Origin of the sequence: Streptomyces sp. NBC_00386, assembly GCF_036063235.1 — a bacterium.
Lineage (GTDB): Bacteria > Actinomycetota > Actinomycetes > Streptomycetales > Streptomycetaceae > Streptomyces.
The window spans coordinates 572394-628165 of sequence record NZ_CP107950.1 but is presented as its reverse complement, the minus strand read 5'-3'; the positions used below and the strand labels follow the sequence as shown (position 1 = coordinate 628165).

Genomic DNA, 55772 nt, shown 5'->3' with positions numbered 1-55772 from the left:
AGTTCGTTCCGGCTGTCGCGTTCCGCCAGCCTGGGCACCCAGTCGGGGGCGCCGCTGATCCGGGCCAGCAGGTCCATCTCGTGGGTGACGCGGGCGGGAGGGGTGTCGAGGATCGCGGTGAGCCCCCGTTCCAGTCCGTCTGCGGACTCGGGCGGGGTGAGGAAGTCGGGCAGGTAGGCGGCCCTGGGCAGCACCGGGGTGAGCAGCCGGCGCACGGCGGCGCCGAGCCGGGTCCCGGCGAGTGTGGCGCGGGTGCTCCGGTGCCAGTCGGCGTAGGCCCAGCGGCCCTGCGAGGTCTGGAGCCTCTGGAGGCTGAAGGTGATCTCCCACAGGGGGTCGGGTGTGCTCGCCACCTGGATGCGGGTCAGGTCTTCGGGCGTGAAGTGGATACGCAGCAAGAACGGTCTCCCCGATTCGGTAGTCGTCCTGCTCGAGCTGCCGGTCGGTCCTGTGGCTCCGCGTCCCAGGGCAGCAGGCGCAGGAGCAGCCCGGAGCCGCGCCGTCACGGGGGCTGCGCGGGTACCGGCTGCCTCTTCCCTCTGTCACTGCGGACACGTCACTGTCGCCCAGGCGGAGGCAGGAAGCCGGGGTCAAGGGCTGAGCGCGGCCCGCGCAGGGGGCATGAACTTCGAGGAACCGACCTGTCCTACCCGGCTCCTCGGCTTGCCCCTCCGTATCAGAACCCCACGGGCCTGGATCCCTTCCGAGAGCCCCCGGATCCCGCCGAGAAGTTCTGACGCCAAGTAGGACCCGCTGGGCTGGAGAACGGTTGCGCGACAGCCCGAGATCCTTTCGCGATGTCGACGTGCCCGGTGACTCCATTCGGCCACGCGGTTCGGCACCACCTTCGACCGTCCCATCGGGCGTGGACGTTCTCGGGGCCGAGGGAAGCAGAGGGTCCATCGCTGCGACATCGGCGAGCGGCAGGGGTTGCGTCCAGGGAAGTGGTGTACGGGTTCGACCTGATCCGGGGGTTTGCTCCGGCATCGGGATGGTGCCCGCATAGATGAACGGTCACCGGCTGATCTTCGAGATGTCGAGTCACGAAGGACACGCACCACAACAACCGACCTGACCAGGCACTACTAGGAGGCTCGCCGGGAACCCCGGCACGAGGGGCCACTTCCGGCGTGGCAGAGTGTGCGTGTGCCCACCACTGATTCCGCCCGTGCCAGCGACGCCGCCGATGTCTCCCGCGCCGTGAACGCGGCCGATGCCGCCCTCGGCGAGTCCGGCCGGCTCATCGATCTGCGCAGCGACACCGTCACCCGGCCCGGCGAGGCGATGCGCCGGGCGATGGCCGAGGCCGAGGTCGGTGACGACGTTTTCGGTGACGATCCCACCGTCAACGCGCTCCAGGAGCGGATCGCCGGGCTGCTCGGATTCGAGTCCGCGCTGTTCGTCTCCTCGGGGACACAGAGCAACCTGTGCGCTCTGCTGACCCACTGTGGGCGCGGGGACGAGTACATCGCCGGGCAGATGGCCCACATGTACCGGTGGGAGGGCGGCGGCGCCGCCGTGCTCGGAGGCATTCAGCCCCAGCCGCTGCCGCATCGGGCGGACGGGACGCTGGACCCGCTGGACATCGCGGCGGCCGTGAAACCGGACGACTCGCACTTCGCGCGCACGCGGCTGCTCTGCCTGGAGAACACCATCGGTGGCCGAGCCGTGTCGATGGACTACCTGAAGACCGCCACGCACGTGGCCCGCGACCACGGACTCGCCACGCACCTGGACGGGGCACGGCTGTTCAACGCGGCGGTGGCCGGCGGGGGCGATCCGTACGAGCGGGCACGGCTGATCGCCGGCCACTTCGACAGCGTGTCGGTCTGCTTCAGCAAGGGCCTGGGCGCGCCGGTCGGCTCGGCGCTCGTGGGATCGCGGGAGTTCGTGGCCGAGGCACGGCGCTGGCGCAAGGTCCTGGGCGGCGGGATGCGACAGGCCGGCGTGCTGGCGGCCGCGGCACTTCACGCGCTCGACCACCACGTGACGCGGCTCGCCGACGACCATGCGCACGCCGCGCTGTTCGCGGAGAGCCTGAAGGACGTGCCGGGCCTGACCATGGAACCCAGCGGGACCAACATGGTCTTCGCGAGTTCCGCCCCCGGCCTGGAGACCGACGAGGTGCGCGACCGGCTGGCGCGTCGTGGGCTGCTGTGCGCGGGATACCCGGGCCAGTTGCGCTTCGTGTTCCACCTGGACGTGACGCGCGCCGACACGGAACGCGCTGTGCGGATCGTGCGCGAGACCTTGGCCGAGACGGCAACAGGCTGATCCCACAGGGCCGTCGGGCCGGGCGTTCGGGGACGGGGGAGGTCCGATGCCGGTCCTCGGAACACGCGCGCCCGGCGGGCGTCAGTCCACCGGCCAGGTGTGGACCGGTGCGTTGAGGTGCATGTAGTCGATGTACTGCCGGGTCATGCGTCGCAGGGCCTCGTGACGGCCGCAGTGGTCCGACGATTCGAAGCGGTGCAGCATCTCCTTCTGCCAGACCGCCCCGTTGCGCGCGGTGACGCACCGCTGCTCGATGATGCCGAGCAGCGGCTCCCGCCAGGCCTCGTCCATGCCCGAGCGCTCCAGGCCCCGGTGCGCCAGCGGCAGCAGCCGCCGCAGGACGAGTTCGGGCACCGGCACCTCACCCGTTCCCGGCCAGTAGAGCCGGGCGTCGATGCCGTTCCGGGCCGCGGCGTGCAGGTTGTCCTCGGCGGCCGAGAAGGACATCCGCGACCACACCGGCCGGTCCTCCTCCACCAGGGCGCGGGTGAGACCGTAGTAGAAGGCACCGTTGGCGAGGGTGTCGGCGACCGTCGGGCCCGCGGGCAGCACGCGGTTCTCCACTCTCAGGTGCGGTCTGCCCTCGGCGACGGCGTAGACCGGACGGTTCCACCGGTAGATCGTCCCGTTGTGCAGGGTGAGTTCGGACAGCTCCGGTGTGTCCCCGCGGTCCAGCGTCTGCGTGGGGTCCTGGTCCTCGCACAGGGGCAGCAGCGCGGGAAAGTAACGCAGGTTCTCCTCGAAGAGATCGAAGACGCTGGTGATCCACCGCTCCCCGAACCAGACCCGGGGCCGTACGCCTTGCGCCTTGATCTCCTGCGGACGGGTGTCCGTCGCCTGCTCGAACAGCGGGATACGGGTCTCGTGCGCCAGTTCCTTGCCGAACAGGAAGGGCGAGTTGGCCGCCAGCGCGACCTGGACTCCGGCGATCGCCTGCGCCGCGTTCCAGTAGTCGGCGAACTCCTCCGGTGACACCTGGAGATGGAACTGCGTGCTCGTGCACGCGGCCTCCGGTGTGATGGTGTCCGCGTAGGTCCGCAGCCGGTCGACGCCGTCCACCTCGATGAGCAGATCCTCGCCGCGCGCCGCGAAGACCTGCTCGTTGATCAGCTGATAGCGGGCGTTCTCCGACAGCGCGTCCGGTCCGACGTCCGTCTCCCGCAGGGTGGGCAGGATGCCGATCATGATCAGATGGACGCCGATCGTCCTGGCACGCTCGTCCGCGTGGTTCAGGGCGGCGCGGATCTCTTCCTCCCAGGCGTCGGGGCCGCCCGCGATCAGCCGCCGGGGCGGAACGTTGATCTCCAGGTTGAACCGGCCCAGCTCGGTGTCCCAGGCGGGGTCCGCGATGGCCGCCAGCACGTCGGCGTTCCGCATCGTCGGCTCGCCCTCGGTGTCGGTCAGGTTCAGCTCGATCTCCAGGCCCACCCGAGGGCGCTCCACGTCGAACCGTGACTCCCGCAGCATCTGCGAGAAGGCGTCGAGACATTCCTGCATCTTGATCCGGTACCGGCGACGGTCCTCGCGGGTGAAGACCAGCGCCGGAACGTCGCGTCCCATCGGTCCTCCCGGTGGCCCCACGGATACCTCTCCCCTCCAGCGTCGCACCATGGCGCGGGTCTGACCATGCGGGACGCCCCTGCACGCCGGGCCGGAGCCGGGGAAGGCGGTCACATGCGGTGTCCGATTCGCTTCGGAGGGTGACTTGGGCTGCGGTGGTCCGGCCTGCTCCGGCGGCGGATCCCGTGTGGGCGGTGGGGCCCGTCCGGCGATGGATCCCGTGTGGTGGTCCGGCCCCTTTCCAAGGGGAGATCCCCCTCGGGATGGCCTCGCCGTCACCCGGGCTTCCGTCACCTGCCGTCGCCTTCGGCAGGCGGTCGCATGAGGTCGAGGTCGTCGCCCCAGGCGTCCAGCACGTCGCCGTGTCCGGCCGCTCTGGCCGCCTTCTCGACAAGGGTGAACAGGTGCCGTTGCAGGGCTGTGTCACCCGTGGCCGAGACGCGGTCCACGGCACGCAGCAGCCTGTCGGTGTCCCAGCCCGGCAGCGGGTACCGGGCGAGCTCCCACTCCAGGTACTTGTTGTACGGGCGGGGGCGGCGGTCCAGAGCGAAGAGCAGTTCGAGCAGGAGCCGCATGCTGTCGGCGGCGTCGAGGCGAGCGGCGAGAGCCAGGCCGTCGCGGTGGTTCTTGACGGAGCGGTAGAGGGAGTTGGCGTAGGCGTCGAGCCATTCGCCGGAGCTCCGGAACGCCTCGTCGGGGTCCAGTCGTGCCCAGCGGTCGAGGACACGGGCGATGCCTCCGTCGAGCCGGTCGAGCACGATCCGGGCACGGGCGAGGGCGTAGCGTTCCCACCCCGGAATTCCGGCTCCACAAAACTCGGTGAGCGTGACGACGACGAGGTCGATTCCGGTGCCGCGACGGCTCGCGAACCGGGTCGGACCGGTGCTGGTGCCGTCGGCGACGACGACGTAGAGATCGTGGTCGGAGTACGGGGTGATCATGCCGTCATGGGCTCGGGACCCTTTGAGGACGAGGCCGACGACGGCTGGGTCGGCGGTGGCGAGTTCGATGAACGCGTCGTAGCCGAGGGGCTGTCGAGCACGCATAGTGCGGATCTCCGGTGAGGTGACGACGGGTATGCCTGCCGGGGCGACCGCGTTACGAGGCGCCCCGTACCGTCCGCGGCCGCACGGGGCGGCCACCTGGAAGATCAACGCACGGACGGACTCTACCGCCCGGCCGGTCGCGAGGCAGCACGATTGCCGCGGTGCACCCGGTGGCCGCGCTCCTGGTGCGGGACGGCGCCTTGGACGTGGACCTGGACCGGACGGACAGAGCTCTCCGTCAGACGGTGATGACGACCTTCGAGCGCGCGTGCTCCCCTTCGAGGTACCGGATGGCCTCGGGAGCTTCGCTCAAGGGGTAGGTGCGGTCGATGACAGGGGTGAGTTTCCCGGAGTCGGCGAGTTCCCGCAGGGTCGCCAGGTTCTCCTTGCTCGGTGTCGCCGTGAGGACGAGCAGCCGGTGGCGGGCGAAGCGTGACATCACCTGCCCCCTGATGAGGAGCCCCATCGGCCCGATGACACTCCCGCCTTCGAAGACGCCCCCACCGGAGAGAACGATCGTCCCCGTGGGTTTCAGGGCGCGGCGGAACCCGGCCAGCGAGTGGTTCCCCACCAGGTCGAGGACGACGTCGTACCGCTGTCCGTTCCGGGTGAAGTCCTCCTGGGCGTAGTCGATGACGTGATCCGCGCCCAGTGACCGAACCAGTTCGCCGTTTCTCGCACTGCACACGCCCGTCACTTCCGCGCCGAACGCCCTGGCGATCTGCACCGCGAAGGTGCCCACACCGCCTGACGCACCATTGATCAGTACCTCCTGCCCCGGCTGCACCTGTGCCAGGTCCCGCAGGCCCATCAGCGCGGTGTTCCCCGCCAGCGGCAACGCGGCCGCCTGCTCGAACGACAGCGCGGCCGGCTTCGGCTCCACCACGTCGTCCGAGGCACACACGAACTCGGCGAACGCGCCCTCGGTCTCGCCGAACACCTCGTCGCCGGGACGGAACCGCTTCACGGCTCTGCCCACCGCCTCCACCCGGCCCGCGAAGTCCGTGCCCCTGATCTTCGTCTTCGGACCGCTCACCCCGAGCGCCAGGCGCGCCAGGTACGGGTCGCCCCGCATGAGGTGCCAGTCGCGGGCGTTGACCGAGGCCGCGTGGACGCGGACCAGTACCTCTTCGTCGGCGACAGCCGGCGTGTCGACATCTCTGAGCTCCAAGACGTCGGGTGAGCCGTACCGGTCCTGGGCGATCGCCTTCATCGGGCCTCCGTGACGCACGAGTTCGGTGCGGAATGGAACGGCTGACCGGATGTTCAGCACCACTCACGATGGTAGGCAAGCGACGGCGGCGTGGGTATCGGGGCGAATCCCTAGGTGACGCGCGGAGGCGGTTCCCGGGCGTACGGGTCAGCCGCCCTGGCCGGCGCTTCCGATCGGGCCGACCTTCACCGGGGTGCCGGCGCCGTCCGTGACGGGCAGCGTGGGGCCGCCCGGCCAGGCGAGGGTGACCGTCTTCGTCTCGTTCGGCGGGGTCACCAGCAGGCCGGTGATGCGGACGCCGGAGCCGCCCGACTCGTTGAGCGGGTAGGTGATGCCGAAGGCTGTCGACTGCCCGCTCTTGAGGACGGTCTTGTCGGCCGGCGCCCCGGTGCGCTTCGCGGAGACCGATCCCGAACCGGTCTTCAGGTCGACGCCCGCGTACCCCGAGATCGTGCAGTCCCGGCCGCCGCCGTTCTTCAGCTGCACCACGACGGTGCCGTCGGGGTCGCCGTCGATGGTGTCGTCCTTCGCGGTGATCTCCAGCTCGTCGGTGTGACACCGGTCGACCTTGCCGCTCGCGTCGGAGCCGGTCCCGGCACTCGAGCCCTTCCCGGCCGACCCCTTCCCGGTTCCCGCCCCGCCGCTCTGATCCGAACCGCCCGAGCTCGAACCGCCGCTCTGATCCGCACCGTTCGAGCTCGCACCGCCACCCGGGGCGGACTCGTGGGACGTGGCGGACGGTGCGCTCTGTCCCGTACCGTCGTCCCCGTTCTGGCAGGCCGTGAGCGAGAGACCTGCGGCGACAGCCAGGGCGGCGAAGGTGAGCCTGTGAACGCGCATCGTTTCATCCTCGGTATCGGTCGGTGGTGCCGGCCGCTCGGTGCGAGCGAGCGTTTCCGAACCCCAAGACCGGCCCGGCCCGGCACGCGTTCCGCCCGGCCACCGGGTAATACACGCCTGTTACACGCGAGGCACCGAACACCGTCGATTACTCCGGCTCCGACACGACCGGGGGCAGCGGTTCCCGGGCCGTGTGCCAGGCCGCGGGAAGAGCGGCGACTCCCGTGCGAGCGGCGATGACCCCGCCCGCGATGGCGCAGGTGGTGTCGATGTCACCGCGCCCGGCGACCGTGAACCACAGGCCCTCGTGCAGGTCGTCGAGGTGCCCCGCCGCGCACCACAGCGCGAAGGGCACGGTGTCGGGCCCGGACATCCTGTAGCCGGAGCCCAGGACCTCCGCGGCGTGCCGCACCGAGGTGCGCTCCGGCATCCGGGCCGCGATCCGCACCCCCGACCGGACGTCGCTGTCGGGGAGTCGTTCGGCGACGGCCTGGAGGAAGTCCGGCCGTGCCGGAGCGCTTACGCCCCGGCTGCGCGTTGCCAGCGCCGTGGCGAGGGCGACCGCCACCGCCCCGGTCACCGCCTCCGGGTGGTGGTGCGAGACCGCGCCCTGGCGGGCGGCCTCCTCGGCGACCGCGTCGAGGTCGGCGGCGTGCCAGGCGCCGAGCGGGGCGGCACGCATGGCCGCGCCGTTGCCCCAGGAACCCAGGCCGCCGAACTGTCCGGCGACCACCTCCCGCCAGGGTTCGCCCGCGCCGATCCGACGGAGCACGTCATGCATCGAGGCTCCGTAACCGCGGTGCGTGTCCTCGGTGTAGGCGGCCGCGAAGCGCAGAGCGAGGCGGTCCTGGTCGATGGTGCCGCCGCCCTCGGCGAGTTCGCGGACGAGGACGAGGGCCTGGGCCGTGTCGTCGCTCCACTGCCACAGCGGCTCCGGGGGCAGCGTCCGCGCCTCGAGGACCGCGGGACCGTTCCGGCGCAGGATGCCGAACCAACGGTCACCAAAGGCGTCACCGAAGGCAAGCCCGTTCAGCGAGTCCAGAGCGGCGGCAGGCACGTTGATCATCGGAGCAGTATCACAGCGCGACGGCACTCCGGCACTCCGTTATCGGCGCGGGCGTGCTTCTGCGCTCACCGAACCCAACGATTACCGCGGCGCAGTGCCGCCTTCTCGACGGGAGTCCGTCGTGGCGGAACGCGCTGTCGCCGTGACCTGCCGAGACCGCCCCGCCCCCGCGGCTCCCAACAGCAGATCGTCTTCCGCCCGTTGCAGTGAGGGGAACGTCCCTGGGGCCGGAGAGTCCCCGCACGCAGCCGATCCGCCCACGAGGGCATCCCGTCAGTGGTGACCGGTGTCGATGACGCAGAAGCGGTTGCCGTCGGGATCGGCGAGCACGACGAAGTCGGCGTCGTCCGGATAGAGATCCCAGTCGACGCGCCGCGCGCCCAGAGACACCAGGCGCTCGACCTCCGCAGCCTGGTCGGCAGTGTCCCCGGCGTACAGATCCAGGTGGATCCGCGGATGCTCCTGCACCGGCGTCTCGCTGAGGCCGAGTGACAGCCGCACTCCGGTTCCGTCCGCCGGCACCAGCACCACCCAGTCGTCCTCCAACTCGTCGCGGGGGACGTAGCCCAGAGCCTCCGTCCAGAACGCGGCGGCGCGCGGCACATCCGAGACACCAAGGACAACGGAACCGACTTTCAGCATGCGCTGATTCTGGCGGACAGACCGAGTGAACAAGCCCGAGCGGACAAGCCCGAGCGGACGGTGCTTTCGGGCGTTCCTACGGGTGCGTGGACGGTTGTGTGTACGGGGGTGTCGGGGCGTCGGTGTGTCGGGCGGTGGTGTACCCAGGTTCCCGCCCCGGCGGCCGCGGAGAACCGCTCTCGACGAGCAGCGGCGGATCGAGGCACGGCCGAGGAACCGGCGAGGCATCGCCGCGAGGACCTGTGTCACCGTGCGTCACGCAGGTGCAGAAGGTACGCCGCGGTCAGGGCGACGGCACGGTCCGAGTCGTTCGACAGCTCCACGAGGGCGTCGTACGTCCTCGTCCCCGGGATGCCCGCCAGTGCCTGGGTCAGCCGTCCACGCGCGGGCGCTTCCGTGGTGGGGCGGGCGAGACGGTCGAGGAGCCTGTTCGTGAGCCCGTCCGCCGTCGCGGTGTCGCTCGCCAGCACGCTCAGCGCGTCCGCCGCGTCGGTGTCGTTGCGTCCCTCCACGATCATGTCGACGAGTGTCGGGACCGCATCGGTCACGCCCCGTGCCCCGAGCGCCAGAGCCGCATGCCCGCGGACCACGGCGTCGGGGTGTGCGAGGGCGGTCCGCAGACGCGCGGTGGCCTCGTCGCCGGGCATCTCGGCGAGTGACCGGACGGCACGTTCCCGTACCGCGGCCGACGGCGAGGTCAGGCCCTCCGCGAGCAGCGCCGGTCCGCGGTCGCCGGAGCGCGCCAGTGCCCATCGAAGGGCCCCGGCGACGTTCGGCTCCGTCTCGCTCAGCACTGCCTCGACCAAGGCCTCCACAGGCACCGGAACCTCGCCGGCCGAGGACAGGGCGGCGCGCTGCCGTGCGTCGGCGCTCTTCGAGGCCAACGCCTGGAGGAGCGCGACAACTTGGAGGACGTCTTCCCAGTCGGCGGGTTCCGCGGCGTGGATCCTGCGCAGTCGCGTGAGCAACTCGGTCTCGGCCGTGATGCGTTCGCGCGTCTGGCGGACAAGGCCCTCGACGAGCGACGAGGGTGTGAAGCCGGGATCGTCGAGAGCGCGCCCGATCTCACGCAGCGACAGACCCAGTGACCGCAGGCTCTCGATATGGAAGATCCGCCTGATGTCGTCCCCGGAGTACTCCCGGTAGCCGGAGCCGGTACGCCCCGAGGGACGCACCAGGTCGAGCGACTCGTAATGCCGCAGCATGCGGGCACTGACACCGGACCGCCGCGCCACCTCACCGATCAACACGCCCTATCGTCCCTCCTGACCAGGCCCGTCGAGAACCGCGACGCGCTTCGCCTCCTCGATCGCCCCCTCGAATCCGGCGTCGGGATCGCGCAGCAGTCGCTGGGTGGCGAGCGCGTGCGTACGTACGCGCGGGGCGGGCGCCGTCGTCGCGGCGAGCAGGACCGGCACGATCACGTCTCCCAGCGCGGTCAGCGCCTGGCTGAGACTGAGTTGCGTCTCCCGCTCGCCGCGCCCGAGCTGAGTCGCCAACTCCGCGGCCAGGGACGCCTCCTCGCCCGCGGGCACGAGCACGACCGCGGCGCGCCAGGCGCTCCGCGCGACCTCGTCGTCGGCGTCGGACAGCAGGCTCGGCGTGATCGCCGGCCACGCCCGTCGGTCCCCGATCTTGGACAGCGTGTGCAGCGCCTGGCTCCGTGCCTGCGCGTGGTCCGAGCGGACTTCGCGGAGCAGCGCGGGCAGTGTCATGGACACCGGGTGGCGGGTGAGCGCCCAGGTCAGCATGTCGCGGACGAAGAACTCCGGCTCGACCGCGGATCGCCGGACGAGGTCGGCGACGAAGCGTGGGTCGGGCGTCGTGCCGGCTGCCAGAGCGGCCCGCAGCCGCACGGATGAGCTGTCGTCCTCCAGCCCCCGGAGCTCGCGTACCGCATCCGCATCCGCGTCCCGTTTCGTGATCGTCATCGAGATCACCTCCTTGGCACGCAGTGAAAGCCTTGCCACCGTGTCAAGGTCAACCGGGACCGGCGCGCGGGGGCCGCGCACCGCCTGCATGAGCGGACCGGTCCGGACCGCGCGGTCTCCGGCTCGTGTCCCGGCCGTACCGAGAGCGAAGGACCCCTCGGGGTTCACGACCCGGACGGGCACCTCGGTCGGCGGCGGCGACGCCGGGGCGGGTGAGACCCGTGGGGTCAGGCGGCTGCGGGCCACCGGTGCGGCTCCCGGCCCAACAGGCGCAGCGTCTCGTCGAGGGGTCCCGACCCGCCGGGCAGGTCCAGTGCCGGGGCGAAGGCGTTTCCGGGGCCGCGGAGGGCCGGATCGGCCGGTACCCGTCGGGCTGTGGCGAGTGCCGCGCCGAGGACGTCGTCGGAGAGTTCCAGTCCCACTCCCAGGGCTGCGGCGACGTCCCAGGCGTGAACCACGTAGTCGATGAAGTGGAAGCGGACGGCCTGCCGTCCGGGAAAGCTCCCGCCCAGCTCCGGGAGTGCGAACTCCCTTTCTGTCGCGCCGGGTTCGGCGAAGGCCGCGAGTACGGCCGTCGCGGCCACCCGGTGGACGAGGGCCGGATCGTCCATGCCCGGCGGCTCCTGCCAATGGACCGCATCCAGGCCCGCGCCGCGTGCCGCCGCCGCGAATCCGAGGTGCTGCGCGGTCATGTGCGCCACGAGCCGTCGAAGGTTCCAGCCCGCGCAGGGAGTGTCCCGGTCCCAGTCCGCGTTCTCCGCCAGTTCCACCACCCGCAGGGCCTCGTCCACGGCGATCCGGTCGAGCTCCACGATGTCCGCTCCGGTGACAGTCATGAACCGACCGTAAAACTGTGCGACCGATCGTTCAATTTGTTTTCCGGTCAAAGGAGTTCCCCGGGCGCAGAGGGACGACCCGTGGGATCAGCTCCCTCAGGGCGCGGGCGTCCCTTCCACCGAGGCGTTCCGCAACCGGTTCGCGATGCCCAACCGGGCACGCCGATAGGCGGTTTCCTCGGCGTGCAGTACGGAGACGGCGTTGGCGGCTTCCATCAATGCGACGATTTCGAAGGCGAGTTGAGGAACGTCGGTGTCCGATCGCAGTTCGCCGCCCGTACGGGCCTCATCGATCGTGCGCTCCATCAGCGCCGTCCAGGCCCGGTGCGCCGACACCACCGCGTCATGGACCGGCCCCGACCGGGCGTCGAACTCGGCGATGACCCCGTAGAAGAAGCAGCCGCCCGGGAAGACTCGCCCGCGCGAGTACTCGAGCCACAACTCGCACAGCCGCCCCACCCGTCCGACGCCCGCGGGGACCTGTTCCGAGGGCCGGACCACCCGCTCGCCGAAGATCCGCCCGGCTTCGCGCACGGTCGCGAGCTGAAGCTCCTGCTTGGACCCGAAGAGTGCGAACACCCCGCTCTTGCTGAGGCCCAGCTCGGTCGCGAGCCGTCCCGCGGACAGTGCCTCAAGCCCCTCGACCGAGGCGATGTCGACCGTTCGGTGAAGCACCAACTGCCGTGTGCGGTTGCCCCGTTCGAGCCGTCCGTCGAGCCGGGTCATCCACGCCCTCCCTGTCCTGGCGCCGAGTGCCCGGCGACCACGGTGCAGGCGCCCGGCATGATCCGTGCGGGCGCCGCGCCTGCGAAGGGTTCCCCCGCCACACCTGTGTGATCATGCCCGTATGACAGCCGGTCGCATCATCTTCCTCAACGGTACGTCCAGTTCAGGAAAGTCGAGTGTCGCCCGCGAGCTGCTCGACGTTCTCGACGACGGTGTCTTCTTCCACTTGGCGGTGGACGGCTTCAACGCGATGCGCACCAAACGAGCACTCGGAGCGGAGGAACTCGAAAGCGCCCTGCGGCGGACCAGGATGGGCTTCCACCGCTCGATCGCGGCGATGGCCGAGGTCGGCAACGACATCGTCGTGGACCATGTGCTCAGCGAGCCGTGGCGGTTGCTCGACTGCCTGTCGGTTCTTCGCGCCGAGGACGTGCTGTTCGTAGGCGTCCACTGCCCTTTGGAGGAACTCCTGCGCCGGGAACAGGCGCGCGGAGACCGCCCGTCGGGCCTGGCCGCGCACCAGTACGACCTCGTCCACCGTCACGGCGACTACGACCTGGAGTGCGACACCAGCACGTCGAGCCCGCGCGAATGCGCTGAAAGGATCAAGGAGTTCCTTCCGCTTCGTCCCAGCCCCACTGCCTTCGCCCGACTGCGTGATCGCTACTTGTCGTCGAGCGATGAACCGGACACGACCGCCGGCCAGGTGTGACCGCTTCCGAGGCGGCCAGGACACCCCGTGACCGGAGCGAGGCGTGAACGTGATCTGGACTCGGCAGTGTGGTGATCATGCAGACGTTACGGCGGGACGGTCGCGCACGCGGAGAGTCGAGCCGGGAAGTCAGCCACCTCATCCGTGGGCGCAGGGCCGCTGTCGTCCTCCTGCTCATGCTGGCTGCCATGACCGCTTGCCTCTCAGGGTGTTCCTCAGGCGGGGGAGCCGACGTGACACTCGTGGCTCCCCCGGTCTTCTACGTCTCACGGGATCATCAGCGCGGCGCATCCGACCTGCAGGTCCAGGAAAGAACCGGCGGAGCGACGGTCGGACTGAGGATCACCTTCGACGCCGGAGATCTGAAGGACGTCGTCACCGTCAAACGGGCGCTGGACGTATGCGTCGTCCACCTGCCCGTCTTCCACTGCGACACCCAGGTGGGTCCGACAGGCGGAGTAGGCATCCAGGCCTTCCACCTGAGCCCCGCGAAAGGCGCGAAAGCCGGCGACTCCGGGGTGCTGCGCTACCGCGTGACCGCGCCCGGCCTGACTCCCGTCACCGGTCACTCCCTCATCGTGGTCGGCAGACCGGAGCTCCGGGTCGCGCTGCACCCCGATCCGGGCCCCGTGGAACCCGGCGAGAGCCTCGCGGTCCGTCTGACCGTACGCAATGCCGGTGATGTGCCCGCCCGCGGAGTGGCGCTGCGCATGGAAGGGCAGGACGGCATCACGCTCGGCGACCGGCACCGCAACTGCCGCTATCGAGACGACACTTCGGCGTGGTGTCGGCTCCTCGCCGACGACGTGACCATCGCGCCCGGCCGGTCGTACAGCCTGGACGCCCCCGAACACCTGCGAACCGCGCGGGACGCCACCTATCCGACCGTCAATTTCACTGCTGATGCCGTCGGTACCGACTACGTGCCCCCGGCCGAGGTCGCGTCGGGGTACCGGCCGGGCAGCGGGCCTCCACTGCGTTTCGCCCCCGCATCCGGGACCGACCCCGTTGCGACAGGCACAGCCGACGACGGCCGCGAGGCGCTTCACGTGAGCGTGCGCAACCGGAGCGGGCTCGCAGCGATCGGCGACACGGCCCGCGGCCCCGTCGGCAGCCTCGCCACGGTGCGGATCGGCGTGCGGAACAACGGCCCCGGTGCGCTGCCGGCCACGGCGAAAGTCGTCTTCACGGTGCCGGAGGGCACCACCGTCATGGCGTCGCCGTACAGCTTCGAGAGCGACGAGGAGGTGAAGGACCAGGACTGCCGGGCCGTCGCCGCCGATGACGCACCACTGGCCGAAGCATTCGTGAGGCAGCCGAGTGCCCGACGGTACGTGTGCACGGCTCGCGTCGGGTCGGTGGGGGACACGACGACCTTCCCCTTCACCCTCCGCATCGACAAGGACGGTGCCGACCGCGACGGCTACGTCACGGTCTCGGACGGCGATCCGGGCCGTCCCAGCCGCGACACCGAGCCGGCTGACGACACGGCGGACGTCGCCGTGTCGGTATGGCCGGGCCCGGCCTGGGCCACCCCCGGCTTCTACCTCGGCACCGCTGCCGTCGTCCCGCCGCTCGGCCTCGCCGTGGCCCTGTACCTGCGGCGCCGAAAGTCCTCCAGGAAGCCGATCACGCAGTGATCATTTGGGGACAGGCGGCTTCCCGTCCCCGCATAGAGTTCGGACATGCCCGTTTCGCTGCACCTGCAAGAGATCACCCCTGACAACCTCGAGACCGCCATCGGCCTGAAGGTCCGCCCCGACCAGGAACACGCGGTGGCACCCGTGGTGAAGTCGCTCGCCGAGGCGTACGTCCACCCCGGCATCGCCTGGCCCCGGCTCATCTGCGACGGCGACGAGGTCGTCGGGTTCCTCATGGCCTTCTTCGACATCGACTGGACCGGCGACGGTACCGACCTCCGCTCCGGACTCTGGCGCCTCAACATCGCGGCCGGAAGGCAGGGCAGGGGCTACGGACGCTTCGCCGTGCAGTCCGTGGCCGCCGAGATCCGGCGCCGGGGAGGCACTCACCTGACCACCACCTGGCACCCCGGCGAGGACGGCCCCGGACAGTTCTATCTGACGCTCGGATTCCGGCCCACGGGGGAGACCAGCGGCGACCAGACGGTGGGAGCCCTGGAACTGGACGCGGAATAGCCGGCGGGTGTCCCGCGTTCCGACGATCATGACGACGAATGGGCCGCGGCCCGAGGTAGTGCGATACACCGCCTTTTCCGACACCCCGGACGGCGGGAATCCCGCCGGTGTCGTTCTGGACGCCACCGCCCTCGACGACAGCGACATGCTGGCCGTCGCCGCCGAACTCGGATACTCGGAGTCCGCGTTCCTGACCCCGCCTCCGGAGGGACTCGAAGGCCAGGAGGGACGCACCTACAGCGTCCGCTACTTCAGCCCGAAGGCGGAGGTACCGTTCTGCGGGCATGCCACCGTCGCGGCGGCCGTGGCGCTGGCCGAGCGAATCGGGCCCGGGAAGCTGGTGTTCTCGACGCGCGCCGGCGTCGTGCCGGTTGAGGTGACCCAGGAGAGCGGGACGATCCGGGTCACGCTCACCAGCGTGGAGCCGCACATCGAGGAGATCGCCGACGCCGACCTCACGGAGGCGCTCGCCGCGCTGGACTGGCCGGCCGCCGACCTCGACCCGGCTTTCCCGCCCCGCATCGCGTTCGCCGGTGCCCGCCACCTCGTACTCGCGGCGGCGACGCGCGCTCGCCTCGCCGATCTCGCGTACGACTTCGCGCGCCTCGAAGCCCTCATGCACCGCCTGGACCTGACGACCGTCCAGCTGGTCTGGCGAGAGACGGCCACCGTCTTCCACGTCCGCGATCCCTTCCCCGTCGGCGGTGTCGTCGAGGACCCCGCGACCGGCGCCGCGGCCGCCGCGTTCGGTGCGTACGTCCGTGAGTTCGGCCTCGTCCCCGAGGACGCCGTGCTCACCCTGCACCAGGGCGAGGACCTGGGCCGCCCCGGCCGGCTCACCGTGACGCTGCGCGCGGGCGACCCCCGCGTCCGCGTCGGCGGCGCGGGAATGCGCATCCGCTAGGAGCCGGGACCCGTCCGATCACACAGCCACGCCCGTAGCCGCCCGTCAGCCGGACACGTCCCGGTCGGCGGGTGCGGGAACCCCGGTGTCAGTGCCCGCCGCTACCGTTCGGTCGTACGTGATCTTCAGGGAGGGTGGCTCGATGGGCGCCAGTGGGTGGGACTACGTCACCAGGTACGACGGGGACGTCGAGGCGGCTCTGGAGGCCTTGCGGGTCAGGGTGTTTCAGGAGGAGTACGGCGACGGATCGAGCTACCGAAGCATCGAGGACCTGTATGAGGACGAGGAGTTCATGGGGACGGAGGGCACCCACACGATCCTCGACATCGACAGGGTCGTCGCCACGGATGCCCCGCCGGTCCCGTCCCGTCCCTCTGACTACGGCACACTCCGCCCCCTGGCGGCGAGCCGGGTGGCTCACCACTTCGCTACCGACCGTCCCACGGTCGAGGAGTACGAGAGACTCGTCGCCGCTGCCGCCGAGACCACGAGCCACGAGGAGCATGCGCGGAGTCTGCTGGGCGAGCGTCGGATGAGGTGGACCGGCTATTACGTCGTCCTCTACTCCGATGAAAGGCCCACTCATCTGGGCATCTTCGGCTCCTCGGGTGACTAGGACCCACCGTGTCGGTCACCTGACGGCATCGTGTTCGGATCGTCGTGTGCTCCGTCACCATGGTTGTGCGGGGCGTGGAGGTGCGGCCGGGACGGACCCGGCTGCCTGAGGTGGCAGCCGGGTCCATGGCCGCGCGGGGCCGTGCCCGGACCGGGCGCAGCCGGTGACGCGGCCGTGCGTGACGCGGAGGCGGGGCGCCGGGGCCTCAGCGGGCGAGAGCGGCTTCGCTCGACGCCTGGGCGCGGGGGTCGGACGGCAGAGCGCGAAGGATCTCCTCGACGCTCTGCTTGGCATCACCGAAGAGCATGCCGCTGTTCTCGCGGAAGAACAGCGGGTTCTGCACGCCCGCGTAGCCGGACGCCATGGAGCGCTTGAAGACGACGACCTGCTCCGCCTCCCACACCCGCAGGACCGGCATGCCCGCGATCGGGCTGGTGGGGTCCTCCTCCGCGGCCGGGTTGACGGTGTCGTTGGCGCCGATGACCAGGACGACGGAAGTGTCGGCGAGGTCGTCGTTGATCTCGTCCATCTCCAGGACGATGTCGTACGGCACCTTGGCCTCGGCCAGCAGCACGTTCATGTGCCCGGGCAGACGGCCGGCCACGGGGTGGACGCCGAAGCGGACCTCCACGCCGCGCTCGCGCAGCTGACGCGTGAGCTCGGCGACCGGGTGCTGCGCCTGGGCCACGGCCATCCCGTAGCCGGGGGTGATGACGACGGACCGGGCCTGGGTCAGAAGCTCGGCCACCTCCCGGGCCTGGATCTCGCGGTGCTCGCCCTGCTCCTCGTCCCCACCGGTGGGAGCCTCGATGCCGAAGCCGCCCGCGATGACCGAGATGAAGGACCGGTTCATCGCCTTGCACATGATGTACGACAGGTAGGCGCCCGAGGATCCGACCAGCGCGCCCGTGACGATCAGCAGGTTGTTGTCGAGCAGGAATCCCGCCGCCGCGGCGGCCCAGCCGGAGTAGCTGTTGAGCATCGAGACGACGACGGGCATGTCGCCGCCGCCGATCGAGGCCACGAGATGCCAGCCGAGGACGAGCGCGAGCACGGTCACGGCGATCATCAGACCGAGGCTGGGGCTGATCGTGAACCAGACCGTCAGCGCCACGAACGCCACCAGCGCCGCGACGTTGAGCGCGTTCTTGCCCGGCAGGACCAGCGGACGGGACTTGGCGCGCCCCGACAGCTTGAGGAAGGCGACGATCGAGCCGGTGAAGGTGACCGCGCCGATGAAGATGCCGATGAACACCTCGGCGTGGTGGATCTCCAGCAGATCGGCCGTGACGTGCCTCTGCGCGGCGCCGTGCGCCTCGACCTCCAGGTAGCTGTTCCACCCGACCAGCACCGCGGCGAGGCCGACGAAGCTGTGCAGCACGGCGATGAGTTCGGGCATCTCGGTCATCTCGACCTGCCGCGCCCGCCAGACGCCGATCGCCGCGCCGAGCACCATCGCGACGACGATCAGCGTGACCGCGCCCGCGTTGATGCTCTGTGCCGCGAGCACGACGGTGGCGACCAGGGCGAGGGCCATGCCGGCGATGCCGTACACGACGCCGGCACGGGAGGTGCGGTGCTGGGACAGTCCCGCCAGGCTGAGGATGAACAGCAGGGCGGCGACCAGGTCCGCAGCGTGGGACGCTGTAGTGGTAGTCATGGCGGCTCAGCCCTTCGAGAACATGGACAGCATGCGGCGGGTGACGGCGAAGCCGCCGAAGATGTTGACGCTCGTCAGCAGGATCGCCACGAACGAGAGCGTCGTGACGACCGCGCTCTCGTGCCCGATCTGGAGCAGCGCTCCGATCACCACGATCCCGGAGATCGCGTTGGTGACGGACATCAGCGGTGTGTGCAACGCGTGGTGCACCTTGCCGATCACGTAGTAGCCGATCACCACCGCCAGCGTGAAGACCGTGAAGTTCGCGGCGAGTTGGGCGGGGGCGAAGGCGACGAGGGCGAACATCGCCAGCAGGCCGGCGCCGAACAGGGCGAACCGGGCCGCCGGGGTGAGTCGCGGTTCCTTCGGCTGTGCGGCAGCCGCCGCGGGGGCGGGCCGGGGGGCGGCGGGGGCCGAGACGGCCACGGGCGGCGGAGGCCAGGTGACCTCACCCTCGCGCACCACGGTCACCGCCCGCTGGACCACGTCGTCGAAGTCGATGACCAGCCGGCCGTCCTTGCCGGGCGTCAGCAGTTTGATCAGGTTCACCAGGTTGGTGCCGAACAACTGCGAGGCCTGGGTGGGCAGCCGGGACGCCAGATCGGTGTAGCCGATGATGGTCACGTCGTTGTCGGTGACCACGATGCGGCCGGCGACGGTTCCCGCCACGTTGCCGCCCTGGGAGGCGGCCATGTCGACGATGACGCTGCCGGGCTTCATCGCCGCCACGTCCTCCGCCGTGAGCAGGCGCGGGGCGGGGCGGCCCGGGATCAGCGCGGTCGTGATGACGATGTCCACGTCCTTCGCCTGCCCGTGGTACAGCTCGGCCGCGGCGCGGTCGTAGTCGGCGGAGGTAGCCTTGGCGTAGCCGTCGGTGCTCGCCTCCTGCGCGACGTTCACCGCGAGGTACTCGCCGCCCAACGACTTCACCTGGTCGGCCACTTCCGGCCGTGGATCGGTCGCCCGGACGATCGCGCCGAGACTGGAGGCGGCGCCGATGGCGGCCAGACCGGCCACACCGGCACCGGCCACCAGCACCTTCGCCGGCGGGACCTTGCCCGCGGCCGTCACCTGGCCGGTGAAGAAGCGCCCGAACACGTGCGCCGCCTCGATCACGGCCCGGTAGCCGGCGATGTTGGCCATGGAACTGAGTACGTCCATGGACTGCGCCCGCGAGATCCGCGGTACCGCGTCCAGGGCCAGCACGGTGATGGGACGGCTCGCGAGTTCCGCGAGCAGGTCCGCCCGCTGGGCCGGACTGATCAGGCCGATCAGGGTCGAGCCGTCGGGCACGCGCGCGATCTCGCCCGTCGAAGGGGAGTTGACCTTGAGCACGACGTCCGTCTGCCAGGCGTCGCCGATCCGTGCGCCCGCGTCACCGTAGGCGTCGTCCGTGAAGCCCGACGCCGTGCCGGCGTCCGACTCGACGACGACCTCGTAGCCCAGTCCCACCAACTGGCGCACTGTGGCGGGCGTCGCCGCGACACGGGTCTCCCCGGAAGTGGACTCGGCCACAACTCCGATGCGCTGGGGCGGGTGGTGGGCCGATTCTTCTGCGGGCATGGTGATGTCTCCCTCAGGGGGCGCAGATGTGCTGGCACGAATGTGTGATCAGGGGGAGTCCACGCCCCTTGGACGCAGGAACTTACATGGTGGAGCAGGCTGTTCGGCACAGCGCGCAGCCGTGACTTGTTTCACGCGAGGTCTGTTGCCGACAACACGCGGAGGGCGTCGTGGTACGGCGTTCCGGACATGTTCCCCACCGTTTCGACGGGTCAGGAGTGGGCATGGTCCCTCTCCTGATCCGCTCCGGCTGCCCCGGCGCCGACGGCGGAACTCCCGGCACGCGGGCCGGCCGCGGTCGGGCTCCACCGCACACGGTGTCGCTCAGGCGCCGGTCAGGTGCCGGTCAGGTGCCGGTCATGTCAGGACTCCTGAGCCCGCTCCGGCGTCGCGTGTGCGTGAGGGGCGAGGACGGGGGCCGCGGGCAGGCTCAGTTCGAACAGCGCGCCTCCGGACGGTGCCTCGCCCGCGGTGAGTGTGCCCCCGTGGCGGCGCGCCACGTCGCGGGCGATGGCCAGGCCCAGCCCGGCGCCGCCTTCGTCGCGGGCGCGCGCGTCGTCCAGCCGTACGAACCGCTCGAAGATCCGCTCACGTTCGGCGGCCGGCACACCGCTGCCGTCGTCCGCGACGGTGAGTACGATCCGGTCGCCCCGTCTCTCCACCCGCACGACGACCCCGTCCTGCGCGTGCCGCTGGGCGTTGTCCAGGAGGTTGCCGATCACGCGGGCCAACTGACCACGCGAGCCCGTCACGTGGAGTTCCTCGCCGGTATGGAGGGACACCGGCGTGCGGTCGGACGGGCGGTGCCCCGCCTCCTCGCGGACCAGCTCACCGAGGTCGACCGGTGCCTGCCCCGGCCGCTCCCCGGCGTCGAGCCGGGCGAGCAGCAGCAGATCGGCCGCGAGGTGCTGCAACCGCTCGGTGTCCTTGACCGCGCCGGGCACGTCCAGCAACTGTGGGTAAGCGGAGCCGACTTCGAGCTGGGTGCGCAGAGAGGCGATGGGGCTGCGCAGTTCGTGGGAGGCGTCGGCGACGAAGCGGCGCTGCCGGTCGACGGCGGCCTCCAGCGCGGTGAGCGTCTCGTTGGTGGTGCGGGCCAGCCGGGCCACCTCGTCGTGCGAGGGGGGTTCCGGTACGCGTCGGGACAGGTCCTCGGAGGCGGTGATCGCCGCCATCTCCCGCCGGATGCCCTCCACGGGCGCAAGGGCACGCCGTGTCACCAGCCAGGTCACGCCGCCGATGACGAGCAGGATCAGCGGCAGTCCCGCCAGCATCGCCACCGCGGCGCTGCGGACGGCGCTCTCGCGGGCCGACAGCGAGGCGCCCGCGTGGACCAGCACCGTGCGGCCGCCGAGATCCGTGGCCTTGATGGTGGCGAACCGGTACGGGGCACGGCGCCCGTCGACCACCGCGTGCCCGGAGCCCTCCTGGACGGTGTCACCGATGGTGCCGATGGCCGGGTCGTTGGCCTGGGGCGTCGGGCTGCCGACGGCACCGTGGTCGTCCGATCCGTGGCTGCCCGATCCGCTGTCGTCGGAGCCGTGGCCGGCCGATCCGCTGTCGTCCGCGCCGTCGTCGCCGCCGCGGTCCCTGTCCCGGCCGCGGCCGCCGCCGTGGTCGTCGGCCGCTTCGGTGCCGAGCTGGGTGGCGGGGGCCGGGGCGGGTGTCGGGGTCGCGGACGGGGACGAGGACGGGGAGGGAGTGGCGGGGGAGGCGGCGGCCCGCGGCACGCGAACGGCCGTGACGCCGGTGCCGCTGATGCTCTCCAGTCCGTCGCCGACGGCCAGCAGATGACCGTTCTCGTCCGTCACCTGAACCGGGATTCCCTCCCGCACACCCTCCGGCAGCGGCAGCCGGGCGTCACCCCCGCGCCAGGTGGCGACCCCGAGGGCGATCCTGCGGGCCGTGTCGTTGGCCTCGCCCTGTGCCTGCTCGGTGAGGTTCATGCGCAGGGACATCAGCACCGCGATCCCGGCGGCCACCAGCGCGACCGCCACCACGGCCGTGGCCCACAGGACCATCGTGGCCTTCACGGAACCGAACAGCCGCCGCTTCACGAGCCCGCCATCCGGTAGCCGGCGCCGCGTACGGTCTGGATCGCGTCGGTGCCGAGTTTGCGGCGCAGCGTGCTGACGTACACCTCGACGATGTTCGGGTCGCCGTCGTAGGCGAAGTCCCAGACGTGCTCCAGGATCTCGGGCTTGCCGACCACCTGCCCGGCCCGTGTCGCGAGTTGTTCCAGCACGGCGAACTCCTTCGCGGTGAGCGTCACTTCCGTCTCGCCCCGGCACACACGGCGGGTGACGGTGTCGACGACGAGCCCCCCGACCCGCAGGACGGGCGAGGCGCCGGCCGTGCCGCTGCGGCGCAGCAGCGCCTTCACCCGCGCCACCAGCACGACGTACGAGAACGGTTTCGTGAGGTAGTCGTCGGCGCCCGTGTCCAGGCCCTCGGCCTCGTCGTACTCGCCGTCCTTGGCCGTGAGCATCAGGATCGGCATGTTGTGGCCCGCCGCGCGCAGGGCCGCGCAGACGCGATAGCCGTTGAGGCCCGGCAGCATGATGTCGAGCAGCACCAGGTCGTGAACGCCTTCCGAGGCCAGGTGGAGTCCCTCGGTCCCGTCATGGACGACGTCCACGGCGAAGCCCTCGGCCCGCAGGCCCTTGGCCAACGAGACGGCGAGCCGCTTCTCGTCCTCCACGATCAACAGGCGCATGTGCCCAGCCTCCCAAACAGAACCTGAAGGGATCTTCAGGTGGCTTCAGGTGCCCTTCAGCTTTCCCCAGGCACATTGGCGACATCCAACAGGCATGACACAGATACGACACAGGCCGGGCAGTCCTCCGGCCGGGGAGGTTCGACATGAAGCGCACCGCTTCCATCGCCACCGTCTTCGTGGCCGCCGTGCTCATCGGCGGCGGTGGGTACTCGGCGCTCGCGACGGGAGGCACCGACCGGCACGGTGGCGGTCCCGAGGACCGGCCGTCCGCCACGGCGTCGCCCGCACCGTCCCCGTCGTCGGCCTCCCTGACGGCCGCCCAGGCGGCTGCCGCCGCGCGGAAGGCGTACCCGGGTACGGTCGTCGGGGTCGAACTCGACGGTGACCAGCCGGACTACTGGGAGGTGCACATCGTCGGCGCCGACCACGTCCGCCGCGAAGTGCGCGTCGACAGCCGCACGGGCGCCGTCACCCTGGACCGGCGCGGCGGCGGCGACGGCCCGGGTGACGACCACGGCGTGCACACCGGCGGAGACGACCGCGGTCGTGGAACCCGCGGACAGGACGACGCTCCTGGTGACGACCACGGTGGCGCCACGGGCGGCGACGACCACCTGAACGTGGGGGACGACCACGGCGGGGACCGTCACGCCGGTGACGACGGTGGACGTGGCCGGCACCGTGGCGGCCACGGCGGCGACGACCACTGACGGAAGGCCGGGCAGCCCCGCACGGCGCGGACCCCTCCAGATCGCGGACCCCTCCAGATTGGGGAGTGGGCGGGTGCCCAAGACAAGGCTGCCGGGGATCGGAGGAGTTGGACGGGCTGGCATCCGCTCATCGCTGCCGACGGCCCGGCGCAGCGAGAAGGCGTCCGCGTGGAGGGCGGCCGTCGTCTGCGGCGCGCCCCCAACGTCCTTGGTACGCCGCCGGTGTGGACCTCCGGATTGACGGTGGGAGTCCGGCTCCGACGCACTATTGTGTACGACATGTCCGCTCCTGAGCTGATCCGCATCGTCTCCCGTGACTCGCCCATGGCCCTGGCCCAGGTGGAGCGCGTCCGCGCCGAACTCGGCGTGCTGCATCCTGAACTCCGCACCGTGGTGATCCCGGTCAAGACCACCGGTGACAAATGGATGGGAGATCTCTCCCAGGTCGAGGGCAAGGGGGCGTTCACCAAGGAGGTCGACGCCGCGCTCGTCGCCGGGGAGGCGGACCTCGCGGTGCACTGCGTCAAGGACGTGCCCGCGGACAGGCCGCTGCCCGCCGGGACGACCTTCGCGGCGTTCCTCAAGCGTGACGACATCCGTGATGCCCTCGTCCATCCCGGCGGCCTGCTCCTCGACGAGCTCCCCGCGGGGACCCGGATCGGAACGTCCTCGGTGCGCAGGGTCGCTCAACTCGCCGCCTCCCACCCGCATCTGGAATGCGTGCCGTTTCGCGGCAACGCCAACCGCCGCCTGGACAAGCTCGCCGCGGGCGAGGTCGACGCCCTGCTGCTGGCCGCCTCCGGACTGGAGCGCATCGGCCGGCCGGACATGATCACCGAGGTCCTGTCGACCGAGACGATGTGCCCGCCGATCGGGGCCGGCGTCCTGGCTCTTCAGTGCCGTGAGGCGGATACCTCCACGATCGGCATCGTCAGCGGACTGAACGATCCCGGCACTTATCGGGAGACCACGGCGGAGCGGATGTTCCTGCACGTCCTCCAAGGCCACTGCAACAGCCCGATCGCCGGATACGCGAAGGCGTCCCGGGGCGATCTGTCACTGCGGGCCTGCGTGTTCAGCCCCGACGGAAAGACCGTCCTGAACGCCCACGAATGGGCCGGACGACTCAACCCGTCGGACCTCGGTGCGTCCGTCGCGCTGGCTCTGCTGCGACAGGGCGCCCGCGAACTGATCGACAGCATCGCCCACTGACGCCGGGGCCCGGGCGGCGAGCGAGGTCGGTTCAGGCGGCGCGGGAACGGGGCGACAACACGGCGAGACGACGGTGCGACCGCCCTTGTGGGGAGGCCGCACCGCCGAGACGCGCGGGTCAGCTGGTGAAGGTGAACCAGTTGATGTTGGTGAAGTCGGAACTGCTGCCCGAGAAGACCAGGTACACGTCGTGGACTCCGGTGGCGGAGGCGACGATGTTCGCGGGAACGGTCTGCCAGTTCTGCCAGCCGCCGTTGTTGGCGAAGTTGATCTCGGCGATCTTCGTGCCGCTGGTGCTGTCGAGCCGTACCTGGACGGCACCGCTGACGCCGGCGGCGGCGCCGGATGCCAGCCGGGCCTTGAACTGGTTCGGAGAGGCCGAACCGAAGTCGACTGAGGAGAACTTGAGCCAGTCGCCGTTCGCGATGTAGCCCACGTCGCTGCCGCCGCCGGAGTCGGAGCAGCTCTCGGTGGTGGTCCCGCTCTGCGCCGAGTAGGACTCGGCCTGGATGGTGCTGTAGGCGCTGACGTTGCCCGAGCCGCCCCCTGATCCTCCCCCCGAGCCCCCGGCGCCCAGGGTGATGCTCCACGAGGTGGGCGCCCCGTCCTGGATGTGTCCGTCGACGGGGGCCGAGCCGGTGGGGCCGACATCGTCGTAGGGGAAGGCGTAGCCGATGCTGGCGTACTTGTGGACCAGCCGCGCGTAGTGGTTGGTGACCGAGTCCGTGTAGTACTGGGAGGGCGTCACGCCGTCGGGGTTGTTGTTTCCGCCCGGGACCAGGAGCGAGCTGCGGTTGAGCGCGGCGGCGAGCCGGGCGGCGATCGCCCCGCGGGCGTCCCCGCCGGAGTTGTAGAGGGGACCGGACGCGCAGCCGAAGATGTCGACGGCGCTCGGCTTGGTGAACGGCACGCCGTTGGTGTTGAGACCGGAGAAGACGATGGCGTTGCCGGAGACGGTGCCGGTGTAGGAACCGATGCCGCCCTGGCCGTTGATGGTCAGCGGGGTGGAGGCGTAGTGGCTCCAGACCCGGTTCAGGTAGTCGTTCCAGTAGCCGCCGAAGTCCACCGGCGAGTGCGCCGGCGCCATGACGCGCAGCACCCCACCGGAGGAGTCGGTGACCACCAGCCTGTCCCAGGGGGCTCCGTCGGAGGCGTGCTGTGCCTGCAGACCGGAGGCGATGGAGGCGAGGGCCCCCGCGGGCAGCGGACTGACCGACTGGGTTCCTCCGCTGCCGGTGCTGGCCATCGAGATCGGCAGCGCGACCATGTCGACGTAGGAGATGTTGGCGTAGAGGTTCGCGCTGTTGAAGGTGAACTCGCAGAACGTCCAGTTGGTGGCCCAGTTGGAGTCGGAGCTCACCAGGGCGGGCTGCACCACCCCGGGCACGGTGCCCGGGTTGACGAAGAACTGGAGCTTCTGTCCGACCGAGAACCAGACGCGGCCGCCGATGATGTAGTCGGTCAGCGTGATGGTCCTGGCGGCCGAACCGGAGGCACCCAGCGCGATGGAGTAGTCGGCGGTGGGGGTCACCGGGGACGACGGGTTGGGCACCCGGTTCAGGGCGCCGCTCGCCGAGACGAAGACCGGCCAGCCGCTGCTGTCGGTGCCGGATATGTAGGCGTAGACGGTGTCGTGGCCGGAGTTGTTCGCCAGTTTCACGGGGAGTGAGACTCCCGCTGCTGCCGCTGTGGACGTCAACGGCGAGACCGGTGAGAACGGGCTGAGCGCAGCTGTGCCGGTGACGACAGCGGCTCCGGCCAGGAAGGAACGTCGGGAAACCACGGGGGCCCTCCCGGAGGGGGTGATTGTCCGTCAACAGGGTGACGGTTGGGGGGAGTTGATTGCTGTGGGGTTCTGTGCGGGGGTGACGTTATTGGACTGGACCAATACAGTCAAGGTTGCGGAACCATTACGTCCAAGTAACGGCATTCGCACCCCCACCAGGAATCTCCGCACCTGAGGGCCACGCGGTCCGGGGCCGTGTGCGGCGACCGATGTGCCGGTACCGGTCGTGGCCGCCGGGCGGGCCTGTTCGCCGTACGTCGTGTGCGGGGCCGTGTGCACCGCACGCGACGTACGGCATCGCGCATGCTGCGCGGCGTCACATTTCCTGTGCTTCGGGCATGGCCCGGGTGCCGACCGATGTCGCGACCCGCTCGGCGCGGCCTTTTATGGTGAGCACGGATGCCGCGGCCAGACCGGACATGCCGGCGGCGAGGAGCTGCACCCGGTAGTCGAAGACGGCCACCATGCCCGAGCCCAGGAGCAGGGCGAGCCCGGTGGGCGCGTACATCACGGTGCCGGCCGTCGCCGCGACCCTGCCGAGCAACTCGGACGGGGTGTACTTCTGGACGGCCGTCAGTGCCGCGATGAGTGGGCAGGGCATGCCCAGGCCGATGAGCAGACTGCTGCCGAGCGTGACGGGCAGCCAGGGAGTCGCCCGCGCCAGCACGCCGAGCGCGAAGAGGGCGAGTCCGGCCGCCGAGAAGGTGCGCTCAGGTATACGACGCATCAGCGCACCGGCCGCCAGCCCGCTGACGACCGAGCCGAGCCCCTGGAGCGAGGTGAGCACGCCCGCGAAGGCCGGGGACCGGTGGAGCCCGGCGTCGAGCATCGCGTACGTGGCCGTGCTGCTGACGCCGGCCAGCATCATGGTCGTGCCGCTGGTGATGACCAGCGAACGCAGTGCCGGGTGCCGCCGCAGGTAGCGGGCGCCTTCGGCGGTCCCGGCGGTCCACGGCCGCCTGGTGCGGGGCGCGGGCAGGGCTTCCCGCACCCGGATCATTCTGAAGGCGGCCGCGGCCAGGACGAAGCTGGCCGCGTCCAGCAGTGCCACGGTCGGACCGCCGAACGCGGTGAACAGGCTCGCGCCGGCCAGCGGAGCGAGCAGCTTCATGCCCTCGAGGGCGGTGAGCACCAGGCCGTTGAAGTCGCCGCGCAGTTCGTCCGGCACGGCGGCCGCCACCAGGGCGGTCTCGGCCGCGTCCGTGAGCACCATGCCCGTTCCGACGAGGGTCAGCACGGCGAACAGCAGCCAGACCTGTTCCTGTGAACGCACGAAGAGGGGCGCGGTCATGACGGCGGCCAGGGCCAGATTGGTCGCGACCAGAAGCGGACGTCGGCGCACCCGGTCCGCCACGGTACCGATCACGGGTCCCGCGAAGGTCGGCAGCCACATGCAGAAGCCGACGAGCGCGGCGAGGCTGCTGGAACCGGTGAGCGTCTTGACCCAGATTCCGGCGGCCAGCGCCATGGCCGAGTCGCCGAAACCGGAGACGATCACTCCGCCCAGATAGAGACGCGCGTTGCGGTCCCGGAAGACCTTCAGCGTGTTCCAGTGCATGCCCTCGCCCTTCAGTGCGCCCGGCGGCACAACCTACCCCCAATCATTTGCTTGGCGGTAATGGTTCACCGGTGCCGGGCATGCGCTTTACTGGCTCGCGTGACCGAAACCGATCCCGTGCTGCGCGCGCTCGCCCACCCCTTGCGGCTGCGGATGCTCAGCCTCATGTGGCCGGGGCCGATGTCGGCCGCCGAGCTCGCCCGCGAGTTGGACATCTCTCACGCGCTGGCCAGCCAGCACCTGCGGCGCCTGGACACGGTGGGTCTGGTCGAGCTGGCGGAGGAACGCACCCGTCGCGGCGGCAGGGAGCGCCGCTACCGCACCGTCCAGGGCACACCACTCTCCGACCAGCACGAGGGAACCCCGATGCTGGCCGAGACCATGACGCACACCCTGCGGGAACGTGCCCGGCGGCGTGCGGAGGGAAGTGAGGGCGTCACCGTGGACGCCGAGCTGTGGGTGGATCCCCAAACCTGGGACAACGTCCGGCGGCGACTCGTCGAGCTCGCCACCGAGCTCCACGAAGCGGCCCGGCCGCCGCACACGCCGGGCACTGTCCCGCTGGGCGTGAGCGTGATGGCCTTCCCGTTGCAGGACGGGACGCGTCCGGACGGATGAACCGCCCGGGCGGGGCCGGTGGGGCGCCCGTCCTCGGTGTGTCTCGTTACCTGTGCCGTCCGGGGCCGTTCGGGGGTCCGGGGCTGTCGCCCGGCGCCGGTGGACCGGTTTCGCCTCGGGCGACGCAGATCATGACAGCTTCGCCGGACGGCGGACGCGAGCGCGCCGGGACCCTGGTCCGGGCGCGCTCGTACTCGTCCTTCTTCAGGCCCGGTTCGGCCGGCCCGGCGCGTGATTCCGGGTCAGCAGCCGGTGTCCTTGGGGGTGAAGTCCATGCGCGCATGCTGGTCCGTGCCGATGGCCGCGTCGTAGGTCGTTCTGCTGACCTGGTACCAGACGTCGTCCTTGTTCCTGTCGCCGCTCACGTCGTCCAGGCTGACACACCACTGCTCCCGCCGGACGACACGCGTGTAGGTCTCGGTTCCGCTGCGGACCTGCTTGCAGCTCTTGGAGTGCTCGGTCGAATACCAGGTGCGGGTACGCCGCTTGGTACCCGAGCCGGTGCTTGTCGTGTGTTTGACCCGCCGCGTGGCCGTGGTGCACTTCTTCGTCATGTGCGGCCGCTTGGCCCGGGTGGTGAGGGCCGCGCGGTGGCGGATCTCGTCACGGAGGCCGAAGACGCTCGCGTCGGCCGAGGCGGCCGTGTCCGGCCGGCGTTCCCCGGCGGCTTTCCCGCTGTCCTGGCCGACGCCGGCCGAGCGGTCCGCCCCCTTGTCGTGGACGTCAGTCCCGTTGCCGCACGCACCCAGCCCGGCTATCAGAACAGCCGTCACCGCGGCCGTGGCAAGTCGCTTGAACATGTTTTCCTTCGTGATCGACGGGCCGCAGCTTGACGTGCTCCCTGGCTTAAAGTCCAGGGATTTCGGCCTGGGTCGTTTGACCCTTCCGGTGGCTTCCTGCTTCAACGCGCTGTGCGGGCAGGTGTGCCCGTCTTACCGGCACTCCACAGGCGTTTTGCGTCTCCGCCCGTCCGGCGGCGACGATGCGGCGTCCTTCGAACAGGATGTTACGTGCTGCGTTGTGGTCGCGGTCGTGGACGGCGTGGCACTTGCCGCACGTCCACTCCCGCACGTGCAGGGGCTTGGGGCCGTCCCGGAATCCGCAGGCCGAGCAGACTTGAGAGGACGGGAAGGCCCGGGCCACCTTGGCGAAGGTGCGGCCGTGCTTGACCGCCTTGTACTGCAGCATGGTGACGAACGCGGACCATCCCGCGTCGTGCACGGACTTGGCGAGCCGGGTACGCCCCAGGCCGGACACCGCAAGGTCTTCCACGAACACCGCTTGGTTGTCGCGAATGATCTGTGTGGATGCCTTGTGGTGCCAGTCCCGGCGCCGGTCCGCCACCCTGGCGTGCTGGCGTGCGACCTTGATCCGGGCCCTGGACCGGTTCTTTGACCCCCGGGTCTTGCGGGACAGCTCCCGCTGAAGGCGCTTGAGTTTCTTCTCGGCCCGGCGCAGGAAGCGGGGACTGTCGATCTTGCTGCCGTCGGACAGGACGGCGAAGGCGGACAGGCCGAGGTCGAGACCGGTGTCGGCCTCCAGGTGGGGCAGGATGTCCGGCTCGGTGTCCACGACGAAGCTGAGGAAGTAGCGGCCGGAGCTGTCCTTGGTGACGGTCAGCGACGTGGGTGCGGCCGGGAGCAGGCGGGACCACGTGACCTTGAGGTTGCCGACCTTGGCCACATACACCGTGCCGTCGCCTTGGAGGCGGAAGGCGTTGGTGTTGAGACGGATCGACTGCCGGGTGTCCTTCCTCGACTTGTAGCGGGGAGAGCCGACCCTGCGGCCCTGCCGCCTGCCCCTGATCGAGTCGAAAAAGTTCCTGTAGGCGGTGTCCAGGTCCCGCAGGGACTGCTGCAGGACGACCGCAGACACCTCCGCGAGCCAGGCACGTTCCTCGGTGCGCTTGGCCAACGTGATGCGAAGCCGGGACAACTCGGCCGACTTCACATACGGCAGTCCCGCCGCGTGCGCTTGCTTCCGGTCACGCAGGCAGTCGTTCCACACCACACGGACACACCCGCCAGCGCACGACGCTGCAGGTCATCCGGATAAGCCCGGTAGTTGTAACGAAGCTGCACACCCACGACCCTACGAGGGTTGACTCCCATAGGTGGTCAGAACGGCTGCAGGTGTGGCAGACACGTCATTTCGGCGATGCGTGCTCACTTGGGTCTTTGTGACGAAGCGTCGCCCGCTCTCAAGTGCACGTCAGAGCAGCCTTGAGATGCGTTCGTCCCCGGCGTGAACGCCGGGGCTTTCTGCAAGAGCCCCGGTAACGGATCACCGGCCGAAGCTGAACGGGAGGGATCAAGAGCGGGCTCGGGAGAGCCATCCGCTCCTGTCCGGCGTACGAGAACACCCGCAGTCATTGTCCATGCGCCGGTGTGCGCACCGGCGGTCAGAGGGTCGTGCAGATGGCTCTCAGCCCTTACCAGCAGGGGCCGTTCATCTGCCGACTCGCCTGTCGGAGTGCCGCTTCTCAAGCCGGACCACCGGCCGACCGATGTCAACGCCGAAAGATCAAGATCGAGAAGGGCTGGACAGAGTGACATCAGTTGGGAAGCGACGGCCGCTTGACCCCCTCGCCGTCGCCGTCGGTGAACTGCGGGCAGGGCGCCCGGTCATCGTGGTCGACGACGAGGACCGGGAGAACGAGGGCGACCTGGTCATGGCGGCCCAGTTCGCCACCGCGGAGACCATGGGCTTCTTCGTCCGCTTCACCAGCGGGCTGATCTGCGTCCCGATGACGGGAGAGATCGCCGACCGGCTCCGGTTGCCGCTCATGGTGGAGCCCGCCCCGGGCACGGATCCGATCAGTACGACCGCCTACACCGTCTCCGCGGACGCGGCGGGCACCGGGTCGGGGATCTCGGCCGCCGATCGGGCGGCGACGGCGCGGACGCTGGCCGACGCCTCGACCCTGCCCGCCACCTACCGAGCCATCGCGAGCCTCGTCTCCGACCGCACCACCGGCTGACAACAGCCACCACCGGGAGAAACACACCTCGCCCGCTATCACGCACCAGCTCGTAAGAGAACACATCCCTCAGCGTTCGAAGTCGCAGGCCAGGACGGTCAGGAACAGCGAAGCCCCGCTCCGCCGGCAGTCGGCGCACCTCACCGACGGCCGGGTGACCGTCGAGCGATCGACACCGAACAGCACACCCAGAACCGCGTGAGGCAGATCGTGCCGCAGGTGGATCAGGGTGACCACCAGCCGGTTTACGAACACCAGCCGGTACTGAGCACCCGCACCAGGCGCACGCCTTCGCACTCCACCACGCACTCGCCCCCGGCGACCCTCCGCCGCAGCTGCCCAGGGACGGGCCAACTCCTCAACCAGCGACGCCAGATGCACCATCGATATGCCCGTGAACAACGGATGCGCCAACACCGCCCGATCGACCATGCCCCTCACCACGAGAGCATGCCCACCCGCTATCACGCACCAACTCGTTAGTACTCCAGCAGCACTTTGACGTTTTCCCTGTTCAGGGGCGGTTTGGGTGAGTGTAGTGGGCTGATTGCCGGCCTGTGTTCTCTTTCCCGGGCCGTCCCTCGATCGTGTGCAGCCGTCGTCGGTAGTGGCATTGTCGGGCGACGGCTTGGCGTCGTCTGCGCCAGTGTGACCATCTCAGTGCGCGTGCGTTGATGAGGGGCTGGCGAGCCGTGGGTGAGTGGACAGTTGCCAGGAGCCGCCGAACTTCTGCCACGGTGAGGGGCGCAAGGCAGGAACCGTTTCTGCTGCCCCTTTTGCCGCGGCGTCGGCGGCCATGACGGCCAGGAAGGCATGCGCCAGCATGGCCAGAGTGACGTGCCGCATCCAGCCCGTGTAGCGGCGGACTTCGTACTGATCCAGGCCGCATTCGTTCTTCGCGGCCTGGAAGGTTTCCTCGATGGCCCAGCGCATCCCGGCGACACGGACCAGGGTCTCGATCGTGGTGCCGAGCGGTGCATGGGCGAGGTAGTAGGCGATCTCGTCGGGCTTGTTGATGCTGCGGCGGGCCAGTGCCCACCGCTGGTGGGTGGGCATGTCGCCGTCGAAGTCCTCGATGGACGTGATCTGCAGGGCAGCCCAGTGGTAGAAGCGCGGGCCCTTCGCGCCGTCACCGCACGAACGTCTCTCCCATGCCTCGCCCGGTGCCTGGGAGAAGAGGTGATCGATGCGTCCGAAGTGCGGCACTTGCTGGGACTTCGGGACGGCCAGGACGTAGCCGACGGCGGTCTCTTCCAGCATGCGGCGCAAGCGCCACTCCTGGCCGTAGGCAGAATCGGCGGTCACCCAGGCGATCGGCAGGGGAGAGGCGATCGCCCGCAGCACCATGGCCTTGGCCAGGTCAGGCTTGGTGGCGAAGGTGCGCTCGTCAGGAATGTGGGCGGCGCGGCAGCGGTCGCGGTCATCCGTCCAGGACTTGGGCAGATACAACTCCCGGTCCACCAGGGCGCGTCCGCGTGTGGTGGCGTAGGCGGCGAACACGCCGATCTGGCAGTTTTCGGTGCGGCCGGCGGTGCCCGAGTACTGCCGTTGCACGCCGGCCGAAGTGGTGCCCTTCTTCAGGAAGCCGGTGTCGTCGAGGACGAGGATGCCGTCGGGCTCGCCGAGTCGTTCGGCTACGTAGCCCTGGAGGTCGTCGCGGAGCTCGTCGGCGTTCCAGCGAGCGCCGTTGAGGAGCCGCTGCAGGCGGTCAGGGGTTTGGTGTCCAGCGTATTCGGCCAGTTGCCACCCGTTCTTTCGGCCGACCGGGCCCATCAATCCACGGATGTAGTCACGCATCCTGCGACGCGGCTCGACGCGCTTGAAGCGGTGTCCGGTACGCAGGAACAGTTCCTCGAGCTCGTCGTTCCAGATCTCAACTGCACGCTCGTCAATCACGCCCGAAGGCTGCCCAGAGCGTTGCCACTACCGACGGCGGCTGCACACGATCGAGGGGCGGCCCGGGAAAGAGAACACAGGCCAGCAATCAGCCCACTACACTCACCCAAACCGCCCCTGAACAGGGAAAACGTCAAAGTGCTGCTGGAGTATTAGTACTCCAGCCGTAGATCGTGACCTGGCATCCTGTCACGCGGCAGTGCCGTGCAGGCCCACACGCAAGCGACACACCCCGGTGACGTGACAGCCTCGTGAATGCGGATACGTGCGACAGGGAAGGCAGGGCGGTATGACCGCTGACGAGACCGGCCGGGGCGACCCCGAGCCGCGGCAGGACCTAGTGCAGCGCTCGGCACCGTTCCTGCCCGCCGGCAGCGAGATCCGGCAGGTATTCATCTGCCAGAGCGCGCCGAACTTCTGGTTCTTTGTCATCACTTATCTCACTGGCCTGACGATGTTCTGGAACAAGTACCGGTGTTTGGCGGTCACTCAGGACGCCATCTACGTGTTGGACAGCAGCAAGCTGTCCGGCGGCGCCAGTCCACAACGTCTGGCGGGCGCGATGCCACGCCATACCCGACTTGGTCCGGTCTCTGGCCGATGGGGGCAGGTGAACCTGCTCGGCGAGCGTCATTGGGTCCACAAACGCTTCCACGACCAGATCGCTGCCGCAGACCGGGAGACCGGCTTCGCGCCATAGGTCACGACCTCGGATGGCGACCTGCTGTCATGGTCTGCCGCGGCCGACGCGCGCTGCCGCGAGCACCGGATTCCGCATCGCCCGCAGCGGACCACGATTGGACTGGCTCACCGAATTCGCCGCCCGCCTGGTGGAGTTGCTCACCGAACGCCCGTAGGTCGCGATCTCGGTGGTGGGGGCTGGTGCGGGAATGGCTGCGGTCACCGGTGATTATCGGTGTGTGAAGACAGAAGATCCCGCGGTGGCCGCGGGGAACAGCGTAGTGCCTGCCCGATGGCGGGAGGCGTTCGCGGCCCTGATGGGCCGGTTCGGCCGGGTCGAACCCCGGTGCCGGGCCCGGCAGTTGGTGCTCGGCCTGCTGGCAGACCTGCCACGGAAGAACTGCTGGACGATCGCCGAGCACGCCGGGGACGTCACCCTGCACGGCCTGCAGCACCTGCTCGCCCGCGCGAAGTGGAACGCCGACGCGGTCCGCGAAGTTCACCGCCCAGCGCTACTACCCAGCCGGCGATGCCACCGCCGTCCGCACCGAGACCGGCCTGTCCTGGATGGTCGACGATCACCACGGCACCGCTTCGATGACCGTGGACGCCACCACCCAGGCCGTCACCCGCCGCTACACCAAGCCCTTCGGTGAGACACGCGGCACGACACCGTCGACCTGGCCCGACGACAAGGGCTTCCTCGGTAAACCAGCCGACGCCGACACCGGACTCACCCACATCGGCGCCCGCGAGTACGACCCGGCCAGCGGACGCTTCCTCTCCGTCGACCCCGTTCTCGCCCTCGAGGACCACGAGTCCCTCAACGGCTACGCCTACGCCAACAACACACCGGTCACCATGTCCGACCCCACCGGCCTGCGACCGATCACGGACTGCGAGCGCGGGTGCAACGACGGCAAGGGCGGCACCTACCACGACTACATGACGATGGGCTCCAATGGGACCTGGGTGTACCACTCCACCCAGACCTACACCCAGAACTTTAAGTACCAGAAGGCGGGCGGCGGTACCGGAAGCGGCACCATGACCGTCACCATCTACACGGACGCCGGCCACAAGTCGGCGCAGATCACGTTCAAGAAGGGGCCTGACCCGAAGCCCGAGCGAAGAGACGGATCACAGTGCAGATCCTGTTGGGCGATGGGAACGAATCCCTACTACGACCCGAAGGCTAACGACCTTCCGGATACGCCGAAGCTCGCAATCTGGCAGAAGATCGTTCTGGGCGTTGTCGTGGGCGTGGCCGCGGCAGTGGTCGCCGCTCCGGTGGCTGTCGTCGTGGGCGAGGGATGCCTGGCTACGGCGCCGGCGTGTGCCGCGGAAATCGCGGAGATGGCGACCGGCGGCGCGTCCGGCGGAAGCCTGACAGCGGGGGCTGCTGGTGCCTCCTTCACGTGGGCTGGCAGCAAGGTCCGATACAGCGAGACCGCCACAGCCATCGGCGATGACGTCAACACGATCCAGAATTTTATGCGATCGACCGGCGCCAAGGGGCACGACGTGATTGTCCATGGCGACGAGGCTGGCAATTTCCGAGTGGACGGCCTTATCGCCCATCCCGAGCAAATCGCCCAGCTCGTCCGAGAGAATCCGAGTTACAGGGGGAGGACCCATTCAGATCGTCTCCTGCCATGCCGCATGCGGTTCCGCTGAAGAGCTCGCGGAAGCCATGGGAGTAAAGGTCACTGGCGCCAGTAAGCATCAGGTGGACCTCGATCCCGTCGCGGGCACCGTGCGGGAGTGGCCGAACGGTTCCCAAGGCGATCCAGTGCCCTGGGGAATGCGGTAGCCAGTAGTCTACGACTAGAAATATTGTGATGTCTCCACTCTTCGGCGGGTAGTCGGGCCCTCCTCTACCCGCCGAAGAGGTCGCACCTACGGTCTGGAAGATTTGCATGACAAACGTCGCCCCCTTGGGGATATTCGGCAGGATCGCGAGCCAGTCCGCCTTTTCAGAAAATGCCAACGAGCTCCGACAGTGGGTGGGCGCTATTTCCAAAGAGGAACGGGGAAGGATCGTCGAGTACCTTCGCTCCGGTACTCCCATCATTGCCTTGATGGGATTCTCGGAGGACGTCTTGGGCAACAAGTTCTCCCGGCCCGGCGGCACCGCCATCATGAGCGACGGGCGATTCTTCTGGCGACTCGACGCGGCTGATTACGTGCAGCACTACGGGATCGAGTTGCCCGAAGAGTTCATCGCCCACGGCGATGCCCGGCAGTGGGACCCTGTGGCCCTTTCCCGAGAAGAGGTGGCACAGGTTGACCGCCACCTCGGCCACCTGAGGAAGACGGGGGCTCTTTGAGTTGTGGAGCCCCGCGCCCTGTCGGGGTGCGGGGCTCCACTGGGGATGGCCAGCTCGCGGGGGCGATGTGCCCGCTGCGGGGTGTGGTGGCGAGCCACGTCATACCGGCCATCGTGCAGTCTCCGAGCCCAAGCGGGGCGCAGCTTCCGGCCTTCCCCCGCAGCAGGTGTCCGAGCGCCAAGAGCTCTGGACGCGCCCCGGAGAGCTTGAGCTCTCTGGTCTCCCCGCTGTACAGAACCTGCAACATCCCATCGCCTCCGGTCTGCCGATCCTGCCGATCACCAAGGTGGATCATCCTCCCGGCCCTTCGGCCTCAGACAAGCTCTAGTACTGCAACGGTGCTTGTTCTGATTGCTGGGCAGTTTCACCGTCCTGCCCCGCCGCTGGACGGTCGAACGCACCCTGGGCTGGCTGATGAACCACCGCCGCCTGGCACGCGACTACGAAGCCAAGCCACATCGCTCCGAAGCCATGGGCCACCTCGGGATGATCAACCTCATGACACGACGCCTGACCGCGGAATCCACCCCGAGCTGGCGCGGCACCTGAACCGACCCCAACCAGGCAATCTGGGATGAAACAACAGGATAAAACGCCCTCTTGCAGGCACACAGGCGGTGCATGGGAGGTCCTTCGCCGCCCGTAAGCGTTGACCGGCCTCGCCGTGGATGCTGTTCGCGGCGAGGCCGGTCAGCCCGCTTCCCGGGAGTTCATGAACCAATGGGTGGCGAAAGAGCGGGCCATCGTGAACGGGCGGTGCGTGGGTCGAAGAGGACGCGGCAGACGAACTCGGCGGTGTCCTCATTGTGGAAGTGCGGCAGGACTCAGTCGCCCCCGCCGAAGTCCCCGCTGTCCGGGCCGTCGTGGTGGGCTTCCGATCCCGTGGCCAGGTCGAGATCGAGGTCGTACGAGGGTGGCGTGCGGCCGATGGCACGTGCTGTGGCCCGGGGCCGCGCGACGGCCGTGCCGTCCCGCGGGCGTCGGCCGGACGGGCCCGACGCGCCGATGGACATCCGAAACCGCGTGTCCGAATTCTGGCTGGCCAGTGCCCGGGTGACGGCGGTGCGGCAGCGGCGGGTGAACCGGGGCCAGGGACGGGCCATCTCCTGGGGCCAGATCGCCGCGACGGCGGCCAGCACGGCCCACAACGGCATCCATGCCATGGTCCACCAGCCAGGGTCCCGACCGGGCAGCCCGGGGACGGCGCAGCGCATGATCATCGCATGCATGGACATGCCGAACGCCGTGACGAAGGCCGCGGTCAGGGCGGGGAAGCGGTAGGAGCCGAACCTGCTGCGCAGGGGCGCACGACGGGTCTGGAGAACCTTCCGGAAACGCTGGAAACGAGGGTCGGTGAGCAGTACGTCCACCGTGGCCCCCTTGTGGAGGTGCACGAGTCTCATGAGTGCGGCGAGGACCGGATCCTTCTGACCGCGGAACCGCCTGTGCGGCACGGTGATCCGACCACCGCTGTCGATCTCGGCGTCCCCGGCCAGGATCAGCAGGCTCGCGGCCACCTCTGCCGCGTACTTTTCCTGCTGGGCTGACGCGCCCTCCCACGAGGCGCCGAGCCACCATGCCGCCTGTATCGGCTCCACATCCGCTGCCCGGATGCCACGCAGGAACTTCCGCTCATGCCGTGTACGTCGCCACCATGCCGCGTACAGCGCGGCGTGGACCGCGCCGAAACCGAGCAGCCAGCCGGTGGCGATCCACGCCATCGCGCCGCTCATGACAGTGCCTCCGCCGTCCCGCTCGTCGGACATGACACCTGACGATCCCCCTCGCGGTCCGCTGCTCCACTGCGAACGACCGCCAACAGCCTCCCATGGAAGGGAACTTGGAGGGGCTTCCGCCCGGCGGACCATCCGGTTCCGGGAACCGCCGACGAGGCGCGCCGAACGCCGCGGAGGCGGGTCACGCCTCCGCGGCTGTCAGCCCGGGCTGAGCCCGGGCACGACTCAGCGGCCGGCCAGTGCCTTCAGGGTGGCCTCGGCCGTACCCGTGCTGGACTGGGGGTTCTGGCCGGTGATCAGCTTGCCGTCCACGACGACCTTGTTGCTCCACGGTGCCCCGGTCTCGACCGTGGCACCACGCTCGCGCAGCACGCTCTCCAGGTAGAAGGGGGTGTTGTCGCCGAGGCCTCCCTGGCGCTCCTCCTCGTCGGCGAAGGAGGTGAGGGCGCGGCCCGTGTACGTGAAGCCGCCGTCCGGCGTGGTGGCGCTGAGCAGGGCGGCGACGCCGTGGCACAGCGCGGCGACGATCGTGCCCTGGGCGTCGGCCTCATTGAGGAGCCGACCGAGATCGGTGTCGTGAGCGAGGTCCGCCATCGGCGCGTGACCGCCGGGAATGTAGAGCGCGTCGTAGTCGCTCAGGCGTACGTCCGCCAGCTTCAGCGGGCTGGAGAGCTGGTCGGCGATGGTGTCGAGGTAGGCACGGAACTCCTGGGCGTCGGCCTCGGACACACCGCCGCGGGAGTCGAGGCTGAGGGCGTCCACCGTCGGGCGGACAGCCCCGGGGGTGGCGATGTCCACCTGTGCTCCGGCGGCACGCAGCACCTTGTGGGAGACGGCGACCTCTTCGGCCCAGAAGCCGGTCGGATGGGTGGATCCGTCGGCCAGGACCAGGCTGTCGGCGGCTGAGACGATCATGAGGATCTTCGACATCGGAATACCTGCTCTTATCTGTGGGGCGACTCTGGAGGCGGTACCGGGGCCCTGCGGACCGCAGTACCGCGGTGCTCAGGACAACCCCAGCATTCATCACGGAAATGCCCTGCCGCCTCCGCCGCGCCATAAGAAGAGTTATGGAGCAGGGGTGGCCCGTTTCCCGCGGATGTGCCGTGAGGCGTCGCACGACCGGTGGCCGTGCCCGGGCACCGAGTCCATCACTAGGATTGGATCCACCGGAGCCTTTCATAAGCTCAGTGATGGATGCAGTGATGGACGGAGGTGCCCATGCCCGGCCTGGACCTACTGGCGACGTTCCTCGAGATCTACCGCACCGGTTCGCTCTCCGCCGCGGCCGCGCGGCTGGGCGTGAGCCAGCCGGCGGTCACCGGACAGCTCGCCCGTCTCGAGGAGCAACTGGGCGAGCCGTTGTTCGTGCGGTCGAGCAAAGGAGCCCGGCCGACGCCCCGGGCGGCGGCGCTGGCCGCCCGCGTCGGCCTGCACGTCGACGGGCTGCGTAGCGCCCTGGCCCCTTCGGGGGAGGACAGCATGCTGGAGGGCACGATTCACCTCGGCGGAGCGGCCGAGGTGATGGCCCTTCAGGTGCTTCCCGCCCTGGCGTCGCTCTCGGCCCGCGGACTGCGGATCCGGGTGACGCTGGGCCTGGCCGGGGAACTGCTGGCGGCGCTGACGGCGGCAAGGCTCGACCTGGTCGTCTCCGCGGTTCGCCCCCGGCAGGAGGGGCTGTCGGTGGCACCGCTGGTGGACGAGGAGTTCCTCCTGGTGGGGCCGCCCGCGCTGGCGCACGCCGTGGACCGGGAGCGGCTGGCGACGGACCCGGTCGCCGCACTGGCCCCCATGCCGCTGGTGGCCTACGCGGCCGATCTTCCGATCATCCGGCGGTACTGGCGCAGCGAGTTCGGGCGGCGGCCCCCCAATCAGGTCGCCGTCGTCGTCCCGGACCTGCGCTCCGTACTGGCCGCGGTGGTGTCCGGCATGGGCATCTCCGTGCTGCCCCGCTACCTCGCCGCTCCGGCGCTGGCCGCGGGTCAGGTGGTGCAGATGCACCGGCCGGAGGTCGAGCCGTTGAACACCCTGTACCTGGCGTCCCGGCGCGACATGCCGGCGAGCCCCGCTCTCGCCGCCGTGTGGGAACACCTGGCCCGTGCGGCACAGGAATGGAAGAGCCTCTGATCCCTCGCGGCCCGCTGACGGAACGCCGGACCACGCTTCTCGCACGCGTGCGGTCGTACGGGAAGGCCCTGTCCCGTGCCGCGCGGGACGGGGGTCTCCTCCGGATGTCCGGTCATTCCGGCCGGAGGTTCTCCAAGGTCGAGCGGGTGTCGGTCTTCACCCACCGTGAGACCTCGCCGATCTCGGGCGGGGTGGTCGTCTCGTAGGAGGACGAGTAGGTGCTCCAGCTCATCTGGTAGGTCATCCAGCCGTCGCGCACCGCGAGGATCACCGCCCGGCTGCCGCTGGTTCCCGAGCCGGACGTGGTGTCCTCGGTCACGAGATACGCCTCGTCACCGAAGCCGGAAACCTCCTCGACCTCGTAGTCCTCGTACCGCTGGGCGTACTCGGACCACACGGCCGTGAACTCGGGGGCCGGGTCGGTCGTCTTGTGCAGGTCCATCTCCACCGAGAGGTACGCATCGGCGTAGGAGGAACTGGAGGACGTCTTCAGGGAGATGCTGCAGTAACTCTGATCGATCGCCTTGTGCTTCAGCGCGCTGTGCGTGGGGAGGTTGTCCTCCTCGGCGTATTCGGTCCTCAAGGCGGTGTAGTCGACCGCGGAGCAGAGATTGGCCTTGGCCCGGTAGCCCGCGAGATCGGCGTTGTCGCCCAACGGGCCGAGAACGAGGATTCCTCCGGCCCACAGCGCGGAGGCGGCCACCGCACCGACCGCCGCCCACAGCACCGCGCGCCCCGCGGTGCCCTTGCCGCCGGACGGCGGGGGAAAGCCGAGCGGTTGTCCGTACGCGTACTGCTGGGTCGGAGGGTAGGCGGGAGGAGCCCCGTAGGTGACCGTCGGCGTCGCGCCTTGGTTCGGGCCCGGAGTAGGTTCGGGTCTTGGCTGGGGCAACGGCTGCTGCTGCGCCTGCGGTTGGGGTGAGGTCTGCGCCTGGTGCTGCGCCGGGACATCCTCGGGCCGATCCTGCATCCTGTGCTCCTTGGTCGTAGGGAGTGCGGTCAGATGGCGGAAGGGGCGGCTGGGCTCGACGGCGACCGGTGGCGCGGTCGTAGGGGCGCCATGAGCGGGCGGGGCCAGGAGCCGACGAGGTGATCGGCCGTCGTGAGCGGACGTCGGGTCGGGACGGTGGGGCAGGGATGCCGGGGCGTGTGAGGGAATCAACAGGCAGATTCTAAAGGCCGGTTCGACAGATGTGGCCTTGCCGTATCGGCCGTTGCCCGGTCGCCGGTCTCCTCGGAACGGTGCGCCGCGCGCACTTCGCGGGAAGCCGCCGGATCGCGGTGCGGGAACCCGCGCGTGCACGGGGCGGTGATGATCGGCAGGACGGTTTCGCACGCGGTCTGCTCGGGCCGGGCCGCCGCGACCCGATGGGCGTGCCTGCGGCGAAGGGCCCCGCAGACATGCTGTGAGGCCCTTCGCGGATGTGGGGCAGGGACCGTCAGACGGTCTTCTTGATCTTCGTGACCTGTGCCTCGACGACACTGGTCGGCACCTCGGGGGCCTTCCCGCCCAGGATGTTCATCGCGTAGAAGACGGCCAGGGTCGAACCGCTCCGTACCACCGTGTAGGTCATCGGGATCTTGGTTCCGTCGATGTCGCTGGTCATCGTGTACGACACCGCCTCGTCACCGAGGGCGGGGGCCTTCGCGGGCTTGACCCCGGTGTAGTGGTAGTCGGTGTGCTCGTAGGAGCCGCACGTCCCGCTCTGGGTGCGCAGGTCCGCGACCACCTTCTTGGCGTCCGTTTCCTTCTGCGCGAGCAGACCGACGCGCAGCACCGTGGCATCGGTCGCCGTCAGGCTCGTCACCGAGCGGGACACACGGGCCGTCGCGTCGGGCTCGGTGCCCAGCAGGAACATGTCGGCGAGAGCCTGGCACTTGGCGGGATTCGCGGGAACGCTCACCTCCGGGATCTCGTCGTCGGGAGTGTCGCCGACGCGGTATCCCTTGAGGTCCGCCTTGGTGATCACGGCCTTCGTCAACTGCGCCTCGGTGAGGGGCTTCAGCTCCTCCTCGACGGCGGGCTTCGCCGTGGCGGCCGGCTTCTTCGAGCTGCCGCTGTCGCCCTTGCTCTCGCTGCCGGTGTCCTGCCCGCCGCACGCGGCCGTCGCGGCGAGCGCCGCCATCACGCCGATACCCACCAGGACGCGCCCCGGAACTGACTTCACGTTCGTTCCCACCCTCATGTCTTCATGGGCGCGTCCACGACAACGGTCGCGCCGAGCCGCATTCAAGCCCACAACCAGCGGTCTTTGCCAGCCCGTTAGAGTCGCTTGACGTAACGATCAGAGATCGGCGACATGGTTGTACGCCGCGGCAGTGGTTCTCGCCACGTCAGGGCTCGCGCTGCGGGGGAAGCGAGTGCCGACGCCATGGCCCGTCACGGCGTGCGTCGGCCGACAGGCAGGCTGGTCCACAACTCCCGGGAAGGTTCCCGGACATGCGCCGCTGCCGTCGTGCCCTTGGTGGCATCGCGCCGGTCGAGTCAGGAGGATGGGCTCATGGAACCGGGATCCAGTGCATCGCACGACGAGAGTGACCGCGTTGTCGAACTTGAGGCGGAGGTCCAGCAGTTGAAGGAGGCTGTCACATCGCACGCCGTCGTGGACCAGGCCATCGGGATGGTGGTCGCTCTCGGCCGGGTGTCCCCGGACCAGGGCTGGGCCGTACTGAAGGACGTCTCGCAGCACACCAACATCAAGCTCCGCAACGTCGCCGAACTGATCCTGGTCTGGGGACGCGAAGGCGACATCCCCCCGGACATCCGCGCCGAACTGGAAGACGCCCTCGATCGCCACGGCCCCACCCAGATCCCCGAAGCACCCTTGGAATGACACCCCGCCGACCGCGCCATGAGGTATCAATTTCTGCCAATCCTTCCGGTACGGCTCCGGGTATGTGAAGCTGCGGGACCGGATGGACCATGAACCGGCCGGGGCGCGCCTCTACGAGCCGGTGATGCCAGAGAGGATGGCTGCATGTCGACTGCGAAACGTCGGTACAGCCTGGTGTGGACCGACCCGGACGGTGCGTCGCAGGCCTCGGCCGGCCGATACGACAAGCGTTCCGCCACGCGGCGTCGGCGTGCGCTGGAGGCGGTCGGCTGCACCCGTGTCGAGGTAGTCGTGGTCGAGCCCGGCGAGCTCCCCGAACCGGCACTCTGAGCCCCGGGCCCGACTCACCGACCGGCCGCTCGGTGGCTAGGAGTTCCGGACGAACTCGTAGGTGAGGAAGGCCAGGCCGTCACCGATGGTCCTGGCTTCCACCAAGCGCAGGGGCTTCGTGCTCGGGGCCTCGCCGAAGAACCGTTCGCCGGCCCCGAGCACGACCGGGAAGACGACCATCCGCACCTCGTCGACGAGGTCGTGCTCGATCAGCGTACGACCGAGCCGGTAGCTGGCCGGGACGACGATCTCTCCGTCCAGCTCCCGCTTCAGCTTCGCGACCTCGGTCACCACGTCGCCCTTCAGGACTGTCGAGTTGTCCCAGTCGGGTTCTTCGAGCGTCGAGGACACCACGTACTTGGGCATGCTGTTCAACCGGTCCGCCAGCTCGCCGCCACGGGGCCGCCACCGCTCCCCGAAGAACTCGTAGCTCTTGCGGCCCAGTAGCCAGGCCTCGGCGCACAGCGCCTCCTCGAGCGCGATCTTGCTCCATTCGGCGAGATCCTCACCGCCGAACCGGGTGAACCAGCCGCCCAGCTCGAAGCCCTCCTTGCCGTCCGGGTCCTGGACCACTCCGTCGAGCGAGACGTTCTGCGGCCCGCTCATCACGATCTTTCCCATGTCCGATCCCTCCTCGTGCCGACGTTGTCGTCGGCCACGTAGGTACAGGCGCCGGCCGGGTGGAGAACTGGGCGCCGCCCGACCGCCCAGTTCCCCACCCGTCCGGCGCCTGTACAGGATGGAAGCGCGGCAGGGCGCGGAAAGAAGGAGACGGTGACGATGGCGGCAGCCGAACTGATCGAAAGGGCGCGAGCCGGGGACGGTGACGCGTTCAGGGAGCTGACCGAGCCGCACCTTCGAGAGCTTCAGGTGCACTGCTATCGCATGCTCGGATCCTTCGAGGACGCGGAGGACGCTCTTCAGAACACGCTGCTGACCGCCTGGCAAAGCCTTGCCGGGTTCGAGGGACGCGCTTCGCTGCGCACCTGGCTCTACCGGATCGCCACCCATCGGTGTCTCGACGCGCGCCGCGCGGCCGCCCGGCGCCCGGTCAAGGAGTGGGATGTGCCAGGGGTTGAACCGCCCGAGCCGACCCGGCTCGGCGAGATCGTATGGCTGCAGCCGTTTCCCGGCGCCCTCCTGGAGGACGCGGCCGAGGCGCCGCTCGGCCCGGAGGCGCGCTACGAGCAGGCAGAATCCGTCTCGCTGGCCTTCGTGACCGCCCTTCAGGCCCTGCCGCCCCGCCAGGTCGCCGTCCTCGTCCTGCGCGACGTCCTGGGGTTCAGGGCGAGCGAAGTGGCCGACATGCTGGATTCGACCGTCGACTCGGTCAACAGCGCCCTCAAGCGAGCACGCGCCGGTCTGCGACGCAGCCGGTCGGCGGCCGTCGGACACCAACCGCCTCCCGCCGCCGGCTCACCCGCCGAGGAAGGAATCGTCGGGAGGTTCGTCCGCGCGTGGGAGTCCGCGGATGTCGACGCACTGGTGGCCCTCCTGACCGACGACGTCTTCATGTCGATGCCACCGATGCCCTTCGAATACCAGGGCCGGGACATCGTGGCCCGCTTCTGCGCCGGCCTGTTCGACGCCGGCCGCAGGTTCGACCTCGTCCCGTCGCGGGCCAACGGCCAGCCGGCCTTCGGGGCCTACCTGCGCACTCCCGGCGGCATCAGCCACGGGGTCGGCCTCTACGTGCTCACGCTCGCCGGCGATCGGATCTGCGCCATGACCCGTTTCGACAACAGCGTGCTCCCGTGGTTCGGGCTGCCCCGCTCTCTCCCGAGCCGGTGACCGGAGCCCTCGGAGGGCGAGACGGGCAGGTTTCGCGGCCGGTCGGACCCCGCTGCGTACGGTGGTAGGTGCCTACACACGGTGGTACGTGCCGGAGTCCTCCGGGCGATCGTCGACGACCAGTTCGACCGTGTCGTCCGAGGTGTGCGTGCCCCGGGCCCCGACGGGCGAACCCTCGTGGTCGACGTCGCACGCCATGGCGACGGAACCGAGGCCGGTGCCGGAGACCGGGGCGTTGGGCCGGCAGTCGTACAGCCAGATCCACGTCCCGTCCCCTTGGACGTAGGTGAGCACGATGTTGCTCCATGTCGAGCCGTCCGCGTTCAGCGGGAACTCGATCTGGTACCGGCCCCTGCCCCGGAACCCCGCGACGCTCGGCGGCCGGGGCGGTGACGGTGACGCGGTGGGCGGGTCCTTCGGGGACGGCGGCGCATGGGTCATGGGGGTCATGGGGGTTCCGGGCGTCGTGAGGGTACGACGGGAGGCGGGCCTGGATGATTTTCGACCCGGAGGGTGCGTCGCCGACGGTCGATCGACCGGCTTCGCGCGGAACCGGGATAATCGTCAATTACAAGTTGACGACCCTGCATCGTCAACTTAAGATTGACGCATGAGTCCACTCGACATCAGCCTCGCCGACCTGATCGCCCGACTCGACGAGGAACTTCCCGAAGCCGACGAACTGTCCCGCATCAGCGAAGCGCGACTTCGCGCCCAGACACTGTCCGACCTCGGTGACCAGCTCATCGACCACTACGTCAGCAAGGCCAAGCGGACCGGCGCGTCGTGGACCCAGATCGGCGACGCCATCGGGGTGTCCAAGCAGGCCGCCCAGCAACGCCACGCGCCCGCACCCTTCGAGCGGTTCACCAACCTGAACCGGCACAGCATCGTGCTGGCGCAGGAAGCCGCCCGGACGTACAAGCACGACTTCATCGGCACCGGACACCTCCTGCTCGGCCTGCTCGGTGAACCGCAGGGCATGGCGTACGAGTTGCTGCTGGCGAAAGCCGAGTCGGAGCAGCGCGTCCGCGACGTGATCGAGGAGGCGATGCCGCCGGCCGGGGAGAAGGCGCTGCGGGGTCACATCGCGTTCCGTCCGGAGAGCAAGGAGGCCATCGAGCAGGCACGCCAGGCGTCGGTGGACCTCGGCCACGACTGGGTCGGCACGGAACACATGCTGCTGGGCCTGATCCGCGCCGGGGAGAGCACGGCGGCGCAGGTCCTGCGCGGTCTCGGCTTCACGCCGGACGAACTGCGCGAGACGGTCAGGACCGAGGTCGCCGAACGGCTCGCCGCGCGCGACCAGCAGTAGCGACACGATCAGCCGTTGCGGGGGCGGGGCTGGACCGACACGGACCGACACCGACCTCCGGCCCCCGGCACGGCTGGTGGTCCAGGATCCGCTCCGGTCCGTCCCGCCCCCGCCCGGGACGAACTGGCACCATCACCTGACGTCGACGAAGTCGCCCGTCGCCGTGGCGGGGCCGGTGGTGGAGGTGCCGGTGAAGAGGAAGCGGAAGTAGCCGTCCGCTTTGGCCGTCGTGGTGGTCTTCAGCGTTCCCTTGCCGCCACTGGTGACGGTCTTCAGAGTGGTGTAGGTGGAGCTGCCCTTCTTGCGGAACTGGAGCTGGACGGACCGGCCCTCGTAACCGGTGTAGGTGCCGGTCTCCCAGTTGGCGCGGGTCAGCTTGCCGGTGACCGTGATGGTTCTGCCCGCCTTCACCGGCTCGGGCGAGGCGTTCACCGTGAGCTTGGCGTACCGCTTGAACCGCGCTGTGCCGGCGACATCGACGGCTGTCCAGTCGTCGTTGGTGTCCTGCGCTTCGGCGAGCACCTTCCAGGTGCCGGCGAGGCCGATGTCGTCGAAGTCCCGCGCGGCGTCCACACCGAAGCTCACCTTGCAGGTGGAGGTGGTGGGGTCGGTGGGCGGCACCGTGCACGTACCCGCCGGCGGGTAGGTCGGCAGTCTGCCGTCGGCGTCGTCGGTGTTGGGGCCGTGCCACAGGTAGGCCCAGGAAGCGGTCACACCGTCCGGGTCCGTCGCCGTCCACGTGATCGTGACGGTCTTCTTGGTGGTCAGGCCGAGTACGACGTCCTTGCCGCCGTTGACGACGACGTTCGAGAACGTCGTGTCGCTGGGCGCTGCCTGGTCCGCCGCCTGGGCGGCTGCCGGAATCACGGACGCGGAAAGGGTGGTGGCGAGGAACGCGGCGGCGGTGGCCGGGCGGATGCGCATGAAATCCCCCCTCGGGATCATGAGGCTCGCCGTTTCCTCACGGCGAACCAGGTGATGTGTCACGCTGCCTAGACACCCAGCGGCCGGTTGCGGTTGCCCTGGCGTTCGGACCGGCTTTCAGCTTCCGTAACGCGTTCTGTGTTCTTGGCCGGCTGTCCTTGGCCTGCGGTGCTGGCGGGAGCGCCTGGTATCGGTGCTCGTACCGGTCCTTGGGCCTGTCGGACTCAAGAGGGAGCGGCTCCGCTGGTCACGGTGGTCCAGCGGCCGCCGGTCACCGAGCACACCGTCAGACTCCGGTTGCGGGTGTCGCCGTACGCGTCGAAGGCGACGCGGCCGGTGACGCCGTCGAAGTCGAGCCGGGACACGGCCTGTTGCATCTTCGCGCGGGCGTCCCGGGGGAGCGTGCCGCCGTTGGCCGTCACGAGCGACTTCACGGCCTCGATGATGCTCCAGGTCGCGTCATAGGCGTACGGTCCGTACCAGTCGGCGCCGTCCGTGTAACCGGCATCGCGGTACCGGGCGAGGAAGTCCGCCCCGCCCGTCAGTTCCTCGGCGGGCACGCCGATGTTGACGGCGAGGTCGCCGTCGGTCTTCGGGCCGGACGTGAGGAACGCGTCGGTGAACAAGCCGTCGCCGCCCATGAGGGGGATGCGGACCCCAGCCTGCTTGAGCTGCTTGGAGAGCGGTCCCGCGGTGTCGTAGTAGCCGCCGAAGTAGACGGCGTCGGCGCCCGAGGCCCGGACGCTCGCGGCGAGATCGGAGAAATCGGTCTGGCCGTCATCGACCTGCTCCGCGCCGACCACGGTTCCGCCGAGCTTCTTGAACTCCGCCGTGAAACCGGCGGTGAGACCGGTGCCGTAGAGGCTCTTGTCGTCGATGACGTACAGCTTGCTCTTCCCGCCCTCGGCATGGAGGTAGCGGGCGGCGAACGGACCCTGGTCCACGTCCGTGGCCACCGTGCGGAAGTACGTGTCGTACGGACGGGACTTGGTGCCCGCCGCCCAGTCGGGACCCAGCGTCGTCTCGGGAGCGGTGTTGCCCGGCGAGATGTTGACCAGGTCCGCCTGGGCCAGGGGCGGCACCAGGGTCCGGGCCACGCTGGAGTTCAACGGCCCGACGACCCCCAGCACCTTCGCGTCGGAGACGAAACCGGCGGCGTTCTCCTGGCCCTTGGCGGGGTCGGCCGCGTCGTCCAGGGCCTTGATCTCGAACTTGACGCCGGGAACGAGCCTCTTCTTGTTGGCGGTCTTGACCGCGAGGTCGGCGGAGTTCCGGATGCCGAGGCCCATCGAGGACATACCGCCGGTGAGCGGTGCGTCCACCCCGATCACCACCGTCACGGCGGAAGCCGCGGCGGCGCCGTCGGCCGCTCCGCCACCGCCGGGTGACTTGTCCTCACCCGAGAGGGTCCAGGTCAGGGCGGAACCGGCCGCGAGCGTGGCCAGTGCCGCGCCCAGAACCACGGAACGCCGGGTGAGGGCGCGGGACCGTACCGGCTTCGGCTCGCCCGTCTTCATCTCGGCCGTCGTCCCCGGCCAGACCAGGTCCTCGGTCGGGGGCGTGGGTGCGGGGACCGACGGCGGGTCGGTCGGCCGGTCCGGGACGGGAGGCTGGTCCCGAACGGGGTCCCGGTCCGGAACGGGTGGTTGGTCCGGGACGGAGTCCTGGTTCGGGACGGGGGGCTCGTCCGGAACGTGGTCCGGGGCCGTGTCCGGGACCGGGTGAGGGTCCCGAACGGGGTCATGGTCCGGAATACGGGGCCGGGGGTCGGCCGGGGTCGCCCCGGAGTCCAGGACCGTGGGCTCATGCGGCGTACCCGGCGTCGAGGCCTTGGGAGGCTGGCGGGGCTTGGGGGGCACGGAAGGCGGCGCATGTTCCGTCGCGGCGTCCGGGGCGGGACCGCGCCCGGGCTTGCGTTCGTGATCCGGCCCCGGCTCGGCGGCCGTGTCGTCCCGGGCCGGGAAGGAACGCAGCACCGATGCCAGCATCCCGGCGGCCTCGGTGGCGTCCACCCGCTGCTCCGGATCCTTTATGAGCAGCGCCTCCAGCACGGGCGCGAGCGGCCCGGCGTGGACCGGTGGCCGGTGCGGGCGGGTGAAGACGGCCACGGCCAGGGCGTGGAGACCTTCCGCCTCGAACGGCGGCTGCCCCTCGACGGCGTGGTAAAGGGTGGCTCCGAGCGCCCACAGGTCGTTGGCGGGGGTCGGGCGCTTGCCCTCCAGCTGCTCCGGGGACATGTACTGCGGCGTACCGATGACGATCCCGCTGTGACTCAGCTTGGTCGTGGCGTCCGCGAGGTGCGCGATGCCGAAGTCGGTGAGGACCACCCGGTCCTTGGTCAGGAGTACGTTGTCCGGCTTGATGTCGCGATGGACGATCCGCCCCTCGTGCGCCTCGGCGAGCGCGTCGAGCATGGCGGCGCCGATCTCGGCCACCCGCCGCACGGGCAGCCGGCCCTGCCCGCGGATGGCGGCCGCCAGGGACTGCCCGCGGACGAACTCCATGACGATCACAGGGGCGCCTTGGTGCTCCACGACGTCATGGATCGTGATGATTCCTGGGTGGCTGAGAGTGACTGCCGCACGAGCCTCGGCGGCGAAACGCCCGAGCAGCGTCGCGCGGTCGGCGTCCTCCATCCCCGGCGGGAAGAGGATCTCCTTGACGGCGACCTCCCGTCCGAAGAGTTGCTGGTCCACGCCACGCCAGACCCGGCCCATGCCGCCTTGGCCGATACGTTCGACCAGCTGGTAGCGGCCGGCGATGAGTTCGGGGTTCTGCTCGGTCACGCGCACACTCTAGGTCCTGTTGTGCCGTTCGTGTGAAGGAAAAATGGCTTGATCGTGTTCCTGGAGGTGAGGGTCGGGGTGAGGGTGAGGTCGGAGCGAGCCCGCGTGCGGCGGGGCGGCGCGGGCATCCAGGTTCAGGAGCCCGGAATGTGGTGACCCGTCAACGCCTCGCGGGAGGTCGGCCGGCTGCCGGCCCGCATCCGGAGGTACCCGGTTGTGTGCGTGCACCGCCTCAGAACGGTCGCTCGTCGTGTCACGGGCCGGCCGACGGCCGGACCGTCGACCGGGGGCTGGTCTCCTGGAGGACGGCCACGCCTTCGCTGATGCGGCCGAGGCCGATCAGGTATGCGGCCAGAGCATGACTGTCGGCCGGCGCATGCTGTTCGAGAAACAGCGACGGCGTCCTCGGTTCGTCCGGCCCCGGCGAGGAGTTCGGCGATGTGCGGCGCCGCGTACGAGGTGGTGTGCCCTCGGGGTGGGCTCGAGCCCGCCCGGCCGCTTCGTCGACGCGACCGCACGCGGCCGTCGGCGGCAGCGGTATCCAGAAGAGTTCCCATCCCTCCTGGCCGCCCCGGGACGGGCCGGTGGGGTGGTCCCTCTCGCGAAGCGATGACTTCCGCCACACCCGATGGTTCTTCCGGTGCGGTCCCCGGCATGTGAAGCTGCTTGATCGTATGAACTGTGAACCGGTCCGGGTGTGCCCGTACGAGCCGGTGATGCCAGAGAGGAATGGCTGCATGTCGACTGCGAAGCGCCGGTACAGCCTGATGTGGACCGACCCGGACGGTGCGTCGCAGGCGTCCGCGGGCCGTTACGACAAGCGTTCCGCCACGCGGCGTCGGCGTGCGCTGGAGGCGGTCGGCTGCACCCGTGTCGAGGTCGTCGTGGTCGAGCCCGGAGAGCTTCCCGAACCGGCGCTCTGAGTCCCGGACTCCGCCGCCTTGGCCGCGAGATGCGCGGGCACCGCGGGACCGGGCACGTCTCCCGCCCGTTCAGGCGGCGGTGTCGGGGCTGAGGTAGTGCACCGTCGTCCGTGCGGCGTGCGGGGCGAGCAGCTCCTGCAGTTCATCGGCTGCCGTCTTGAGAAGGTGTCCGTCGCGGGTGGCGTGGACGGTTTCGAGGATGAAGGCCACGTGGGTGGAGCCGGGGGTGACGCGGGTGTGGTGGGCGTCGCGGTGGTTCCAGTGCCGGGTGAGTACGTCGGTGCTGTCGGCGTAGATGACTTCGCCGGGGCGGGGGTTCTCGACGGCGTCGGGTTCGCCGAGCGGGGTGAAGGTCTCGCTGCCGTCGGCGTAGCGGATCTCGACGTCCCCGGTGACGTGGTCGAGGTCGAAGGCACCGGCGGGCAGGCCGTGGCGCACGGAGACGGCGTTGTAGGAGTCGACGGCCGCGTTGATGCGCGGGAGGGCGCCCTTCTTGGCGAGACGTCGGCCGAGGGCGTCGACGCTGGGCCGGGTGCGGCGGGGGTTGGTGCCGAAGGACCGGTAGGCGGTGTGCCATGCCTCGATGCGCGGATCGTTCTCGTCGGCGGGCTGCCAGGTGGCGTCGGCGAGCCGCCGCTCCAGGTCCTGAAGGGCGATGGTGGTGGCGGGCCAGGGTTCGTCGCCGCGCAGACCGGTGGCGGTGACGACGGCGATGAGAGTGCCGGGGAAGGCGTCGGCGACGGAGGCGTTGATACGGAAGGTGGTCATCCGGGGGTCCGTTCCGGGGCGAGGTGGATGAGGAGCGCGGTCAGGATTTCCAGGGGCCGATGCGGTCCAGGCGGCGCAGCTGCTGGGCCGCGGTGGGCGTGTCCAGACCGGTGTCGCGTTCGGTGAGCCGGCGGGCGGTGTCGGTGCGCTGCTCGACGGGCTTGTGGTCGTCGTACTTGAACTTCGCGCGCACCGCGGTGACGTCCAGGCGCAGGCCGCGGATGCCGGTCAGCATCCGTCCGTACGGGGGCAGGTCGGGCTCGATGGCGGCGTGGTCGCCCTCGGGCTGGAAGTGGGCCATCTGGCGGCGCAGCAGGTCGGCCTTGGCCCCGGGTTCGTCGACGACCGACGCCCGGCAGGTGAACTGGACGGCCGAGTAGTAACTGGTGGGGACGCCGTCGGTGGGCGGGACGTCGGGCTTGACGCGCCAGGGCCCGGGGATGAAGGCGTAGTCGCCGGTGACGGTGAATGTGACGTCGGGGTCGGCCTCGATCGCCTTCCAGACGGGGTTGGGGCGGGCCAGGTGGATGAGCAGGTCACCGTCGTCGACGATGAAGTGGGTGGGTACGACGACGGGTGCCTGTCCGGGCAGGCCGTTGACGCTGAGGATGCCGAAGTCGTGGCCGTCGGCGATCCAGGTCCGCCATTCGGCGTCGTCGAGGGCGGCGTCCCAGGGCTGGATGAACATGCGGGGTCCCTTCCGGGCGCGTACGGGGTCAGGTGAGGGCGAGGAGGCTGACGGCGACGGCGGCGGTGCCCAGGCCGATCAGCTGCCCGCGGTGGATCCGCTCGGCGAGCATGCCGCGGGCGAGCAGGACGGTGCCGGCCGGGTACAGGGCGGTGATCACGGCGACGACGGCCAGGTCGCCGCTCCGGGCGGCGAGCAGGAACAGCAGATTGGCCACCGAGTCCAGCACACCGGCCGCCGCCGACATCGCGTACGCGGGCTTCTCCGAGCCCAGACGGCGGTACATCAGCCCGGCCGCGGCGAGGGTGACGGCGGAGGAGACCGCACGGCCGACGATCAGGGGTCCGACGCCGCTGTCCGCGGGCGCCTGGTGCAGGAAGATCAGCTGCAGCGCGATGGTGGCCCCGGCGCCGAAGGCCGGCAGCAGCGCGGTACGCGACGGGCGTGCGGTCCCGGTGCCGCCTCCGGCGCTGACCAGTACCACCGCCGCCAGTGCCAGCGGCAGGCCGATCAGCCCGGCCGGGCCCAGTTGCTCACCCTGCACCAGACCGACCCCCACCGGCAGCATGGCCGAGATCAGAGCGGTGAGGGGCGAGAGGACGTTCATCGGGCCGATCGCGAGCGTGCGGTAGAGCAGGGCGAACGCCGCGGCCGAAGCGACACCGGACGCCGCGCCCCAGGCCAGGGTCGCCGGCGAGAAGGAGGCGCCGAGGAAGGGCCACAGCAGCAGTTCGACGGTGAGCGAGGCCGGCGCGGCGATCATCACCGTGCGCAGGACATGGGCCCTGCGGGCGCCGAGGCCGCCGAGGAAGTCGGCGCATCCGTAGGCCAGAGAGCTGCCCAGGGCCAGCAGCAGAGCGATCACGGGTACATCCCTTACTATCAATGGAACGACTACACCGTACAACGCACCGACCGGAGCTGGTCAACCGAACGACTGTGTGGTGCAGTGCGATGAGCGCTGCCAGGAGGGGAGACCGATGGCCGAGACCGAAGCGGCACTGCGGACGCTCGCGCACAACGTCAGAGCCGCCCGCACCCGCGCCGGACTGTCCCTGGACGAACTCGGCCGACGCGCCAAGGTCAGCAAGGGCGCCCTGGTCGGACTGGAGAAGGCCCAGGGCAACCCGAACTTCGCCACCCTGGTCCGCCTCGCCGACACCCTGGGCATCTCGGTGTCCGCACTGATGGAGGGCCCTGCCGAAGGCCGCGTCCGGGTGGTGACCGCCGATGCCGTCATGCCCTTGTGGGCCGGGAAGAAGGGAAGCGAGGCGCGGCTGATGCTGACCACCTCGGGACCGGCCCCGGTCGAGGTCTGGCGCTGGAAACTGGAACCGGGCGAGGAATACCCCAGTCATCCGCATCAAGCCGGCGTCGTGGAGACCGTCAGCGTCACCGCCGGACAGATGGTGCTCGTCGTCGACGGCACCGAGTACGCCATGGAGTCCGGGCAGACCGCCACCTTCGAGGGCGACACCCCCCACACCTACCGCGGCTCAGGAGATCAGACCTGCCACCTGATCATGACCGTTCACATCCCGCCCGGTCCCGCCGCCACGGCCTGACCGGAGTTCCGCACGCCCCGACAGGGCAGCGGCACCGGCCCGGCACGCCACCGGGGGCGCCAGAGCCGGTACCCCCGCTCACCCAGGCATGGGCCACGCGTCGGGCAGGCACCGGCCAGGTATCAGGCGCTGCGCCGCGGCTTTCGCGCCGCCGTCTTCTTGGCCGCGGACTTCTTGGCCGTGGTCTTCTTCTTGGGCAGGTCGTGGACGGTGGCGTCGTCGCCCCGGGACTTGCGGGCCTTGGCCACGGATTCCTTGAGCGCGGCCATGAGGTCGACGATCTGCCCCGGTGCCTCCTCGGGCTCCTCGGCCGCGGGCGGTTCGCGGTGCTCCTGTTTCGCTTCGATGAGCTGCTCCACCGCCTCGGTGTACCGGTCGGTGAACTCCTCACCTTCCAGGTCGTCGCGGGTCAGCCGGTCGATGAGCTGCTCCGCCTGGGCGATCTCCGCGTCGGTGAGTTCGACCTCGTCCGGTTTCAGTTCGGCGGGGTTGCGGATCTCGTCGGACCAGCGCATCGCGTGCAGGACGATGACGTTGTCGCGGACCCGGAGAAGGCCGAGGCGCTCGCGGCCGCTCCAGGCGTACTTCGCCACGGCCACCTTCGAGGAACGCTCCAGCGCCTTCCGCAGGAGCGTGTAGGGCTTGGCGGCGACCTTGCCGTCGGGCTGGAGGTAGTAACCGTCGCCGATCTGGATGGGGTCGATGGAGTCCAGCGGCACGAACGCCTCGATCTCGATGGCTTTCGCCGTGGGCAGCGGTATCTCCCGCAGTTCCTCGTCGAGCACCGGGATGATCGTGTCCTTGCCCCACTGGTAGCCCTTGCCGATCTCGGACTGCGCGACCTCGCGGCCCTCGATCTCGCAGATCTTGCGGCTCCGGACCCGGCCCATGTCCACCAGGTGCACCTGGTGGAAGTGGATGCTGTGGTCCTCCCGGGCGTTGACCACGTGGACGGGCACGGTGACCAGGCCGAACGAGATGGCGCCGGACCAGACGGTTCGGGGCATGGAAGACCTCCGCGACGGGAGCCGAGGATTTCAGCCTAGGAGCAGTCACAGGCCAAGTCACGGCGAGCGGCACAGGCAGCGGCACAGCGAGCTTCGCAGGTCGGTGCGCCACTGCCGGCGTGGGTCGAGCAGGTCCGCGGCCCGGCCGTCGGCCCGGTGGGGGGCCTCGATGGCTGTGCGGCCGGGGTGGCGCCGGGCAGGTCAGAGGCCGCCCGTGTTGAGCAGCCTGTTGGGAGTGTCGGAGCGCACGCCACGTACGACACCGCGGGTGGCCGTGTGGTCGAGCCAGACGTGAACCTCGTGAGCCGTGGCGTGGGGGTGTGCCGACAGATACAGCGCGATCACGCCGGTCGCGTGCGGTGCGGCCCAGGACGTCGCGCCGTCGTTCTCCGTGGTCGTACCGCCGCCGGCGAGGGCGGCGGTCACCTTCTGGCCGGGGGCGTACAGGTCCACGCACCGTCCGTAACCCGATCCGTAGGAGCCGCTGTCGGTCCACGCGTGGTCGTTCGAGGTGGAGGCGGCCACGACGATGGTGCCGGGGACGCCGGCCGGGGAGTGCTTGCAGGCGTCGTCATGGAAGTTGCCGGCCGACACCACCGTCGGGATCCCCGCGTCGACCATCTTCTTCACGGCGGACTCCAGAGCCGTCGACCGGTGGTCGAGGTTGAGCGACATGTTCACCACCGCGGGCTTCTGCGCGTGCGCGGTGACCCACTTGACCGACTTCACCAGGGCCGCCTCCG

General features: G+C 69.9%; 51 protein-coding genes and 5 pseudogenes (2 of these 56 cut by a window edge). 22 read left to right on the top strand and 34 right to left on the bottom strand.

Features of this window, described 5'->3' with window-relative positions:
• Positions 1-398, bottom strand: partial view of an ArsR/SmtB family transcription factor gene (locus OG780_RS02495; RefSeq protein ID WP_328444165.1) — the 5' portion only. It extends 619 nt beyond the left edge of the window; only the first 398 of its 1017 coding nucleotides appear in the window; the start codon lies at positions 396-398; its stop codon lies off the left edge, out of view.
• A 748-nt stretch (positions 399-1146) separates the two neighbouring features.
• On the opposite strand from OG780_RS02495, the gene ltaE reads away from it, so the two are divergent.
• Entirely contained in the window at positions 1147-2274 is a 1128-nt protein-coding gene (ltaE, locus tag OG780_RS02490) for a low-specificity L-threonine aldolase (protein ID WP_328444163.1), read from the top strand.
• A gap of 81 nt (positions 2275-2355) precedes the next feature.
• On the opposite strand, the gene OG780_RS02485 is transcribed toward ltaE, so the two are convergent.
• The 10 genes from OG780_RS02485 to OG780_RS02440 form a co-directional block, all read right to left on the bottom strand.
• Complete coding sequence (locus tag OG780_RS02485; RefSeq protein WP_326783329.1) at positions 2356-3834, bottom strand: glutamate--cysteine ligase; 1479 nt, start codon at positions 3832-3834, stop codon at positions 2356-2358.
• A 290-nt stretch (positions 3835-4124) separates the two neighbouring features.
• Positions 4125-4880, bottom strand: coding sequence for a hypothetical protein (locus OG780_RS02480; RefSeq protein WP_328444160.1), 756 nt, complete (start codon positions 4878-4880; stop codon positions 4125-4127).
• Positions 4881-5118: 238 nt separating this feature from the next.
• A complete protein-coding gene (locus OG780_RS02475) occupies positions 5119-6093 on the bottom strand; it encodes an NAD(P)-dependent alcohol dehydrogenase (protein ID WP_328444158.1) in 975 nt (324 codons plus the stop codon).
• A 147-nt stretch (positions 6094-6240) separates the two neighbouring features.
• Complete coding sequence (locus OG780_RS02470; protein WP_328444156.1) at positions 6241-6933, bottom strand: DUF4232 domain-containing protein; 693 nt, start codon at positions 6931-6933, stop codon at positions 6241-6243.
• Positions 6934-7081: 148 nt separating this feature from the next.
• Positions 7082-7999, bottom strand: a complete 918-nt coding sequence (locus OG780_RS02465) for an ADP-ribosylglycohydrolase family protein (RefSeq protein ID WP_328444154.1) — start codon at positions 7997-7999, stop codon at positions 7082-7084.
• 273 nt (positions 8000-8272) lie between these two features.
• The gene (locus OG780_RS02460; protein WP_328444152.1) at positions 8273-8641 is read right to left on the bottom strand and encodes a VOC family protein; all 369 of its coding nucleotides are present in this window, start codon (positions 8639-8641) and stop codon (positions 8273-8275) included.
• A gap of 245 nt (positions 8642-8886) precedes the next feature.
• Complete coding sequence (locus tag OG780_RS02455) at positions 8887-9891, bottom strand: HEAT repeat domain-containing protein (protein ID WP_328444150.1); 1005 nt, start codon at positions 9889-9891, stop codon at positions 8887-8889.
• Positions 9892-9894: 3 nt separating this feature from the next.
• Positions 9895-10572 carry a HEAT repeat domain-containing protein gene (locus tag OG780_RS02450; RefSeq protein ID WP_328444148.1) on the bottom strand — a complete coding sequence of 226 codons (678 nt, stop codon included), beginning with the start codon at positions 10570-10572 and terminating at the stop codon, positions 9895-9897.
• A gap of 227 nt (positions 10573-10799) precedes the next feature.
• Positions 10800-11408: a TIGR03086 family metal-binding protein gene (locus OG780_RS02445; RefSeq protein WP_328444146.1), complete on the bottom strand. Its 609-nt coding sequence runs from the start codon at positions 11406-11408 to the stop codon at positions 10800-10802.
• A gap of 96 nt (positions 11409-11504) precedes the next feature.
• Complete coding sequence (locus OG780_RS02440) at positions 11505-12134, bottom strand: TetR/AcrR family transcriptional regulator (RefSeq protein ID WP_328444144.1); 630 nt, start codon at positions 12132-12134, stop codon at positions 11505-11507.
• Positions 12135-12255: 121 nt separating this feature from the next.
• Between OG780_RS02440 and OG780_RS02435 the strand changes: the two genes are divergently transcribed.
• From OG780_RS02435 to OG780_RS02415, 5 genes are all read left to right on the top strand, one after another.
• Positions 12256-12846 carry a chloramphenicol phosphotransferase CPT family protein gene (locus OG780_RS02435; RefSeq protein WP_328444142.1) on the top strand — a complete coding sequence of 197 codons (591 nt, stop codon included), beginning with the start codon at positions 12256-12258 and terminating at the stop codon, positions 12844-12846.
• A 233-nt stretch (positions 12847-13079) separates the two neighbouring features.
• On the top strand, positions 13080-14486 hold the full coding sequence (locus OG780_RS02430; protein ID WP_328444140.1) for a hypothetical protein: 1407 nt from the start codon (positions 13080-13082) through the stop codon (positions 14484-14486).
• A 45-nt stretch (positions 14487-14531) separates the two neighbouring features.
• A complete protein-coding gene (locus tag OG780_RS02425) occupies positions 14532-15002 on the top strand; it encodes a GNAT family N-acetyltransferase (protein WP_328444138.1) in 471 nt (156 codons plus the stop codon).
• Between the two features lie 28 nt (positions 15003-15030).
• Positions 15031-15906, top strand: coding sequence for a PhzF family phenazine biosynthesis protein (locus OG780_RS02420; RefSeq protein WP_328444136.1), 876 nt, complete (start codon positions 15031-15033; stop codon positions 15904-15906).
• Positions 15907-16024: 118 nt separating this feature from the next.
• Complete coding sequence (locus tag OG780_RS02415) at positions 16025-16522, top strand: hypothetical protein (RefSeq protein ID WP_328444134.1); 498 nt, start codon at positions 16025-16027, stop codon at positions 16520-16522.
• Positions 16523-16727: 205 nt separating this feature from the next.
• On the opposite strand, the gene pntB is transcribed toward OG780_RS02415, so the two are convergent.
• The 4 genes from pntB to OG780_RS02395 form a co-directional block, all read right to left on the bottom strand.
• Positions 16728-18182: a Re/Si-specific NAD(P)(+) transhydrogenase subunit beta gene (gene pntB, locus OG780_RS02410; RefSeq protein ID WP_328444132.1), complete on the bottom strand. Its 1455-nt coding sequence runs from the start codon at positions 18180-18182 to the stop codon at positions 16728-16730.
• A 6-nt stretch (positions 18183-18188) separates the two neighbouring features.
• Entirely contained in the window at positions 18189-19745 is a 1557-nt protein-coding gene (locus OG780_RS02405; protein ID WP_328444130.1) for a Re/Si-specific NAD(P)(+) transhydrogenase subunit alpha, read from the bottom strand.
• 362 nt (positions 19746-20107) lie between these two features.
• Positions 20108-21766 (bottom strand): sensor histidine kinase, encoded by a 1659-nt coding sequence (locus OG780_RS02400; RefSeq protein WP_328457841.1) that lies wholly within the window; start codon positions 21764-21766, stop codon positions 20108-20110.
• A 32-nt stretch (positions 21767-21798) separates the two neighbouring features.
• Complete coding sequence (locus OG780_RS02395) at positions 21799-22461, bottom strand: response regulator transcription factor (RefSeq protein WP_328444128.1); 663 nt, start codon at positions 22459-22461, stop codon at positions 21799-21801.
• A 146-nt stretch (positions 22462-22607) separates the two neighbouring features.
• Between OG780_RS02395 and OG780_RS02390 the strand changes: the two genes are divergently transcribed.
• Positions 22608-23174, top strand: a complete 567-nt coding sequence (locus OG780_RS02390) for a PepSY domain-containing protein (RefSeq protein WP_328444127.1) — start codon at positions 22608-22610, stop codon at positions 23172-23174.
• A 279-nt stretch (positions 23175-23453) separates the two neighbouring features.
• Entirely contained in the window at positions 23454-24386 is a 933-nt protein-coding gene (gene hemC / locus OG780_RS02385) for a hydroxymethylbilane synthase (RefSeq protein WP_328444126.1), read from the top strand.
• A gap of 118 nt (positions 24387-24504) precedes the next feature.
• Here the strand turns inward: hemC and OG780_RS02380 are convergent, their stop codons facing one another.
• Together OG780_RS02380 and OG780_RS02375 are read right to left on the bottom strand one after the other, a co-directional pair.
• The gene (locus tag OG780_RS02380; RefSeq protein WP_328444124.1) at positions 24505-26169 is read right to left on the bottom strand and encodes a beta-1,3-glucanase family protein; all 1665 of its coding nucleotides are present in this window, start codon (positions 26167-26169) and stop codon (positions 24505-24507) included.
• 319 nt (positions 26170-26488) lie between these two features.
• Positions 26489-27730 carry an MFS transporter gene (locus OG780_RS02375; RefSeq protein ID WP_328444122.1) on the bottom strand — a complete coding sequence of 414 codons (1242 nt, stop codon included), beginning with the start codon at positions 27728-27730 and terminating at the stop codon, positions 26489-26491.
• Positions 27731-27829: 99 nt separating this feature from the next.
• On the opposite strand from OG780_RS02375, the gene OG780_RS02370 reads away from it, so the two are divergent.
• Entirely contained in the window at positions 27830-28348 is a 519-nt protein-coding gene (locus OG780_RS02370; protein WP_328444120.1) for an ArsR/SmtB family transcription factor, read from the top strand.
• Between the two features lie 242 nt (positions 28349-28590).
• On the opposite strand, the gene OG780_RS02365 is transcribed toward OG780_RS02370, so the two are convergent.
• On the bottom strand, positions 28591-29148 hold the full coding sequence (locus OG780_RS02365; protein WP_328444118.1) for a hypothetical protein: 558 nt from the start codon (positions 29146-29148) through the stop codon (positions 28591-28593).
• Between the two features lie 46 nt (positions 29149-29194).
• A pseudogene (locus OG780_RS02360) lies at positions 29195-30429 on the bottom strand (RNA-guided endonuclease InsQ/TnpB family protein).
• A gap of 467 nt (positions 30430-30896) precedes the next feature.
• On the opposite strand from OG780_RS02360, the gene OG780_RS02355 reads away from it, so the two are divergent.
• A complete protein-coding gene (locus OG780_RS02355; protein ID WP_328444116.1) occupies positions 30897-31328 on the top strand; it encodes a 3,4-dihydroxy-2-butanone-4-phosphate synthase in 432 nt (143 codons plus the stop codon).
• A gap of 52 nt (positions 31329-31380) precedes the next feature.
• Here OG780_RS02355 and OG780_RS02350 read toward each other — a convergent pair.
• Positions 31381-31760: pseudogene (locus tag OG780_RS02350) on the bottom strand (helix-turn-helix domain-containing protein); the annotation flags it as partial.
• 225 nt (positions 31761-31985) lie between these two features.
• Positions 31986-33200, bottom strand: coding sequence for an IS701 family transposase (locus OG780_RS02345; protein WP_443062292.1), 1215 nt, complete (start codon positions 33198-33200; stop codon positions 31986-31988).
• A 313-nt stretch (positions 33201-33513) separates the two neighbouring features.
• Here OG780_RS02345 and OG780_RS02340 point away from each other — a divergent pair, with 313 nt between their 5' ends.
• From OG780_RS02340 to OG780_RS02320, 5 genes and pseudogenes are all read left to right on the top strand, one after another.
• The gene (locus OG780_RS02340; RefSeq protein WP_328444114.1) at positions 33514-33924 is read left to right on the top strand and encodes a hypothetical protein; all 411 of its coding nucleotides are present in this window, start codon (positions 33514-33516) and stop codon (positions 33922-33924) included.
• A 241-nt stretch (positions 33925-34165) separates the two neighbouring features.
• A pseudogene (locus tag OG780_RS02335) lies at positions 34166-34402 on the top strand (IS701 family transposase); the annotation flags it as partial.
• Positions 34389-35336 (top strand): annotated as a pseudogene (locus OG780_RS02330) (RHS repeat-associated core domain-containing protein); the annotation flags it as partial. The pseudogenes OG780_RS02335 and OG780_RS02330, both read left to right, overlap by 14 nt.
• A 488-nt stretch (positions 35337-35824) precedes the next feature.
• Positions 35825-36235 (top strand): hypothetical protein, encoded by a 411-nt coding sequence (locus tag OG780_RS02325; RefSeq protein WP_328444112.1) that lies wholly within the window; start codon positions 35825-35827, stop codon positions 36233-36235.
• A 363-nt stretch (positions 36236-36598) separates the two neighbouring features.
• Positions 36599-36784, top strand: a pseudogene (locus OG780_RS02320) (IS5 family transposase); the annotation flags it as partial.
• A gap of 275 nt (positions 36785-37059) precedes the next feature.
• On the opposite strand, the gene OG780_RS02315 reads toward OG780_RS02320, so the two are convergent.
• Entirely contained in the window at positions 37060-38001 is a 942-nt protein-coding gene (locus OG780_RS02315) for a hypothetical protein (protein WP_328444110.1), read from the bottom strand.
• 195 nt (positions 38002-38196) lie between these two features.
• Positions 38197-38901, bottom strand: coding sequence for a type 1 glutamine amidotransferase domain-containing protein (locus OG780_RS02310; protein ID WP_328444108.1), 705 nt, complete (start codon positions 38899-38901; stop codon positions 38197-38199).
• Between the two features lie 291 nt (positions 38902-39192).
• Here OG780_RS02310 and OG780_RS02305 point away from each other — a divergent pair, with 291 nt between their 5' ends.
• Positions 39193-40098 (top strand): LysR family transcriptional regulator, encoded by a 906-nt coding sequence (locus tag OG780_RS02305; protein ID WP_328444106.1) that lies wholly within the window; start codon positions 39193-39195, stop codon positions 40096-40098.
• Positions 40099-40210: 112 nt separating this feature from the next.
• Here OG780_RS02305 and OG780_RS02300 read toward each other — a convergent pair whose 3' ends face one another.
• Complete coding sequence (locus OG780_RS02300; protein WP_328444104.1) at positions 40211-41068, bottom strand: hypothetical protein; 858 nt, start codon at positions 41066-41068, stop codon at positions 40211-40213.
• Positions 41069-41537: 469 nt separating this feature from the next.
• Positions 41538-42266 carry a hypothetical protein gene (locus tag OG780_RS02295; protein ID WP_328444102.1) on the bottom strand — a complete coding sequence of 243 codons (729 nt, stop codon included), beginning with the start codon at positions 42264-42266 and terminating at the stop codon, positions 41538-41540.
• Positions 42267-42599: 333 nt separating this feature from the next.
• On the opposite strand from OG780_RS02295, the gene OG780_RS02290 reads away from it, so the two are divergent.
• Together OG780_RS02290 and OG780_RS02285 are read left to right on the top strand one after the other, a co-directional pair.
• Complete coding sequence (locus tag OG780_RS02290) at positions 42600-42932, top strand: ANTAR domain-containing protein (RefSeq protein ID WP_328444100.1); 333 nt, start codon at positions 42600-42602, stop codon at positions 42930-42932.
• A gap of 144 nt (positions 42933-43076) precedes the next feature.
• The gene (locus OG780_RS02285) at positions 43077-43262 is read left to right on the top strand and encodes a hypothetical protein (protein WP_328444098.1); all 186 of its coding nucleotides are present in this window, start codon (positions 43077-43079) and stop codon (positions 43260-43262) included.
• Positions 43263-43298: 36 nt separating this feature from the next.
• Here OG780_RS02285 and OG780_RS02280 read toward each other — a convergent pair whose 3' ends face one another.
• Complete coding sequence (locus OG780_RS02280) at positions 43299-43883, bottom strand: dihydrofolate reductase family protein (RefSeq protein WP_328444096.1); 585 nt, start codon at positions 43881-43883, stop codon at positions 43299-43301.
• Positions 43884-44042: 159 nt separating this feature from the next.
• Here OG780_RS02280 and OG780_RS02275 point away from each other — a divergent pair, with 159 nt between their 5' ends.
• The gene (locus tag OG780_RS02275; protein ID WP_328444094.1) at positions 44043-45053 is read left to right on the top strand and encodes a sigma-70 family RNA polymerase sigma factor; all 1011 of its coding nucleotides are present in this window, start codon (positions 44043-44045) and stop codon (positions 45051-45053) included.
• Between the two features lie 72 nt (positions 45054-45125).
• Here OG780_RS02275 and OG780_RS02270 read toward each other — a convergent pair whose 3' ends face one another.
• Positions 45126-45494, bottom strand: coding sequence for a hypothetical protein (locus OG780_RS02270; protein WP_328444092.1), 369 nt, complete (start codon positions 45492-45494; stop codon positions 45126-45128).
• 169 nt (positions 45495-45663) lie between these two features.
• On the opposite strand from OG780_RS02270, the gene OG780_RS02265 reads away from it, so the two are divergent.
• Positions 45664-46368, top strand: coding sequence for a Clp protease N-terminal domain-containing protein (locus tag OG780_RS02265; protein WP_328444090.1), 705 nt, complete (start codon positions 45664-45666; stop codon positions 46366-46368).
• Between the two features lie 132 nt (positions 46369-46500).
• On the opposite strand, the gene OG780_RS02260 is transcribed toward OG780_RS02265, so the two are convergent.
• Both OG780_RS02260 and OG780_RS02255 read right to left on the bottom strand, forming a co-directional pair.
• Positions 46501-47292: a hypothetical protein gene (locus tag OG780_RS02260; RefSeq protein WP_328444088.1), complete on the bottom strand. Its 792-nt coding sequence runs from the start codon at positions 47290-47292 to the stop codon at positions 46501-46503.
• A gap of 224 nt (positions 47293-47516) precedes the next feature.
• Entirely contained in the window at positions 47517-50078 is a 2562-nt protein-coding gene (locus OG780_RS02255) for a bifunctional serine/threonine-protein kinase/ABC transporter substrate-binding protein (RefSeq protein ID WP_328444086.1), read from the bottom strand.
• A 737-nt stretch (positions 50079-50815) separates the two neighbouring features.
• Here OG780_RS02255 and OG780_RS02250 point away from each other — a divergent pair.
• Positions 50816-51001, top strand: coding sequence for a hypothetical protein (locus OG780_RS02250; protein ID WP_328444084.1), 186 nt, complete (start codon positions 50816-50818; stop codon positions 50999-51001).
• 69 nt (positions 51002-51070) lie between these two features.
• Here OG780_RS02250 and OG780_RS02245 read toward each other — a convergent pair whose 3' ends face one another.
• From OG780_RS02245 to OG780_RS02235, 3 genes are read right to left on the bottom strand one after another with little or no spacing between them, the layout of a single operon-like run.
• Entirely contained in the window at positions 51071-51769 is a 699-nt protein-coding gene (locus OG780_RS02245) for a B3/B4 domain-containing protein (protein ID WP_328444082.1), read from the bottom strand.
• Positions 51770-51809: 40 nt separating this feature from the next.
• Complete coding sequence (locus OG780_RS02240) at positions 51810-52457, bottom strand: FMN-binding negative transcriptional regulator (RefSeq protein ID WP_328444080.1); 648 nt, start codon at positions 52455-52457, stop codon at positions 51810-51812.
• Between the two features lie 28 nt (positions 52458-52485).
• Entirely contained in the window at positions 52486-53322 is an 837-nt protein-coding gene (locus OG780_RS02235; RefSeq protein WP_328444078.1) for a DMT family transporter, read from the bottom strand.
• A 115-nt stretch (positions 53323-53437) separates the two neighbouring features.
• Here OG780_RS02235 and OG780_RS02230 point away from each other — a divergent pair, with 115 nt between their 5' ends.
• Positions 53438-54022 carry a helix-turn-helix domain-containing protein gene (locus OG780_RS02230; protein ID WP_328444076.1) on the top strand — a complete coding sequence of 195 codons (585 nt, stop codon included), beginning with the start codon at positions 53438-53440 and terminating at the stop codon, positions 54020-54022.
• 122 nt (positions 54023-54144) lie between these two features.
• Here the strand turns inward: OG780_RS02230 and ku are convergent, their stop codons facing one another.
• Positions 54145-55029 carry a non-homologous end joining protein Ku gene (gene ku, locus OG780_RS02225; RefSeq protein ID WP_328444074.1) on the bottom strand — a complete coding sequence of 295 codons (885 nt, stop codon included), beginning with the start codon at positions 55027-55029 and terminating at the stop codon, positions 54145-54147.
• 201 nt (positions 55030-55230) lie between these two features.
• Positions 55231-55772, bottom strand: the 3' portion of a protein-coding gene (locus OG780_RS02220; RefSeq protein WP_328444072.1) for a S8 family peptidase. Its footprint extends 574 nt past the window's final position; the window shows 542 of its 1116 coding nt (coding positions 575-1116); its start codon lies off the right edge, out of view; its stop codon occupies positions 55231-55233.

What these genes read in the sequence shown, in the direction of transcription:
- OG780_RS02485 (WP_326783329.1), bottom strand. Translation starts at nt 3,834, where the DNA reads ATGGGACGCGACGTTCCGGCGCTGGTCTTCACCCGCGAGGACCGTCGC.
- OG780_RS02480 (WP_328444160.1), bottom strand. Translation starts at nt 4,880, where the DNA reads ATGCGTGCTCGACAGCCCCTCGGCTACGACGCGTTCATCGAACTCGCC.
- OG780_RS02475 (WP_328444158.1), bottom strand. Translation starts at nt 6,093, where the DNA reads ATGAAGGCGATCGCCCAGGACCGGTACGGCTCACCCGACGTCTTGGAG.
- OG780_RS02470 (WP_328444156.1), bottom strand. Translation starts at nt 6,933, where the DNA reads ATGCGCGTTCACAGGCTCACCTTCGCCGCCCTGGCTGTCGCCGCAGGT.
- OG780_RS02465 (WP_328444154.1), bottom strand. Translation starts at nt 7,999, where the DNA reads ATGATCAACGTGCCTGCCGCCGCTCTGGACTCGCTGAACGGGCTTGCC.
- OG780_RS02460 (WP_328444152.1), bottom strand. Translation starts at nt 8,641, where the DNA reads ATGCTGAAAGTCGGTTCCGTTGTCCTTGGTGTCTCGGATGTGCCGCGC.
- OG780_RS02450 (WP_328444148.1), bottom strand. Translation starts at nt 10,572, where the DNA reads ATGACGATCACGAAACGGGACGCGGATGCGGATGCGGTACGCGAGCTC.
- OG780_RS02445 (WP_328444146.1), bottom strand. Translation starts at nt 11,408, where the DNA reads ATGACTGTCACCGGAGCGGACATCGTGGAGCTCGACCGGATCGCCGTG.
- OG780_RS02440 (WP_328444144.1), bottom strand. Translation starts at nt 12,134, where the DNA reads ATGACCCGGCTCGACGGACGGCTCGAACGGGGCAACCGCACACGGCAG.
- OG780_RS02435 (WP_328444142.1), top strand. Translation starts at nt 12,256, where the DNA reads ATGACAGCCGGTCGCATCATCTTCCTCAACGGTACGTCCAGTTCAGGA.
- OG780_RS02425 (WP_328444138.1), top strand. Translation starts at nt 14,532, where the DNA reads ATGCCCGTTTCGCTGCACCTGCAAGAGATCACCCCTGACAACCTCGAG.
- OG780_RS02420 (WP_328444136.1), top strand. Translation starts at nt 15,031, where the DNA reads ATGACGACGAATGGGCCGCGGCCCGAGGTAGTGCGATACACCGCCTTT.
- pntB (WP_328444132.1), bottom strand. Translation starts at nt 18,182, where the DNA reads ATGACTACCACTACAGCGTCCCACGCTGCGGACCTGGTCGCCGCCCTG.
- OG780_RS02405 (WP_328444130.1), bottom strand. Translation starts at nt 19,745, where the DNA reads ATGCCCGCAGAAGAATCGGCCCACCACCCGCCCCAGCGCATCGGAGTT.
- OG780_RS02400 (WP_328457841.1), bottom strand. Translation starts at nt 21,766, where the DNA reads ATGGTCCTGTGGGCCACGGCCGTGGTGGCGGTCGCGCTGGTGGCCGCC.
- OG780_RS02395 (WP_328444128.1), bottom strand. Translation starts at nt 22,461, where the DNA reads ATGCGCCTGTTGATCGTGGAGGACGAGAAGCGGCTCGCCGTCTCGTTG.
- OG780_RS02390 (WP_328444127.1), top strand. Translation starts at nt 22,608, where the DNA reads ATGAAGCGCACCGCTTCCATCGCCACCGTCTTCGTGGCCGCCGTGCTC.
- hemC (WP_328444126.1), top strand. Translation starts at nt 23,454, where the DNA reads ATGTCCGCTCCTGAGCTGATCCGCATCGTCTCCCGTGACTCGCCCATG.
- OG780_RS02375 (WP_328444122.1), bottom strand. Translation starts at nt 27,730, where the DNA reads ATGCACTGGAACACGCTGAAGGTCTTCCGGGACCGCAACGCGCGTCTC.
- OG780_RS02365 (WP_328444118.1), bottom strand. Translation starts at nt 29,148, where the DNA reads ATGTTCAAGCGACTTGCCACGGCCGCGGTGACGGCTGTTCTGATAGCC.
- OG780_RS02340 (WP_328444114.1), top strand. Translation starts at nt 33,514, where the DNA reads ATGACCGCTGACGAGACCGGCCGGGGCGACCCCGAGCCGCGGCAGGAC.
- OG780_RS02325 (WP_328444112.1), top strand. Translation starts at nt 35,825, where the DNA reads ATGACAAACGTCGCCCCCTTGGGGATATTCGGCAGGATCGCGAGCCAG.
- OG780_RS02315 (WP_328444110.1), bottom strand. Translation starts at nt 38,001, where the DNA reads ATGTCCGACGAGCGGGACGGCGGAGGCACTGTCATGAGCGGCGCGATG.
- OG780_RS02310 (WP_328444108.1), bottom strand. Translation starts at nt 38,901, where the DNA reads ATGTCGAAGATCCTCATGATCGTCTCAGCCGCCGACAGCCTGGTCCTG.
- OG780_RS02305 (WP_328444106.1), top strand. Translation starts at nt 39,193, where the DNA reads ATGCCCGGCCTGGACCTACTGGCGACGTTCCTCGAGATCTACCGCACC.
- OG780_RS02300 (WP_328444104.1), bottom strand. Translation starts at nt 41,068, where the DNA reads ATGCAGGATCGGCCCGAGGATGTCCCGGCGCAGCACCAGGCGCAGACC.
- OG780_RS02290 (WP_328444100.1), top strand. Translation starts at nt 42,600, where the DNA reads ATGGAACCGGGATCCAGTGCATCGCACGACGAGAGTGACCGCGTTGTC.
- OG780_RS02285 (WP_328444098.1), top strand. Translation starts at nt 43,077, where the DNA reads ATGTCGACTGCGAAACGTCGGTACAGCCTGGTGTGGACCGACCCGGAC.
- OG780_RS02280 (WP_328444096.1), bottom strand. Translation starts at nt 43,883, where the DNA reads ATGGGAAAGATCGTGATGAGCGGGCCGCAGAACGTCTCGCTCGACGGA.
- OG780_RS02275 (WP_328444094.1), top strand. Translation starts at nt 44,043, where the DNA reads ATGGCGGCAGCCGAACTGATCGAAAGGGCGCGAGCCGGGGACGGTGAC.
- OG780_RS02270 (WP_328444092.1), bottom strand. Translation starts at nt 45,494, where the DNA reads ATGACCCATGCGCCGCCGTCCCCGAAGGACCCGCCCACCGCGTCACCG.
- OG780_RS02265 (WP_328444090.1), top strand. Translation starts at nt 45,664, where the DNA reads ATGAGTCCACTCGACATCAGCCTCGCCGACCTGATCGCCCGACTCGAC.
- OG780_RS02260 (WP_328444088.1), bottom strand. Translation starts at nt 47,292, where the DNA reads ATGCGCATCCGCCCGGCCACCGCCGCCGCGTTCCTCGCCACCACCCTT.
- OG780_RS02250 (WP_328444084.1), top strand. Translation starts at nt 50,816, where the DNA reads ATGTCGACTGCGAAGCGCCGGTACAGCCTGATGTGGACCGACCCGGAC.
- OG780_RS02245 (WP_328444082.1), bottom strand. Translation starts at nt 51,769, where the DNA reads ATGACCACCTTCCGTATCAACGCCTCCGTCGCCGACGCCTTCCCCGGC.
- OG780_RS02240 (WP_328444080.1), bottom strand. Translation starts at nt 52,457, where the DNA reads ATGTTCATCCAGCCCTGGGACGCCGCCCTCGACGACGCCGAATGGCGG.
- OG780_RS02230 (WP_328444076.1), top strand. Translation starts at nt 53,438, where the DNA reads ATGGCCGAGACCGAAGCGGCACTGCGGACGCTCGCGCACAACGTCAGA.
- ku (WP_328444074.1), bottom strand. Translation starts at nt 55,029, where the DNA reads ATGCCCCGAACCGTCTGGTCCGGCGCCATCTCGTTCGGCCTGGTCACC.